Source organism: Paenibacillus sp. Soil766, assembly GCF_001428105.1.
In the GTDB taxonomy this organism is placed as follows: Bacteria; Bacillota; Bacilli; order Paenibacillales; family NBRC-103111; genus Paenibacillus_E.
The window spans coordinates 1-57671 of the sequence record NZ_LMSJ01000016.1; the positions used below are offsets into that span (position 1 = coordinate 1).

A 57671-nucleotide genomic window follows, 5' to 3' on the forward strand; every position below is an offset into this window, starting at 1 on the left:
ACGAAAATCTGAAGGAATGGATGCAGAAGAACGGGTTGTCCGTCAAAATTGCCGACGGTGAAGGACAGGCCGATCCAAGGCTGATGGACTGGGCCAAAGCGGGAATCGTCGACGTCATTCAATACGATATTATCCATCCGGGCTTCTCAGCCTGGTTAGAGATCGGAGCTAAGCTGGACAGCTGGGGCGCAGCCTCTGCACCTCACAGCTACGGCAATATTATCGGCAACTATGTAACCGGTCATTTGGCTGCCGCTATTCGCGGTTTTCAGTTTGTCGAATGGGACCAAGCTGATGTCCCAGGTTTAGACGCCTCCGCTTATCAGATACGTAACGGTGTGCTGACGCTGCCGGAAGCGCCGGGCTTCGGGCTGCATCTTGACGAATCGTTCCATAAGCAAAAGGTCGGAGAGAACGGTTGGTCACTCAGTTGTAAGTGACCGTCGCGTAAGCAAATAAGGAGGCAACGATTTGTTTGGATATTTGGCCGTGCTTGGCGCGGTATTGATCTGGGGGCTATCCTATATCGTTATGAAATCCACGACTGCAGAGTATCCCCAGCTGCTGTTTCAATTTTGGCGGTATGTTGCTGTGTCGTTGGTGTACCTAGCTATCTTCCATCGATCACTTCGGGCAATGCCGGGCCGGATCTGGCGAATGGGCTTGGTCGGCCTGGGATTGGCCAATTTCGTGTTGGGCTTCTTCTCTATTTACGCGGTACAGTTGACGACCCCGACGCGTGTCGTGGTCATTAACAGCTTCATCATCGGCGTGGTTCCGCTATTGCGCTGGGTGTATGACCGATGCAAGCCGACACGGCAAGAGAAAGTGGCGATCGTTATCGCGATAGCCGCCATTGCTTTATTGATCGGGCCACAGGAACAAGGCTTAAATCTAGGCGATGGCTTGGCTTTTATCGGCATGATTGGGTATGCCTACTCAATCGTCTTGACCCATCGATTGCTAGCGGAGGAGCGGGCGACGGTTTCGCAAGTTTCCTTTTTGGGCATTGCAGGCTGCACGTTGTTTTTCGCTGCGGCAGCGGCCGTCTACGCAATCTTCAACAAAGAGGCGGCAGCACTATCGGCTTTGACATCCCAGCCGGAGACACTCGCTGGCATCGCCTATATGGTCGTGTTCGTGTCGCTCGCGGCCAATCTACTGCAGGTTCATGGTCAGCGCCGACTGCCGCCGATTACTGTCTCGATCTTGTTCTGCTTGGAGCCTGCCGTAACTGCGGCGCTCGATTATGCGCTGCTCGGGAACAAGCCTTCGTTCCGCGTGCTGCTCTGCGGTTTGCTGCTGATCGTGGCAACGTTGACTGCTGCCATACCACTCAAATCCAGCAGACCGCGAAAAGAAGCTACACTTGATCGTTGAATGTTCCACTCGTGCGAAGAATCCCCATCCGTCGGATGGGGTCTTTGCGTTGATTTCCTCAAGTTCTAATGGATGAAATCAATTGGAGGTAAACTACTGGGCAGATCACTTCCAATATGTGTTAATATTGAGGTGAAGAACGGCTTTACAGCGCGGTATTTTTTGTTTCTTTTTTGATTGACAAAGGATGAGGGGGACTAGGCGTATGAAAATTATTCAACAAGTTTCAACATCACAAAAAGCTATTGCGTTTACATTTGACGATGGTCCTAACCCCGAGTATACGCCTCAATTGTTAGATATTTTCGATGAGGTTGGCGGCCGGGCTACTTTCTTTATGATGGGAAAACAAATCGAACTGTATCCCGAGACAACGCGTGATGTTCATCTCAGGAAACATGAGATTGGAAACCATACTTACTCCCATCCATTTATGACCCAAATTAGCTTGGAAGAGTGTGAACGTGAACTTCGGGATACGGACAGCTTGATTACACAGGTAACAGGCACCCCGCCAGTTGTCATGCGTCCTCCTTATTTGGACTACAACACGGAAGTTCATGCGGTTACTGACAAATTTGCGTATCCAGTCATTGGATCTGTTAATGGAGGAGCAAGGGATTGGGAGTTGCCTGGAGTTGACCATATTCTTGAGGTAACCAGAGCACAGATTGGATGCGGGAGCATTTTACTTTTTCATGATGGCTTTGGAGATCGCTCCCAAACTATAGAGGCTGTTCGAATTTTGGCTAATGAATTAACAGCCCAAGGTTATCAGCTTGTAACGGTTAGTGAGCTCTTGCAAATGGCGGAGTAAGTAAGGAATAGCAATTGGGACATCACCCAATCGGACTGATTGGCAAAATAAATATTGAGTGTCAATGGAGAAGCTGCGTAACACCGTCCATTTCCTGGATAAGTTAGTTCAGTAAAGTGATGCTTTGAGATAATGATGTGAAGATTTTTTATTTCAATTTCAGGATGCCTTCCTATCGATATAAACTTCATGTAAACTTATTGGTAGCATGTATCTTACTTATGGAGATGGAAGGGACGAGTGGAATTTAATGAAAATGAGCGGCAATACTGTTCTAGTTACGGGCGGGTCATCCGGCATTGGCTTCGAATTTGCAAGTCAGCTGTTGGAACTAGGGAATACTGTAATTATCACAGGGCGGGATCAAGCTAAGCTTGATGTGACTAAGAAAAAGCTGCCAACCGTACATGCATTTCAGAGTGATGCAGGAAATCCTCAAGCGATTGCAGCCTTGTATGCTGAGGTAGTGAAGCAATTTCCTAAGCTCAATGTTTTGATTAATAACGCAGGCTTGATGCGAAAAATAAATCTTCATGCTGACAATACCGACATGGCGGATTTGAACAGCGAGATCGCAACGAACCTTAGTGGTCCGATCTGGATGGTGCAGCAATTTTTATCACATTTGAAAATGCAAGAATCGGCTGCGATCGTAAATGTCTCATCAGGCCTTGCGTTCGTGCCTCTCCCGATTTCGCCTATTTATTGTGCAGCGAAGGCCGGCATTCATTCTTATACGCTTTCGCTCAGAGCACAGCTAAAAAACACCAAAGTATCGGTATTCGAGCTGGCTCCGCCGTTGACAGAAACTCCGCTGGTAGATTCATTTGATCCGACAGATATGTCAGGTTCAAAGGCGATGCCAGTCACTGACATGGTGAGTTATGCAATCAAAGGAATGAAGAGTGACCAATACGAAATCCGGCCCGGCCAAAGCAATGCTTTAAAAATGATGAGCCGAGTCGCGCCGAACTTTATTTTCAGCCAGCTTAGTAAGACTGTTGACCGCATGCTAAGCCAGTCCAAATAGTAAAAACTGAAATTTGTTCGAATGAAGTCCGCGTAAATCGCGGGCTTTTTTTACCTTTTTACCTTTTGACTTTTTGCATTTAGTGCCATATAGTAAGTAGTAAGTGATAAGTGATAAGTAGTAAGTGATAAGTGATAAGTGATAAGTAGTAAGTAGTAAGTAGTAAGTAAAAAATCTTCGAAAGGATGATACGACCATGTTAAAAAACTTATCAATTCCGCAAGAGTTCGTCTTACTTGCATTAGATCGTGAAACGCATAAAATAAAGTCGATGTTTCGTATGCATGTTGCCTTGTATACAATAATGGCTTGTATTGTGGAACTTTCAATAAATGGCAACGTTACATTTGAAAACGATGATACGGTCAGAATTTCGAATTCTACATCCACAGGTGAAAAATATCTTGACCGATTACTTGAAATAATTGCTGCTGAGAAACCGAAGAAGCTAAAGAAATGGGTTTCTTACTTTTACTATAGACAAGGTGAAATTTATAAAATGGTTGTAGAAAGCCTTGTAGATAAAGGAGTTCTAGAGATTGAAAATACGGAATTTTTATTCTTTGTTCCAGTAAAGAAATATTCGGATGTAGCAAATACACGGAATCACCTCGTTGAGAAGATTCGTGCAGAGTTATTAGAACAAGGGAATGTAGAAGAACATACCTTAGCCTTAGTGTCATTTTTAAATACTAAAAATATGCTAAACGATTATTTTTCTGATTACGAACAAAAAACGTTAAAGCAAAAACTAGAGATATTGCGAAAAGAGGACATTTTTAAAAAAATTAGAACGGTTGATATCGCTATCCAAAATCTTGAATCTGGCTTATAGCTTCAAGTCTTGCAGCAACATAGGGGTGAAAAAATGGGGCGAAAGCGAAGTTTAGATAAAATTTTATCATCAGAGTATGTAAGTATCAGTGAGTTGGTTGAACTTTCTGGAGTTCGATATAGTACCATTAAATATTACACGGAAGAGGCCATGATCTCGTTTGAGCAAGAGGATACAAGACTAACAAGAAGATACCCGCGTGAATTAGCTCTAAAGCGGCTTGAGGAAATTCGTTTAATGAAAGAAGTAGAAGGATTGACTATTAAACAAATTAAGGAAAAATTATGTTTGGGATAGAGGCATCACACAAAACATCTCGAATAGTTCCTTTTTCCTGGATTGCCCGAGAGATTAGATCTCCAAACTCAGGAAGGGGAGGGTGTCCTTATCCTTAATAATAAATCAAAATTGGTGTCGGTCTCTGCGTGATATAATGATTACGTGTTTTGATATGGAAATAAAAAGGCGGAAACCATGGACAGTAATTTGCAGAGAAAAAGCGAACAGTCACAGAAAAAAAGGTTAAGCACAATTTTAGAAATTCTAGTGGTGTCTAGCAAACTAGGATTGACTTCATTTGGCGGTCCGATTGCGCATTTAGGATACTTCCGAGATGAATATGTGAAACGAAGAAAATGGTTGGATGAAAAAAGCTATGCTGACTTAGTCGCACTATGCCAATTACTACCAGGGCCAGCAAGCAGCCAAGTTGGAATTTCAATTGGGATCATGCGCGGCGGATTACTAGGCGGGGTTGCATCGTGGTGTGGATTTACTTTACCATCTGCTTTAGCGTTAATGATTTTCGCATATGTGTTAAAGAATTTCGAGATAGGCAATGCAGGATGGCTTCATGGGTTAATGATCGTGGCGGTTGCTGTAGTTGCGCAGGCAGTTTGGGGAATGGCGCGTACCCTTGCTCCTGATCGTACCCGGGGGTCGATTGCGATCTTAACCGCCATTGTTGCCCTACTATGGACACCAGCTTATGGACAACTGATTCTTATTGCGGTTGCGGGAGTATTCGGTAGGTTATTTATAGCAAAATCTGAGATTCCAGATATTCCTCAGATTGGCATCTCGATCAGCCGACGTGTAGCCATTATCGCATGGATATTATTTTTCGGATTATTGATCGGATTACCCATGCTAAGGCAAATTGTAAATTCACACTTTCTGGCTTTGTTTGATAGTTTTTTTCGCGTCGGGTCTCTGGTTTTTGGTGGAGGGCATGTTGTACTACCAATGCTTCAAGCTGAAGTAGTCCCGCCTGGGTGGCTGACAGACTCCCAATTTCTTGCTGGATATGGTGCGGCTCAAGCCGTACCTGGTCCATTGTTTACCTTTTCGTCCTACATAGGGACTGTAATGAATGGATGGAAAGGAGGGCTCCTTGCACTTATCGCGATGTTCTTGCCATCCTTCTTATTAGTTACGGGCTCTTTACCATTGTGGAATGCGATTCGTCGTCACCACAACTTTCAATCCATTCTAAAAGGCATTAACGCTGCAGTTGTAGGAATCTTGCTTGCTGCTTTGTTTAATCCGGTGTGGATCAGTGCAATTCATACGCCTCTCGATTTTTGTCTTGTGCTTGCCGCCTTTGGGCTACTCATGTTATGGAAGCTCCCTCCTTGGGCTGTCGTGTTATTCTCAGCTTGCAGTGGGGCATTTATTTCTGTTTTTTCCTAGTCCAAAGAGAACAAATTTTGGCTTTATTTGGCAGCTGATTCAATTTGTGATAATTTAGAAAGAGTTACTTAGAGCCGTTATGTCATCTCCACGAAACAAAAAAAGCAGAGCCGATTTTAAAAATCGTTTCTGCTTTTTTCTTATTTTTTTATGCTAAATCCGTTAGTTGAATCATAATTAACCGTCAGTCCGAGTTCTTCAACTGCGAATTTCCAAGTCATTGGGAAGTAGGTAATATCCTTATAAATAATTACAGGATAGTCTTCTTTATAATTATCTAGCCAAGTATCATTAATAAAGATATTAAACGTTGGAAGGTCAATAATATATTCGGAAAGGGGGCTGTTATATGAAGCGGTTTTTTGGCTGAGAGCTGCTACCTTATTATCTGATTTTCTAATTGAGAACCCTGCTTCATTACTCCAATTCGTGTCTAAACCTAAGGCTTGCGTGTATGCCCAAGTCATTGGGAAGTAAGTGATATCTTTGTAGGACAATACCGGATATTCCGCATACAAGTTATTTATATCGGTGCCATTCACCTTGATTTTGTAAGTGGGTAAGACAGCTTTTAAACGATTATCAACTTCCTTTTTGGGTTCAACAACAGGATTTTTTGTCGACGGAGATGTGTATGTGCTTCCCCCCGAATTACTCGAGCCTCCGGAACTGCTAGAACCACTTGAACTTCCACCATTATGATAATGGTAACCTGAACAAAGCCCTTTTGCTACAGAACTCGCTGAACAATTGTGGCCTCCGCTTGAGTCAGTCCTACCTGAGTGTGCGAATGCAGTTGTAGCGAATGTAAAAATTAGTGCAATCGAAATGAATAAAACTTTGGCTTTCAAAATAACGCCTCCTACAAATAGTAAAATATACCTATAAGAGTATAACACCACAAAATGGCGTTAAGGTAGTTAAATTTATTCAAATGGGCATCACGACACAACTGCCTCAGCGGAAGTTAGTCCGCAAGGGGCTTTTTGCATTTCCCATTCAATCGTTCATTGCGTAACATTTTAGTTAACTAATAAACTTTATGTTGACAACATGCTTGGAATTTAGAATAATGTGTACAATAAACAAATTTTCTCATTATTTAGTTAATTTTAAAGTTAATTAAAAGGAGGATTTTCACAATATGACCAGCTCGCATAAGTATGTTAAAAATTACCCGCGACCGCAATGGGTGCGCGACGAATGGCAATTGTTGAATGGGGAGTGGAGTTTCTGTTTCGATGATTCGTTCGAAGGAGAACGGAAGAATTGGTACAGCAAGCTCAATGCGGATCGGACAATTCAAGTTCCATTTACATACGAGACGAAAGCAAGCGGCATCTGCGAAGAGAATTTCCATCCATGCGTTTGGTACGAACGGATCGTGCCTATTCCGGTAGATACGAATGAAAAGCGTGTAGTGCTTCATTTTCAAGCTGTCGACTATTTGACTAAACTCTGGGTGAATGGGACTTATATCGGCTCACATGAGGGCGGCTATTCTGCATTCTCTTTTGATATTACAGATGCTGTTGAGCCAGGCGGTGATAACCGCATTACCGTCCGAGTTGAGGATGGCAACAGTACGATGCAGCCGCGCGGCAAGCAACGCTGGGTCGGCAAGAACTATGGCTGCTGGTATGTGCAGACGACAGGCATCTGGCAGTCCGTATGGCTGGAATACGTCGATGCATTGTATGTAAGCCGAGCGAAGATGACACCGAAGCTGGAGGAAGCGTCCGTAACGTTCGAATACGAGCTAGGAAGTACCGTTCGATCTTTCGAAGGATTGACGCTGCTGACAAATGTCCGATACGATGGTAATCTGATTAGCTCAATCGAAACAAAAGTTGATAGCAAGTTCGTGAAGAAGGATTTGAGCGTAGTAAACAATGCCTACGAGTGGAAGGTTCACGCTTGGCATCCCAATCATCCAAATTTATACGATGTAGAAGTTATCCTGAAAAAGGACGGCCAGCCGGTCGACACGGTCTATACCTATTTCGGCATGCGCAGCATTCAGATTAAAGGCAATCGGATCCTCCTCAATAATCAGCCGATTTATCAACGACTGCTCCTCGATCAAGGGTACTGGGAAGATACCCATCTGACGCCGCCTTCCGAGGAAGCCCTTATTGAAGATATTGAGAAAACATTCGCCCTTGGATTTAACGGTGTACGTAAGCATCAGAAGCTGGAAGATCCGAGGTTCCTGTACTGGGCTGACCGCAAAGGGCTCTTAGTATGGTCTGAGTTTCCAGCCGCGTATGAGTTCGGAGATGATGCCGTACATCGACTCACCATGGAATGGACCGAAGTTGTGCGCCAGCATTATAATCATCCGAGCATTATTACATGGGTGCCGTTCAATGAATCGTGGGGCATTTCGAACATCTCTTCGGACCGGAAGCAGCAGCAGTTCACCGAATCCATCTATCATTTAACCAAGTCGTATGACCAAATGCGGCCTGTTGTTGTGAATGATGGTTGGGAGCACACGGTTTCGGATATCATAACGCTGCATGATTACGAGGAGCTAGGCCCCGTACTCGAGGCTCGTTACAAGGATAAAGAAGTGCTGCTTAGCAATGAAATTGCGCATGACAAACATCGATATCCTTTTGCTAATGGCTACAGCTATCAGGGACAGCCGGTCATCATTAGTGAGTATGGCGGTATCGCGTTCAAGAGCGAAGAGGGTTGGGGATACGGCAACCAAGTGAAAAATGAAGAAGAATTTTTGGCGCGTTATGAAAGCATTACCCAAGCTATCAAAAACTTAGCGTACGTTAGCGGTTTCTGCTACACGCAGCTGACCGACGTGCAGCAAGAAGTGAATGGCTTGTTAACGATTCAACGTGAACCGAAGATAGCGATGGAGAAAATTAAAAAAATCACCAAGCAGTAGAAGATCTGAGTGGCCAATGTCACAAATGTATCTACATTATTTCACTGTAAAAGCCTGAGGAATCAGGCTTTTATTTTTTTCTTATTTTTCGAAGGATGGAATTTCCCTTCAATGTGGTAGAATAATTTTATCTTCATCATGGACGAGATTTTATGGCAATAGAATCTCAAAACGATATCAATAAACGAAAGGAGAACGACATGCCAAAAAACTATCAGAGCCTTATTGACGATAAGATATTCTTCGGAGGCGCTTCGGACGTTGCAGACATGGTGAAAAACGAAGTCGTAGAAGTTATTGTAGATCTACGCGGCGAAGCGACGGAATGCGCAGATCCAAACGCTAAAGTTGAGTGGATTAAAATCCCCTTGGGAGACAATGCGGAGGGTCAGCAGGATGAACTGTTCCAGAAAGCGATTCACCATGTGGTCGAGGCGTACCAAAGCGGTAAAAAGGTTGGTTTTCACTGCGGTGGTGGCGGCGGTCGAGCCGGTGCAGTGGCTGCTGGAACCCTAATCACATTAGGCAAAGCAAAGACCCTTGATGAAGCCGAGGCAATTGCCAAAAGCATACGCCCAAAAGTAAATATCAAGCCTCCGCAACGCGAAGCTCTAGAGAAAATCTTTGATGGAAATTGATCATAAAAGTAATTGAACCTATCCTAAGATTGAAAAATGTGACAAAACGTATCGGCTTAAGTTAACAATTATTGAACTGGGAGGGCAATCATTGTTGAAAAATGGTTATTATGATAAGTTTAGAACTAGATAATTGTTAACCTTTCATTGGAAAAGAGGAGGTAACATGATGAGATTGAGATTGGTATACATAATAGTACTAATTCTCTTAATCGGTTGTTCTAAAACTGAATCAAACGTAGTGATCAATGAGAGCCCAAACGTACGAAATGAGTCTTGGCAAGTAAGCAGTATTTTTAAATATGATGATTATATGATGATCGGTGAACAGGGCAAAATCGGATTTATTTATGACGATAAAGATGTAACTCGGTTTTATCCTGGTAAAAAACAAAAGTATATGTGGCATTTTTGGGCTGAAACACCAGAAGAAACACGAAATTTATTTGGTAAAAGAGTAAAGATAATCGGAGTTAGCAAACAAACGGGGCAAAAAGCGGATGTGTTTGATGGTGGGATTGGTATTCCAAATACCGCTATAGAAGATAATGATAAAGTAGGTAGAATGCCATCAATGATGTCGTTACCTTCGAAAGGTTTATGGAGATTAGAAGCTTTTGTAGATGAAAAGCTATTCGGCAGCGTGGTTGTAGAAGTGCACTAAATGAAATATGTCCAGGTTTAAGCTAATAGAGGCTGTCTCAAAAGGTCTAAAAAGACCTAAGAGATAGCCTTGTTTTTTTGTAGTAATTAAGGATCTGAAAGTTTTTGGATTTCTATCACTATGGAATATACAACGCTTGGTCAGACGGATTTATATGTCGCTAAGTTAGGTTTTGACGTTAAATAAGAGGATTTTTCCAAAAGGGGACGAATAAAAAACTTAATTATTTTAATTAGGGGACGTTTGCCGCATGAGACTGAAAGAATACTTAATAGATTCCTTAATGAACTTAACTTCCGATGGTATTGTCATTGTGGATGTACATGGTGCTGTGTTAGAGGTGAATAAGAAATTTGAAGAGTTACACGGCTGGACTAGGGATGAAGTTATCGGGACCATATTGCCGATGGTGCTAGAACAGGATAAAGCAGATGCGCTTCAACTCTATCAATCATTAATCAACGGCGAGCCAATCAAGAATTTCGAAGCAATAAAACTTAGAAAAGACGGCTCTACCTTTTACGCGAGTGTTACTGTTTCACCTGTGAAAAATAACGATGGTTTGGTTATTGGATTTGTCGGTGTGGAAAGGGACATCAGTGAAAGGAAAAAAGCGGAAGACGAACTGCTAGAAAGGGAAAAACAGTTTAGGAAGTTGCTCAAACTTAACCCAGAACCCATTGTGCTACACAAGGATGGGTTCATTCAGTTTGTGAATGATGCTTGTTGCAAACTTTTTGGCGGAGCTTCATCAGACGATTTCAAAGGGAAATCCATCTATGAATTTTTCTGCCCAGCGGATAAGAACCTCATTGTTGCGCGACTTCAGCAGGTTATGCAGACGGATCAGGATAACTATAGTGAATTTTTTGAGAGAAAGATGCGTAAGTTTGACGGCACTTTTTTCGATGCAGAAATATCCTCTATATATGTCTATAAAAATATGGGGAATCCGGTCGTACAGAGCGTAATTCGTGATCTCACAGAGCGTAAAAAGTCCGAGGAAGCGATTATAAGATCAGAGAAATTGTCGCTCATTGGTCAATTGGCTGCTGGTATTGCACATGATATACGTAATCCATTGACTTCCTTGAAGGGATTCGTACAACTACTTAAAACTAGAAATACTGACTACGTTGATGTGATGATGGAAGAGCTTGAACATATTAATTATGTCGTCAATGAATTTATGACGTTAGCAAAGCCACATCTGAATTACTATATAGAGAGTAAGGTTCTAGAGCTTGTTCAAAGTGTCATTGGGTTTTTACAACCGCATGCTCATTTGTATAACGTTCAAATCCAATTGGAATTGGATCAAGAAATCCCGATCATCTCTTGTAATCCGGACCAAATCAAACAAGTGTTAATCAATGTGTTGAAGAATGCGATTGAATCCATGGAAAGTGGGGGATTAATCCACATATCATTCAGAAATTCCTTCCAGCAGGCTTTGGTTATTAGTATCAAAGATCAAGGAATAGGGATTTCTGAAGAACGATTAACCCAGTTAGGGGAACCGTTTTTCACCACAAAGGCGAATGGAACCGGTTTAGGATTAATGGTTTGCAAGCGAATTATTGAAGGACATGGAGGCAAATTAACGATTCTGAGTAAAATAAATCAGGGGACTACGGTTGAAATAGAACTGCCTGTAACTTCAATTGAAAAGTAAAATGGGAATAAAAAAATGAATTTACCCCGTATGAATCATTCATTTACCTATCACGTCCAAAGGCGGTTATCCCTTAGAATATTCATAACCTGTATGGAAGAAGGGAATATTCTAATGTTTTGGACAGTAGAGAAGTTGCAAGCACGAATGAATGAATTGGAACCTTTTCGATATCGTGGTGAAAGGTTTATAGATACGTTTCGGATCAAACTAGATGCCGATGGCGTCACTGGAGCTTATCCTTCCGAAGATGGCGAGTGGCAGTCGATTCAAATCGGAGATCGTTGGAAAGGCCGCGATGTTTATTATTGGCTAGCTGCGGATTTATTTATTCCTGACGAGTGGAAAGGCAAGAAGGTGCTCGGCCGGTTTAAGTTGGGACAAACGGGAGAAGGCACGAATAGCGGTTTCGAATCACTTCTTTTTCTGAACGGAGAGCCGTATCAGGGTGTGGACTCGAATCATGACGAAGTATTTTTCCCTGAAGAAGTGATTGGTTCCGAGGTACAGCTTCGCTTCCGCTTATGGTCTGGATTAGGAGGCTACCAAAGTTCCCGTGAAATGGAAAGCAAGCTGGAATTGGCAGCTGTGTGCTGGCTGGATGAAGCCTGTGACGATTTGTACTATACGGGTAAAGCATTACTGGAAACGATTCGCATCTTGGATGAACGTCGTCCGGAAAGACACGAACTACTGTCTATATTGGATCAAGCTTTTCTGTTGCTCGATTGGTCGAGGCCAGGGAGTGATGCTTTTTACAATACGGTGGCGAGAGCTCAGGAGCAGTTGCAAAGTGCACTGTCATCCATGCCGAAGCTGCACGCGGTTGTTGTTCAATGCATTGGGCATACACATATTGACGTCGCTTGGCTCTGGCAGCTTAAGCATACCAGGGAGAAGGCAGCGAGATCCTTTTCAACCGTGCTCCGTTTAATGGAACAATACCCGGAGTATATTTTCTTACAAACACAGCCACAGCTGTATGAGTATATGAAGTCGGATTATCCGGAGATATATGAACGCATCAAGGAACGTGTAAAGGAAGGGCGATGGGAAGCAGGCGGTGCGATGTGGCTGGAGGCGGATTGCAACTTAGCTTCCGGGGAATCGCTTGTGCGGCAGCTTCTGTACGGAACTCGATTTTTCCGTGAGGAATTCGGCGTTGAATGCAAATATTTGTGGTTGCCTGACGTGTTTGGCTACAGCTGGGCGCTGCCGCAAATCCTACGGAAATCCGGTATTGAATCCTTCATGACGACGAAAATCAGCTGGAATCAGTATAATCGTATGCCTCATGACACGTTTATGTGGAGAGGGATTGATGGAACGGAAGTACTGACCCATTTCATAACAACGCCGGATCCCGGATCCAGTGAAGGAGCGTTCTACTATACGTACAATGGGAAAGTTACACCATCCTCAGTCCAAGGTATTTGGGACGCGTATCGTGATAAGGCACTCAATTCGTCATTATTGCTCGCCTATGGGTTCGGCGATGGCGGAGGCGGCGTAAATCGGGAAATGCTTGAGATGAGGCGCAGGCTAGATCAAATACCTGGTATTCCCGCGGTAAAGACGGGGCGCGCCGACGAATATTTTGACAAGTTGCATAAGCAGGTTTCTGACTCAACATCCTATGTGCACACATGGGACGGTGAGTTGTATCTAGAGTTACACCGCGGTACGTATACAAGTCAAGCCTATAACAAGCTTATGAATCGTAAGCTGGAGCTGCTGTATCGAGAAACGGAATGGCTGCAAGTCATGAGCGGTCTATTGAACGCAAGCGCACATGCGGTGAATGGCGAGAGCTCTCTCCTTCTAAATGAAGGTTGGAAAATTATTCTACGAAACCAGTTCCATGACATTATCCCAGGTTCATCGATTCGAGAGGTCTACGAGGACAGTAGGGTTGAATACAGTCACGCGCATACCATTGGAGAAAAAGTGTGGCAGTTATCAGCTTCCTATTTAACAGATGGTAAACAGGGGTGTGATGTGCTGGTGTTCAACAGTTCTCCATGGGAGCAAACGGATCTCGTATGCTTGCCTCAGGGGGAAGCGGGCGTGGAAGACCTGTGGTTGGATGCTCAAAACCGTCCGCTAGAAACTCAGCTAGTTGAGGGTAAACAGTTGGTGAAGGTAGAGAAGATTCCATCGATGGGATACACGGTGATTCGGCAAGCGGATCGAGCGGATACGTATATGCAAAAGGTGAAGGAAATCCCATTCACAAAGTTGCCGCAAGGTATAATAACCCCTTATTACGAAATCGAATGGAATGCGAGCGGGCAGATTGAACGACTCTACGATCGGACAGAAAACCGGGAAATCATCGCCGAGGGTCAGACAGGCAACCGATTTGAAGTGTTTGAAGATAAGCCGAAGGGCCGGCATGAAGCGTGGGACATTGATATTTTTTATACCGAGAAAAAACAGGAAGTGACATGTTTGACCCGAATGGAAATAACGGATACGGGAGCTTTGGCTGCGATCGTCCGTTTCGAGTGGTCCTACATGGATTCTACTGTTGTACAAGATATGGTGCTCTATGCGCATAGCCGCAGAATCGATTTCAAGACGCAGGTTAATTGGCATGAGCCGCGTAAACTGTTGAAAGTAGCATTTCCAGTGCGAATTCGGGCGACAGAAGCAACATATGATATCCAGTTCGGCAACGTGAAGCGTCCTACGCATTGGAATACTAGCTGGGATTATGCACGCTTTGAGACGGTTGGTCATCAGTGGGCTGATTTGTCGGAACGAGGCTACGGCGTTAGCCTTCTGAATGATTGCAAATATGGGTATGACATCAAAGACAATGTGATGAGATTAACGCTGATCAAGTCTGCGATGGTGCCTGACCCTACGGCGGATATTGGTGAGCATCACTTCACGTATTCACTGCTGCCGCATGTGGGCGATTGGTACGATGGAAAGACGATACAATCTGCATACTCACTAAACAATCCACTGACGTATGCGTCTGGCACACCTGATAAATCTTCATTCAGCTTGTTCCGTCTGTCCTGTGAGCATGTCATGATTGATGCGGTTAAATTAGCGGAGGATGGGGATGCAGTCATTTTGCGCATTCACGAGTTCGCTGGGATAAGTGGACCGTTGGAGGTTGTGAGCGGCGCCGAGATCGTGTCTTGGCAGGAGTGTGACCTGCTCGAACGCCCTGAAGGCGAGCAGCAGCATGACGCAAGAATAGCTGTTCAGATGAATCCCTATGAGATTCGAACATTTATTGTTCATTTCAAATAAGCGTAAAAACAAACAAGGCCGCAAATTTTCTTTGCGGTCTGTTTGCGTTTTATTGTGAATCTCCCGCGGTTTCCCGCTATGAAGAAGACAGTTGAATTGTCATACGGACATAGTTGAATTACCACTCCCGCCTATCTGCGCGGTTGTAATATGCTTAACCTATATTAAGTTTAAGGAGTAGATGACACATGCGCAAAAGGAATTCCCTCTTCAATTCCTATGTTTTTATTTTTCCAAGTCTATTTTTAACATTGGCGCTAGGTATATATCCGCTTATTTGGGCGCTTCGCTATATGTTTTACGATTATCAGGGGTATGGCAAAGCGAAATTCATCGGAATTGATAATTTTACAAGATTGCTGCGAGATACAGAGTTTTGGCACTCCGTGTACAATACGCTCATCTATGCGAGTGGTAAGCTCATTATCGTGCTGCCGCTTTCACTTATCCTTGCTGTCATTCTGAACAAGGGGATTAAAGGGAAAGTGCTATTGCGCGCTGTGTACTTCATGCCGACCATTATAAGCACATCCGTCATGGCGATCGTATTTTTTACGATTTTCAATTCCTATAACGGAATTCTCAATCAATTCTTGCTCAAGTATGGTATCATCTCCAAGTCGATCGATTGGCTAGGACCTGATTATGCGATGATCACCGTTATTATTATGGCGATATGGGGCGCGATCGGTAACTATATGCTCCTATTCATTGCCGGCTTGCAAGGTATTCCTGATGATTTATATGAGAGTGCATCCATTGATGGCGCGAATGTCATTCATAAGTTTTGGTACATTACGATTCCAATGCTCGGACCTGTCCTGCAAATGATCATTATGCTTGCCATTATCAACTCCCTCAAAGGGTATGAAAGTATTATGGTCATGACCGAGGGCGGACCTTTCGGTAAAACTGATGTCATGTATCTCTATGTGTACAAGCTGTTTTTCCCAGTCTCAGCAACTTCCCCGACAGTACAGCAGATTGGTTACGGTAGCGCTGCAGGTTTCGTAACAGCACTCATTGTCGGCTTGATTACGATTATTTACTTCAAGATGTCCAAACGTTTGAATCAGGATTAACAGGGGAGGGTATACAATGACTACTAGCATAAAATCAGGCGGTTTCTCGGGCGGCCGCATTATCGGGCATGGCATTAAATGGATATTTTTGATCGCAGTCGCGTTTTTCACGATATTCCCCATTATTATGGCGATGTTAGGCTCTGTAAAAACGAATGCAGAGTTGACGACTGGGGCTACGCTGTTACCTTCCATCTGGAAGTTTTCGAACTATGCAACGGCTTGGAAGCAAGCTAACTTCGCACAGTTTACGTGGAACAGCCTCTTTGTAAGCATCATCGTGACGATCGGAACGCTGCTTGTTGCAACGATGTCCGCTTATGCGGTGGACAGAACGAATTTCCCAGGCAAACGATTGTATGTATCCTTGCAAGCTAGTACGATGTTTATTTCCATTGGCGCCGTTGTGTTGATGCCGCAATTTAATCTCATGGTCAAGCTTGGTTTGAACAAATCACTTTGGGGTGTCATCATCATCCTGATCAGCTCGCATGCGGTGATCTATTTTATGCTGATCGGCTTTTTTAAGGCGATACCTAAGGATCTGGATGAGGCTGCCTACATCGACGGCTGTAATTTCTTTACTGTTTACTGGCGGATCATTCTGCCGTTATTGCGTCCTGCGCTGGGCGTCACGGCCTTATTCACGTTCCGCGGTGCTTGGAATGAATATATCTTACCGCTGGTCTTCACCATGACGAACCCGAAACTGCAAACGTTGACGGTTGGTCTAGCTAATTTGCGCTACGGAATTGGCGCCGCTGCAGAGGCACATCTCATGATGGCTGGGGCGTGTTTGTCTTTCCTGCCAATTCTCGTCGTCTATGTGTTGGCGAATAAGTCGTTCATCCAGGTAACGGCAGGAAGTGTAAAAGGATAGCCACACAAACAGACAAAGAGTTATTTTCCCCCACATGGAAAGTTGATTTGTCAATCACGGTTGAAGTCGATATAGCGGTATCATGAAAACAGTTACAAGATACATGCATCCGATCATAGGAAGAGAAAACAGGAGGGTTTAACGACATGAATAAAAAGATAGTAATGAACACACTGCTTGGCGTAACCATGGTAGCTTCACTAGCAGCATGCGGCGGACAAACGGATCAGCCTACGAATACTAGCTCCAGTTCAACAACTTCACCTGCAGCAAGCGGACAGAAGACGAAACTAACTTACTGGACGATTGATCGCCATGACGCTGATTATATGAAGGAAGTTATTAAGAAGTTCAATGAGACGAATAAGGACAATATTGAAGTAGAAATGACAGTTATGGCTGATAATTTCAACCAGTCGGTCGATATTGCTTTTGCGAGTAAACAAGCACCTGACATCTTCCGGACCAACGATTTCCCAGGCTTTGTGAAGAAAGGTTACTTATTGCCTCTGAACGATTTGATGACTGACGATATGAAGAAACGCTATAACAATTTGCTTGTTGAAGATAGCAATATGGTCGACGGGAAAATTTATTCACTTCCGAATACAGGGCAATACTGGAGATTAATTTATAACGTAGATTTATTCAAAAAAGCCGGAATCACAGAACCGCCAAGAACGGTTCAAGAAATGGTTGAAGATGCTAAGAAAATAACTGAAGCTGGCAAAGATATTGGAGCTTACGGTTTTGCAGAAAACTTCAAAAATCCAAGCTCTGCCTTCTCACGAATTGCCAATCCTATCGGATCATTCAGCGGAACTTCCGTGTTAGATGGTTATAATTACAAAACAGGTCAGTACGATTTTGCTGCATATAAGCCGATTGTTGAAGCGCTTCGCCAAATGAAGCAGGACGGCAGCATGCTGCCTGGTGTTGAATCTCTCGACATTGATCCGCTTCGTGCGCAATTCGCGGCAGGAAAAATCGGCATGTATTTTAACCACTCCGGTGAACCTGCTGTGTACCAAAGCCAATTCCCGACAAAAGTGAACTGGAGCGCAGCACTGCCGCCAACGATTGACGGGAAACAAACAGGAACTGTAGCCGTTGCTAATACAGGTAACTATATTGGAATCAACAAAGACACGCCAAACAAAGATAAAGCATGGAAATTCTTAGAATACATCTATAATCTTGACTTCCAGAAGGAATATCACGAAAAAGGCCTTGGGATCTCCATTGTAGCGGATGTGAATGCCGCTGCGAAAAAGCCAGCTATGCCAGGTATTGAAGGTTTCCTACCAACTAAATTCGACGCTTTATATGCGACTACTCCGACTGGTGTGGCCGAAACGAAGGTTGAAGGAACGAAAACAGGGAACGTCATTATTAAATACATGCTTGAAGGCGGAGATTTGGACAAACAGTTGAATGATTTGAGCACTCGCTATAACACGGCATTGGAGAAAGCGCGTGCCGCGGGTGAAACCAAGTTGAAGGCAGATCCGAACTTTGATTCGGGTAAACTGCAAGGCAGCCTGGCCAAATAGGAAGAGGGCTTAATGGATACAATAGGTAAGGGGCGCGCCGCTTAAAGCAGTGCGTCTCTTCCTTATTATTGAGTGGGGAAGGGGGAGTTAGTTTGAATCAATGGTTTTATCGGCTATCGCTCCGCCAACGGTTAAGGATCTCGGTTTTGATGCTGACCGTCGTTTCCATAGCTCTGACGGGTATCATGTCCTACTGGATTGCTTTTCGATCCACAGAAAGTGAAGCGTTTATTTCCAGCCAGAATACGTTGAATAAATCTGCGCGCGTGCTGGATGAAAAGTTCCGGCACATCATTGTCTCGACCTCCTCGATGATGCTGAGTGATCCATTCAAGAACACGATGGAGGATGTTTTTGCGAATAATTCGGATTCTTATTATACACGGTTATCAGCTTTGCAAACGCCTCTCGGGCAAATGAAACTCATTGAGCCTTCGATTCAATCCGTTCTGATCTACACTCCTGTTGGCGAAATGTATGCAACGAATGATCTGCGTAACGGGCAGGTTCGTTTCAAGGATACGATATTTTCCCAATATCTGAACACCAAAGAACGTGTTGTATGGCTGGAAGATCACGAGGATCCGCTTTTTTTAGGTAAAGCGAGGGTAATATCCCTGATTATGAAGCCTGTCACGGAAGCAGATGTACGTGATGTCTACGTTGTCGTCAATGTGAAAGAAGATGCCATTAGCACGGTTGTAACGGATGGTCTGTTTGATCCGTCTAAGAACTACTATCTCATATCAGGCAACGGCGAAACGGTACTTCCGTTAAGCAGTCAAACGCCTCCTTTTCAGAGAGACCCTTCTTTTTTAGAGCAGGTGCAGAGTCAGGATCGCGGATTTTTCAAACATGACATCGCAGGTAACAAGTATCTAGTCAATTATTCAAGGCTCACGATGGCGGACAATTGGACGATGGTTAGCGTGCAAACGCAGTCGGATTTGCTTCATCAGGTGAATCGGATCAAGACCATCACACTCTGGATCATGCTGTGCTGCGCCATATTGGCCTTCGTGTTGTCCAATGCTATATCGAGCTTTCTTCTGAAGCCTCTGCACAAACTGCAAGGGTTAATGAAGAAAGTGGAACAAAATAATCTCGATGTACGTTTCACTTCGAAATATGAAGATGAGGTGACGCAGGTTGGGTTGAAGTTTAACCGGATGCTGGAGGAAATCTCTTCACTGATTGAGGATGTCAAGGAAGCCGAGTACGAGAAGCGCAAGATGGAGGTAAAAGCCCTACAGGCCCAAATTGATCCGCATTTTTTATATAACACACTAAACACGATCATTTGGAAGTCGGAAACGTCGCAAAACCGGGATGTCACGGAGATGATTACTTCGCTGTCTCTCATGTTCCAGTTTGGTCTAAATAGCGGGAACGAGATGACCACATTAGCCAAAGAGATTGATCACGTTAGGCAATATTTAATTCTTCAGCAGAAATGCTACGAGGATTTGTTTGATTATTCGATTGAGCTAGAGGATGAGTCCTTGCTAGATATTCCGATTTTGAAAATTATATTGCAGCCCTTGGTGGAAAACTGCATCTTGCATGGGTTTCAGAGTATGGATGGTAAGGGGGAAATTCAGATAACCATTTCAAGTACCGAGGATCTTCTGGTTCTTCAAGTGGAGGATAACGGGGAAGGCATGGATGTCGGGGCCGTTGACATCGATATGCGAAGGGAGCAATCAGCCGCCAAGAGCTACGCACTTCGCAATGTGTATGGACGACTGCGGCTTTACTACGGCAATCAAGCAGATATTCGTCTGAGCAGCGAGCCTTTTGTCTCCACCACGGTGAAACTAACTATACCATTGACAGGCGAGTGATCAAGCAGTGACGACTGAACTTAGAATGTGTGTAATCGACGATATCAAAACCGTGGTGCAGGGCATTGCCAACCAAATTGATTGGGCATCTTACGGAATTGGCATCGCAGGTACGGCCAGCAATGGTGAGCAGGGAATTGAACTTATCAAAAGCACAGAGCCACACATTGTTCTGACCGATATCCGAATGCCAAAAATTGATGGGCTGGAAATGACTAGACAGATTCTGGAATGGTTTCCGCGAACGAAAATTGTCTTTTTGAGCGGCTATACCGATTTTGAGTACGCCCAGGAGGCGCTTCGACTAGGTGCATTCGATTATATTGTCAAACCCTATACCCCGCAGAAAATTATCGATGTCGTTATGAAGGCTAAGCAGTCAATTGATGAGGAAATTCATGAAACGCAGCGGTACCGTGAGATGGAAAGAAAGCTGCGGGAAAGCTTGCCCTTCTTGAGGCAGGAATATTTTCAACTGCTGCTTCAGTTCCGAACGACGCCTGAACAAGCGCAAAAGCGTTGGGATTTTTTAAATATTGGACTTGAGCGAGAACGTTTTGTTGTCATGCTGACAGAAATTGATCAGTTCACGGAGCAAACCGATACGCTGCCTGTTCAGGAAGTGGAACTCATCCGGTTCACTGTTCACAATATTTTGGAGGAAAGCTTGAAGGAATACACCAAAGGTTTTGTTTTCCGAGATCATACGAACCGGTATGTAGCGATATTCAATCCTTCGGATAACGTCCATGCCGAAGCCATTGCGGAGCGATGCCGCGAGAATGTTAATCAATATTCCAGATATACCATATCCATTGGGCTTGGAGAAGAAGTGCAAGAGATCCATCAGATCTCCTACTCTTATTCCCAGGCGTTCGCTGCAATCTCCTATAATTTTTATACGGGCGGCAATACCGTGTACAAGTACCGGGATTTGAGCTCTGTCCATCAAACATTGCCGCGCTACTCCCCCGAGAAGGAAAAGGAGCTTTTTTACTGCTTAAGGTCGGGGAATTTGCCCAAAGCTTGCAGCATTGTGGATGAACTGTTTGAGGAAACCGTCCATGCCTCGATCCCTCCGGCTCCTGAGGTAGTCAAAGGCATGGGGGATGAGCTCGCCTTTCTAATCAACCGCATCTTCTCTGAGAAGCTAACGCGCGAGGAGATGGAAGGGATTGAACGTTATCAGTATCAGATCAAAAATCTATCCTCGTATAAGTTGAAGGAACTTCAAGAGAATATCAAGGAATTGTGCAGGATGGGTTGTGAGTTCATACAGAAACGCCATGTCGAAGATGTGAACCAAGTTGTCGAGCAGGTCATTGCGCATATACGTCAAAATGCAGCATCCAACATGACAGTGAATGATTATGCCAAACTGGTCTATTTGAGCGGCAGCTATTTTGCTAATCTGTTCAAGAAGGTTACGGGTATGACAGTCACCCAATTCGTAACAACAGAGCGGATGGAGCAGACGAAAGCGATGCTGCTGGAAGGCAAGCAGGTACAAGAGATCGCTCAGGCTCTAGGATACGAAGACAGGCGGCATTTCAGTGAATTGTTTAAGAAACATACAGGCATGACACCGTCTGATTTCAAACAGCTGTACACAAGGTGAAAATTAATGTGGATGAGGTGCACGACATGCGTCAAAAATATTCATATACACGTCCGAAGAACGGTTACCCCGAGTGGAACAATAATCCAGAGATTTTCCAGTTAAACCGAATGAACGCTCATGCGACTTTAATGCCATATGAATCGGTAGAAGAAGCGCTCAAAGGGGATAGAAGCACATCCCCATACACTGTTTCACTGAATGGTATGTGGAAATTCAGCTATGCTGAGACCCCGGATAAACGGAGTGCGAACTTCTATGAAATGGGCTACGATACCAGCGGCTGGGAGCATATTCAAGTTCCATCGCATTGGCAGCTTCAAGGTTACGATTACCCACAGTATACGAATGTAAGATATCCTTGGGAAGGCAAGGAGGATATTAAGCCTCCTTTTGCACCGACGGCCTATAATCCAGTTGGCTCCTACGTCCGTACATTTTCAGTACCGGATGAATGGAAGGAGCTTCCTGTATATATTAGTTTCCAAGGTGTGGAATCGGCGTTTTACGTCTGGGTGAATGGTGATTTGGTCGGATACAGTGAAGATTCGTTCACACCTGCGGAATTTGACTTGACGCCTTATTTGCATGAGGGTGAAAACAAATTAGCCGTAGAAGTCTATCGCTGGTGCGATGCCAGTTGGTTGGAGGATCAAGATTTCTGGCGGATGAGCGGGATTTTCCGCGATGTCTATCTATATAGCACGCCGAAGGCGCATATTTATGATTACGGCATTGTAGCAGATTTGGATGATGAATACCAACATGGCCACTTGCAAATAAAGGCGACGGTGACGAATGCATTCGGAGAGAAGCTAGGCATGCATACGCTGGAAGCAAGTCTTTATGATAATGATGGCAATCTCGTACAAGCACCATTGTTCGCGAAAGTAGAAATTAACGATGAGAATGATCAGGAGCTGCAGCTTCTCACGAAGTTTGAGAACCCCATGAAATGGACGGCTGAGACGCCTAACTTATATCGTTTGGTTCTGTCACTGAAGGATTCTTCCGAGAATTTGATTGAAGCGGTGAGCTGCAACATTGGGTTCCGTAGATTTGAATTAAGGGACGGGCTGATGAAGATTAATGGCAAACGTATCTTGTTCAAGGGTGTGAATCGTCACGAGTTTAACTGCGATACTGGCCGTACTATTCAGTATGAGGATATGGTTCGCGATATTCAACTGATGAAAGCCTATAACATCAATGCAGTTCGTACCTCGCATTATCCGAACCATCCGCTGTGGTACGATTTATGTGATGAATATGGTCTGTATGTCATTGACGAAACGAACCTTGAAACGCACGGCAGCTGGTCCAATTTCCAAGAAGACGAAGGATGGACAGTTCCTGCGAGTAAACCGGAGTGGACGGCTAATGTATTAGATCGTGCGAATTCCATGCTGCAGCGGGATAAAAATCATCCATCTATCATCATTTGGTCACTAGGCAATGAGTCGTGGGGCGGCGATAATTTTATAAAAATGCATGATTTCTTCCGCTCCAATGACCCGACTCGCCTCGTTCATTATGAAGGTGTCACACGCTGCCGCAAATCAGATGCAGCATCGGATATGGAAAGCCAAATGTATACACTGCCGCACAAAGTGGAAGAGTATGCACGTTCTAACCCCAAGAAACCTTTCATTTTATGTGAATATAGTCATGCAATGGGGAATTCGAATGGGAATTTATTTAAATATTGTGAGCTGTTTGATAAGTATCCCATTCTCCAAGGAGGCTTTATCTGGGACTGGATCGACCAAGCCATTCGTACCAAAACCTCAGATGGTATCGAGTATCTTGCCTACGGCGGGGATTTCGGCGATACACCTAACGATGGCACCTTTTGCGGGAATGGTCTCATTTTCGCGGATCGCAGCGTAACTCCGAAGTTATACGAAGTAAAGAAATGCTATCAGAATGTGAAATTCGAGGAAGTAGATCTGAAGCTAGGCCATATCCGTGTAACGAACAACTATTTATTTACGAACTTATTCGATTATGATTGTAAATGGGAAGTGGCGAAGAACGGCATCGTAGTAGAAGAAGGGAACACTTCACTGGCTGTAGAAGCGGGAGCTGCGGAATTAATTACACTTCCTTATAAGCTGCCTACTGACGTATTCGATGGAGAAGAATGCACATTAACGGTTCGACTGGTCGAGAAGGCAGATAAGGCATGGGCTCCTGCCGGTCATGAAGTTGCGTTTGAACAGTTCTTGCTGCCAGTTGAGACGCGTGTTGTGCAAGCTTCTGATACTATGCCATTGCATACGGAAGAGTCGGATACGTCTTTCACGACGTTCAGTTCAGATTTTAGTGTGACCTTTAGCAAGCTGACAGGTGATTTAACCTCCTATATGTATAAAGGAGTCGAGCTCATCAAAGTGGCACCGAGGCCTAATTTTTGGCGTGCTAGTATCGACAACGATAAAGGGAACAAGCTCCCAGAGCGCAGTGCGACTTGGAAGGAAGCCGGCCAAGAGCGTAAGCTGCATGCCATGCAGGTTGATTCCTATGCGGACAAGGTAGAAATAAAGGTATTGTATATCTTACCAACGACACACAGTTCGAACTGCAACCTGTTATATGTCGTGTCAGGAGATGGCAGGATCCAAATTCGTGAGGAACTTCAACCTGGCTATAACCTTCCGGAAATTCCGGAGATTGGCATGATGTTCCAGCTGGATGCCAGCTTCGAGAACCTGAAGTGGTACGGCAGGGGGCCGCATGAAAATCATTGGGATCGTGCGGAAAGTGCAAGGTTGGGCATATATCAAGGGAAAGTAGTAGACCAATATGTGCCGTATCTGCGCCCTCAGGAATGCGGAAACAAAACGGATGTTAGATGGGCAGAACTGACACGTGTCGATGGTGTTGGCTTACGGATTGAAGGTGCTGGGGCCGTGGAGCTGAACGCACTGCCGTACACGCCGTCCGAACTAGAAGCACACGATCATATGTATAAGCTGCCTCCTAGCGACAAAGTCGCACTGCGAGTTAACTACAAGCAAATGGGTGTTGGCGGCGACGATAGTTGGATGTCGAAGACGCATCCCGAGTTTACACTTTATGCGAACCGCAGTTACGCGTACAGTTATTCGTTTAAAGGTATAAGTCAGTAATTCAATAGGGGAATACATGAAAAAGGTCAGTCGACGAAGTGTCGATTGACCTTTTTTGACCATATATGAATTTGTAAGTTACCAAGGCTCGAAAGAACAAATTCTTATTTGATATAAAAATTATCATATATAAGAGATTATTTGTATAAGATCGAAGTCTCTCCGGTGAAATGTGGTCGCTCATTCTCTTCGACAGACCTCGATAGAAGGTTTTCTCATATGCATTTATATGGTTGGGTCTGGAGTTCCTGTAGCTTACTGGTGTGTATGTGTGTAAGAGGCTGGTTGCGAATAGAATTGTAGTGAGTGAAGAGAGAGGAGTAGGAGTAGGAGTAGGAGTATAGCAAGGTTTGCTGAGTCAGACGAATGGGTTGGTATCCAGTAGTATCGTGAATGAGTATGTGTTTCAGGCAAATAGATGGTGCATCAGGTAAAATGGATGGTCTTCCCAGGCGAATAGATGTTGCTTCAGGCTAGTAGATGGATTATATACAGTTAAATTATGGGTTTTCTCGACAATTACTCAATAAATGGAAAATATACAGTTAATTTTAAAGAATCTAGCCTATGTGAACTAAAACCTAGATTTTAACTACATATTTTCCAGTTAAATCGAATTTTTGAAGAAAATTGTCGCTAATAACTGTATATTTTCCAGTTAAATACAAAATTGAAGCTACGTGTCCCTCCAAACCTGCAAACTCCACCACCACCGCGCGCCACCGATACCACTGATGCCACCATCGCCACCATGACCGCCACCACTACCGATAACCACGACCGCCACCAATGCCACGACCACCACTGATGCCACAGCACGCCACCGATACAACCACGACCACCACCACTACCAATACCCTCCGAACTCTCTTTCGCGAATCCAAGGAGTTAGTCTATGAAAGAGAACTATGTCGAGTGTGATAGTGGTGAGTGTAGAGCAGTTAGTCTTTAAAGAAACTATTCCTATTCAGTTTCCATGAGAATAGCAAGCCTGCCGGCGTCTATAGGAATCCGGCATTGTCCGTTAGACTCCGGTGTATAGGATGTCTTATTTAGAAGGTTCAAAAGCGGTACATCAGATCGCAATGAGCAAGTATGCACGCTGTCCGACCCGTTCACCAACAGATGGAACAAAACTTGTTCCTCACGGAGTACCCTGTACATCCGAAGTTCCGGATAATCAGGATCAACCCGCAAGGATTGCACGGTAAGCCCGGACGATTCGCCGGATTTCGGATAGAGCAGGGTCAGGTAATCGTTGCCGCTATCACCGCTAATACGGAAATGTTCTTGAACAGCTAGCGAGTAAGCACCGGATACAGCCCCATGGTCCGTTGATGCTGTAATCCCACCTGGCTCCAAGAAGGTAACTTCCAGTTTCATTTCATTTAAGCAGTGAGCCGTGATTCGGTTCTTCTCAATATCAGAGGATGTGCTCATAGTATGCAGATTCCAGACGCTGCTCCGCTGACTTCGGATATGATCCCAAATCACATAGACATTAGCACCACCAGCCTTCACATAGGCAAAGTGGCGATGGTAGGTTTCGGCAAGATCATCTGGAATGGAACTTCGGACATAATCCAGTTGGTCAGCGAAGCCAACTTCTTCACAGATGCTCTTAAACGGGCCATTCTGCGCAATACCAGCCTCATCCATAAATTGAACTACGTTATGTGCATGTCCGTTCACATACCAATGGCGGTCTCCGTTGTAATACGCGCCCGTTCCGGGATCAAGGGTCAACGGGGTAGCGTCCGCCCATAGGGAGAAGTGCCCTTCGTCGTGGTGGGCATGATAGGTTAGTGGCGAAGACTCGAATATAGCATAGTTTTCCTGTCCCCATTGACCGAAATGCTGCCGGAAGATGACATACCCGATGCCAGCATAGTGAACGGAAGTTAGCGCTGGTGCTTCCTGTGGAAGTTCTGGCTGCGGGTAGAGAAGCGCCAGCAGGGTACAGGGACTGGACCCTGTATCTCGGACCACGCTGCCCCCGTGCTTCCAGCCCCACATCATTTCCCGGCTAAGCTGGGGATCTGATTGCACATAGAAAGGCGCTGCATAGGAGAACATACGGAACCACTGGTCATCGACTGTCGAATCACCAACAGCGGGAAACAGCAGTTTAGGCTCCGAGTTTGGTCCACCATGAACGGAATCTTTCGGGGTTACTGTGCCAAGTAAGAACCGATACATCATCTTTACCTTGTCATGGGACCAGTAGTCGATCCCTCTAAGTCGCTGCAGCAGCGTGAAGAACAGAAAGTACCGATGCAGCACGGCACCATGGTAGCGGATATTCTCAGGCCACGCGCCATCCTGGTCAACGACATGCTCCAATTGCCAATCTACGACAGCACAGGCATGCGCTAGATAGACTTCAGCAAGTATCTCATCGGGGAAAATTAGTGCGTAGATCCCGAGGCCTGTGGCACGGTCAGCGTTCCAGTTGCTGCGTTTGCCGCCTTTTTCATCTGGAAACTGTTCGAGATCGAACCGGTAGTATTCGGTGTCCATCATCATACCAGCTATATAGCGGAAATGAGATTGAATGGCCGCGTCTTCCTCGGGGAGAATAACGCCGGAGTCGGCAATCTGGTCGTAAATGACGGATAGCACAGCCATGCCTCGTCCAATATGGACGGCCCCGTAAGTATCATCGTCATGCCAGCCAGTCGCCTTGAAAATATCCATGCCTTGGCACATATCTGGCAGCATGTACAGCATCTTCCGCTTGGCTCGCTCCGCGTACAGCGGATCCGCTGTCACCATATAAGCGTCCGCGTCCGCTCCAGCGGTCTCCAGCAGGGCAGCCCAGTTGGTCGGCGTCTTCCGGTTAAAAGGGCACGAAACATATCCCGCATCCATTGGCTGCCCAGCAGCATCCAGGAACCTAATTTCGGTGTATACGCCGTCCTCCGATAAGCGATCATCCATTCGAAGGGTTGTCTGAATGCTGTAATGCTCTTGGGCATATACCGGAATCGGATCTGTCATTGCCAAAAGCACCTGGTCATTATCGGACATGTTCTTTACATACAAACATTGCCCGAGCCTTGAATCCTCAGATCGTTCAAGGGAAGCCGAGCTGGAGGAGGAGCGCGACGCTGTCTCCCACCCAGTTACACCCTGATCAAAGTTGCCATTTGCGATCGGGATTGGCAATCCTCTTTCCGAATTGGTAACCTGCACTTGTCGGATCCAAACGTCTCCTTTTCCTCTGATGTAAAAAGATATCTTCATATTTGCAGCGTTCACTGGTGTTCGAAACACAAAGGGATTCGTACGATAAGCGGATATGAGTTGAATAGGCACAGACAATTCCAATTCGGCAAAGGCATCGGATAACTTCAACTGTCGCTCATATTCCTCCCGCAGTTCAGGCTGCATGGATATTCGGGTGCGAATGCCCTCCAGTTGCTCCGTATCATAGCAGGCGAAAGGCCGTTTAGTCGTCACATTCTTGGAGTCGTTTCTCATCTCATTTACCTCCCGATCAAGTTGGTATAGATTTCACTTCTACTATTACTACTATAGCATCAGCATTGATCGGGAGAGAGGGACAATCCGCGTAAGGAGGAGGGGGAAATCAACTGAATAACGTGTTGCACTGGGTAAATTTGTCTTGTTATATTCAAAAAAAGTTATTAGAATAACTCCTAGGGTAAAAGAAATAATGCTTGTGCCTTATATAAATAATGTTAGTTTGTCTACTTCTTACTTCGGACTTAATGAACCAGAGATCGAGCTGGACATAAGCCTAAATAAAAGTTGTTCATAACAACTTTTATTTAGGTTTTTTGTCACTAAATAATGGAAGGTAAAAGTTAGCCTTACCAGAGCTGAGGATGGGATTTTTGGATAATCATGAAAAGCAAACGCAATACGAAATTGCAAGTCACATTGGAAGATTGCTCAGAGAAGCTTTTGGGAAAGGACCGCAATCGATTTACGTAAGTATCCATCGTCCGTTTATTGTTATATACCTCAAAAATTTTTTATCGCAAACGGAGAAGATTCTTCTGCAGCAGGACCATTCTTGTACCGTTCAACATACGAGGAGTTTAGTGATGGAATCACTAGTACCTGAAATCAAAGCCTATTTGATGCTGTTCACAGGAATGAACATTCGGGAATTTTACTATGACTGGGGATTGCATAACTATTCAGGTGTATTTGTCGGCATTGCAACTGAGGGGGATTCGGTAGATCAGAGCACTCAAGAATGGTATGCAGGGAAAGATGAGATACACCGTGAGATGGAGAGCATCAGTCATCTGATTCAAAAAATCCCCGATGAAACACATTCTTATTTCATTAATGAAAGGACGCTTCTCGTTATTAGATCAGGTATTTTGATCAGTATTGGTAAAGAATTAATTCGGTTAGGTTTTGAAGAAAGTTTAAAGCTTGCCCAGCGAAATCTTGAAAAAAATCATTTGTTTAATAACAATCACTTTCAAAAAATTTTAAAGTCGCCGATTGTGGATATATTTACGGACTGGAATTCCCATTTGGATAAAAGCGTTATTGTGTTTATTTTAAACCCAAGTCACGATTAGAAGCCAATTTGATACATAGATGGATAGAACGCTTCCAGGGGTACATAATAAGTAAAGTTTCAGTTGAATATTTCCAATGAACTAATTAAAATAAATCTGGGGTGAAAGAAATAATGCTTTTGCCTTAATGAAGGATGAATGATGTTGGATAAACAAGCACAAACCGAAATCGCTAGTTACGTAGGCAGGTTGCTACGAGATTCTTTCGGGAAAGGTCCACAATCCATATTTGTCAGCATCAATCGTCCGTTTGTCGTTCTGTATTTAAAACACTTCTTATCACCGACGGAAAAAATCTTACTACATCAAGATCAGATCCATTCCATACAATCGACTAGAGACTTATTGATGAAGTCATTAATTCCTGAAATAAAAGCTTATTTGCTCGTATTTGCTGGCATGAAGATTGGTGAGTTTTATTACGACTGGGGACTTCATAATCATTCGGGTGTTATGGTAGGTATCGAATCTGGGGATGACGATGAACCAATCTCTTTAGAATCCGATTACACAGGGAAAGAGGAGCTTCATCGAGAGATTAGTACGATCTCTCAACAGGTTGAGAAAAAGCCGGACGAAGTGCACTCATTCTTGATCAATGAAAGAAACCTTGTAGTGATCCGAAATGGTATCCTTATTAGTATTGAAAAAGAATTAATACGAATTGGACATGAAGAAAGTTTAAGGTTGGCTAAGCGCAACCTGGAAAAGAGTCATCTCCATAATAACGGCCATTTCCAGAGCTTCCTAAATGCGAAGATTAATGATGTATTTGTCGACTGGGACTTTCATTTGGATAAAAGCGTCATTGTGTTCATCTTAAATCCAGGTCAATAAGTTGGCGGTAATGAACCAGAAAGAACGCTGGGCATCAGCCTAAATAAAAGTTGCTTATTGCAGCTCTTATTTAGGTTTTTTCTATATTTAGTTCACTTTTCGCGAAATGAGGGCAAAACATGGTTGATTTTTATGAACGGAATGAGATATTGGATCGCATTTCAGATGCATTTTTTGCAGTCAATACGGACTGGGAGTTTACATATATTAATGCGGAAGCATCCAAAATTTTATTTGGAAATGCGGACCAGCTTGTTGGTAATTGGATGTGGAGTGAAATACCGACTGCCGTTTATATTACTTTGTATGCACAATTTCATAAAGCGATGCTTGAACAAGTAAGTGTAGAATTTGATGTGTATTATTCTCCTTTAGCAACTTGGTTCGGTGTGAAAGCTTATCCGTCATCCAGCGGCCTTTCAATTTTTTTTCAGGACATCACCCAGAAGAAAGGGATTTCCTTGGAAAAGGAGCAGCACTATGAGTCTCTTTTTAAATATAACCCCGATGCTGTTTTTGCCTTTAATTTGGAAGGGAATTATCTTCAAGTGAATCCGGCTATGGAGCGAATGATCGGTTACCGTGCGGACGAGCTATTAAAAATGTCGTACTTACCATTGATACCGCCGGAGGAACTGGAGAAGACGAGAAGTTATTTTTATCATGCGGCAAAAGGCATTACCCAGCATTATGAAACGAAAGCGATTCACAAAAACGGGGGTATTATTGATGTGAAAGTGACCAACATCCCGATCATTGTTAATGATGAAGTCAAAGGGGTATTCGGAGTAGCGAAGGAGATCACGCAAGAAAACAACCATAAAATGATGCTGCTACAAGCAGAAAAGCTGACCGCAGTCGGCCAGCTAGCGGCTTCTATTGCTCACGAAATTAGGAATCCGCTTACATCATTGAAGGGATTTACCCAACTTATTGAAAAAACCTTACCTGACGCTAAAAAAAATTATTTTACCATCATGAAGGATGAAATTAATCGAATCGATCTGATTACGAGTGAATTGCTGTACTTAGCAAAACCGAAAGCACAAGGGTTCAAAAGTGAACACATTTGGCAAATAATTCAGGATGTCGTCATGCTGATGAGCTCACAAGCTTTAATGAACAATATTGAAATAAGAACGTTTCATCTGGAGGAACTGCCTGTCGTTGAATGTGTAGGGGCTCAGTTGAAGCAGGTTTTTATTAATTTAATCAAAAATGCAATGGAGGCTATGCCTGATGGAGGGCATATTGACATTGTGGGATCAAGACCAACCGCGGAAGTAATAAAAGTCCAAGTCATGGATAATGGTCAAGGAATTCCGCGGGAGCTTATTTCCAAAATCGGCTCACCTTTCTATAGTACCAAAGAGAACGGGACAGGACTTGGCATGATGGCAACCCAGCAAATCATTCATTCTCATAAAGGGACTTTGGAAATAACTAGTCAGGAAGGACTAGGTACAACCATACATATCTGTCTGCCGATCGACGAACAAGCATAAGTAAGTTTCATCGCAAACAAACATACAGGCAATAGCGGCCCCCTAGGCTTTGTTTACAAACAGCGGGCTTAACCGGAGCTGAGCTACATGGAATTTATCGTTTGCTGTGTTTCATTTTGTACATGGCCTCATCCGCTTTTTTCATTAAAGAAGTGATATCCGTCGCATCGCTAGGGTACAGACTGACGCCAGAACTAAATGAAATCGGAATATGAATGTCCTCATATTGAAAAGGAAGTTCGTACAAAAGGGATAATTTTTCACTGATAAAGGTGTCTAATTTCATGCTTTCATGCATGGATGAAATGATCCATACAAATTCGTCTCCTCCTATACGTCCTATACGATCACTAGGTTGAGCGCAGCTTTCCAGAATTTTCGCAAAATGCTTCAGATAAAGATCTCCAATGTAATGACCATATACATCGTTAATTGGTTTGAAACGATCCAAGTCGATTAAGATTAAGGCGAAAAATTCTTGAACCATCATCTTTTGCAACAATTGCTCTTGAAGAGCTGCGCGATTATATAGATTCGTAAGCGGATCATGGTGCGCTAAATATTTGTAGTTTTGTTCGGATTTTAATAATTTACGTTCTGTATCCTTCAACGAAGTAACGTCAGTTAGGTGCATGACAAATAGTTTCTCGTTGGTTTCCTCGATTAATTCTAGGCCGATTATCAAATCCAGATCACCTTTATGCGTATTGACGATTTGGGCCTCCCACTGTACTTCGTTCTCTCGTTGAACCCAAGCCAATCTAGCGGTTAGACTCAACCTGTCATCGAACTGAAAATGGCTCATGATGTCAGAGTCAGCGATACCAGAAAGCCATTGTTTCGCCCTTGGGTTCATTTCTTTTATTTCTCCCTTTTCGTCCAGAAGCAAAATGGCTGTAGGTGCCGATTGGAAAAGATTGTGAAAGAGTTTACGGTAATCCGGCATAATGTCATATTTACCAATTAAGTGACGAAGGGCAACCGCCCAGAACAGATAGCCGATAAAAAATAAAATCATAGCATTCCGTGACGTCACTAGTTTCAATTGTAAGAGAGAAGTGACCATGACAAACCAGGCAAAAAGCAAGAATAAACTGAGGAGCATAGAACGAATAGACTTCTTATGCTTCGATTCACGAGTTCGATACCAAGAGATAGAAAGAATCACAACCGAAATTAGAATATAGCCTGCTATGAAGAGAACGGTAAGAAGCAGAAATAGCGGATCGAGCGGACTTCGTCCATCTGTCACATTGATATCGTATAAGACGCGATGATCTTTGGTACTTAGAAAAAACAGCCATAATACGTAGGGGGCTGCGTAAAAGAGCGGCAAGTATCGCTTCAAGTACGATGTAGTTGAACCTCCAAAGAGTATGCTAAGGTGAATCAAACAGCATATGACTAACAGAAGCATCGGGCTATTCCCATAAAGAACAATTTGCATTTGATATTGAGGCAGTAAGGACGTTTTAATGTATTCCCCTAAGAAATATAACTGAAAAGCAAACATGAGAATAGCCGCAATTCGGTTCATCATACTGTTCATATTTCGGTGAATTAATGTGATTGCCATGTAAAAAAAGAAAAAAGTAGGGAGAAAAATCGTTAGGAAGTCTAAGAACAGTTCATTCATTTGAGATATTCCTTATCATCATTATGTAGTGGAATATTGAATTTTTCATTCTCACATTAGCATGAATTTTACCATTGACGCAATGTAGAAAAAAAACAACGGGTGATTGGAAGACAGCAACGTTATTATAAAAAGGACTTATCATTATAATTAATCTTTCCACCGCTAACGGATTGACAGTTCTTGGCTCTGACTCGTATGATGTTTGTAAATGAATGGAAAGGAGGCCGACGATATGAATCGCAATCAAATTTCTATCAATAACCTGACAATTGAAAAGCATTTTATACCATCGGTCTCAACCGGACTAGTGACGAATACTTAGCTACTCTTGGAGTAAGCCTAGGTAAATTTGACATGAAAAAGCCGTAGACGATGTGGGTCTACGGCTTTTTTGCGTCCACAAAAGAGAGGAACATAACGAATGAAAGAAAATTATTATAGGCAGATCCAGCTCCCATCGGGAGTCGTCCATGTGTACGCAGGACCTGAGTTATTTAAAGGGTTAGATTATCAAGTGTTTCAGATGGCCAACAATAATTTGCAGATTCCGAATGGCATGTATATGAGCTATACACCTGACGTACATGTCGGTGTTGGTACTTGCATCGGTACGACGGCAGTTTGGAACACGCATAATGGATACGTATCACCGTCTATTGTCGGCAGCGATATTGGCTGTGGCATGCGCGTGCATATGACCAATGTGCATAAGGATGAACTGAAAGATGTGAAGCTGCGCCGTAAGCTGGTGAAGACGATCGAGAAGTATTTGCCTGTTGAGGATCACGCACGCGGCCATTTCTCAGACATCCGATTGGAACACATCGTCACCAAAGGACTGCATGGACTTCCCAAGAAGTATATCCCGGACGGCTATACGCCTCGAAAGGCTACTTCACTTACGCATGTAGAGAGCAATAAATTTACAATAGATGAAAATGCTTTGAATCGATTTCCGAGCAACGTTTGGCATCGGTCACATCGTCAGCTCGGGACGCTTGGGAATGGGAACCATTTTGCCGAGATTCAGTCGATCGAAATTGCGGAAGAGAATCGCGATGTGGCAGAAGCCTGGGGACTATTCGATGGTCAAGTGGTCATTATGATTCACTCGGGATCGCGGGCATGGGGTGGCTCAGTGAGTCAAACTTGCAGTAGTGACATCTTGAAGGTGATGCGGATGCACGGATTAGGTACGGCTGATCCTAAGCTGTTATATGCACCATTGGAGCATCCAGAGGCTCAGAACTATGTGAATCTGATGTATTCCGCACTCAATTATGCGGTCGTCAATCGCCACCTGATTGCTTATGCCATTCGTGAGGCTGGTAAAGATGTGTTTGGCTCGAAGTTTGAAATGAGTACGTTGTATGATCTTATGCATAACTATGCGTGGGAAGAAAAGCATGATGAGCAGTCCTATTTTGTACATCGCAAAGGGGCGACGAGATCGCTTCCGGCAGGCCATCCTGATAACCCTCAGCCTTATCTCACAACAGGTCACCCTGCGCTGATTCCCGGTTCAATGGGGACAGCTTCCTATATCATGGTAGGAGCACCTGGTGGCAAAGCTAACTTTCACTCCATCTGTCATGGAGCAGGGCGAATTCGCTCACGCAGTGCGACGAAAAGATTAGTAACACTGAATGAATTCGCTTCTTACATGCGAGTGGGTACGAATGATGAAATTGTTGTAAACCAAAGGTCGTTAGAATCGATTCTAGATGAATCGCCGCAAGCTTATAAAGATGTTGATCAAATTATTGAAAGTGTCGTCGGAGCGGGTTTGGCCGAAGTAGTGGCTAAATGCAAGCCTATGGCGGCAGTAAAAGGTGCTAAATGAAACATAGTGTAAGGATGAATGAAGAATCAGCGGCTGTAACAGCTCCAATTAGGTCTGAAGGCGACTTGCCTAAAGCATACGGGGACTATGTCTATGTGTTAGAACGCATTCAAAATGTGCTGAGGGAGAAATATGGTCATGACTTTGAAACCTATTTAAGTGACGATGGGAAAGAAGAATATTGGGAGCTGCTCGAACAGGATGTGAAGGCAGGATCAAGTGATGTTCAGCTCGTCACTAGAATCTTCGACCATATGGAATCACGTGCATTCGGAATCGATGGGGCAAGTAATGATGCGATATACCGAACGTATCCCACACTTCGAAATAACGTTTTTGCTTACCCGAACTGGGGAATCGCTTTAGCTAGAGTCCCCATCTTTCGCATGCATGGAGTAGGGGTAGAGGATTTTGTTTTTGCTGTGGATGATGCAAGTCTATTGCGTTTTCTAGAACACGCTAGGCAGCGGCGCAGGGATTTAGACCGTCGCCAAGTGACCGTATTCACGGATGGACCTCATGGCATGGAAAAGGAATTGGCACCAATAACACGCATGGTTGACAGATCAGAAGTCATTATGAAGAGTGAAGTGAAGACAGATATTTATCGTGCAATCGATCAGTTTTTTGCTGAGGATCGTGCTTTTTTTAAAGCGTATGAGCTTCCTTACAAAAGAGGTATCCTGCTTTACGGGAAGCCGGGCAATGGAAAAACAACGCTCGTCAAATCGATTGCCGGCAGCGTAAAGGCACCTGTTGCATATTGGCAAATAACTGAGAATACGGGTAGTGAATCTATTGAAGAGGCCTTTCAAGCTGCAGCTACAATGGCGCCAATGATTCTTGTCATTGAAGATATCGATGCGATGCCGCAGCGGGCAAGGTCGTACTTTTTAAACATTTTGGATGGTGCGACTTCGAAAGAAGGGGTTTTCCTCATTGGGACAACGAATTATCCGGAGCAAATTGATCCGGCGCTAATGAACCGGGCAGGGAGATTCGACCGTGCTTATGAAATTAAGCTTCCAGACCTAGAGTTGAGGCAGATCTATTTGGAGCAAAAGGGGATAGGGAAGCTTCTAAATGAAGAGTTGATTCGCGTAACGGCGAAGCAAACAGAAGGGTTTACGTTTGCTCAGTTAAATGAATTGTATGTATCCGCTGCACTTCAGTGGCACTACGAGCAAAGCGTGGATATCGAGAAGCTTGTTAAGTCCATGAAGTTAGATCTGCATAAAGGGCAGACGATGTCATGGATGAAAGAGGACACGGATGTGAGGGTTGGTTTTTTGGTTAGTTAGGGAATGTGATGATAAATGAAGAGGAGGTGTCGTAACATGATGAATCAACTCATCGACATAGGTGTTAATTTAATGCATCGCTCTTTTGATCACGACCGAGAGGATGTGGTTGCGAGAGCGCATGCGGCGGGAGTGACCCCGCTCATCATGACGGGAACAAGCCTAAGAAGCAGCGATGAAGCGTCGCGATATGCAGGAAAATTTCCTGGGAAATTAGTTGCAACGGCAGGGATACATCCGCACGACACGCGCAATTGCAAGGAGAATACGATGGTTAGGCTGCGACAGTTGGCGAAGCAGCCGCAAGTGGTTGCCATTGGTGAGTGCGGACTAGACTACAACCGTGATTTTTCACCTCGCGATGTACAGCGGAAGTGGTTTGAGGCACAGATACAGCTGGCTTGCGAGCTGCAAATGCCACTTTTCCTACATGAGCGCGAAGCTCATTACGATTTCGTTCGTATTATGAAGACGTATGCCGGATCTATGCATAAGGTTGTTGTTCATTGCTTTACCGGATCGATGCAAGAGCTTCAGGTATATCTGCAACTAGGCTTCTATATTGGAATCACAGGCTGGATTTGTGATGAACGTAGAGGCAAGCACTTGCGTGAACTTGTAAAGAAAATACCGTTAGATCGTTTAATGCTAGAAACAGATGCCCCCTTTCTTACACCAAGGGATCTAACCGTTAAGCCGCAGGATGGCCGGAATGAGCCTTCTTTTCTTCCGCACATTGCAGCGACAGTTGCTGGATGCCTTGGGATCACTGCCGAGGAACTTGCAGAATCAACTGCACAAACGACAAAGGATTTTTTTGGATTGAGTCTATGATCTTGTCTTACAAGTATTTCTCAGTGCCCATCAGTTTCATCTTGCGGTACATGCTGGGGGATTGATCGAATGCTTTCTTAAATAGTTTGGAAAAATGGAATTCATCATAAAAATGCAGCTTAGCTGCAATTTCTTTCAAGGATAAGCTAGTGGTTTCGAGGGCAACTCTCGCAGCCGCTAGCTTTAGTTTTAATAGATAATCCGTTGGAGACAAGCCTGTTAGTGCGCGGAACCGATTGAAAAAGGTCGTACGCGACCAGCCGCATAGCTGGAGCAGGTCTTCAATGCGAATTTGCTTGTCCAAATTCCGATGGATATAAATGAGGATTTGGTTGAGCTCGGTGTGATGAGAAAGGGCAACCAAAGAATGTTCTCTAGTAAACAGGAGAAACATTTCTTGCAGTAAAATGTTTGACGCATATTCGTAGCCAAGAGGCTGAGCGATTAAGCCGTCAATCATCCGTTCGCACAATTGCATGGCTTCTGCCATTTTACCAGTCGAGATAACTTCCCTTATGGGGAGCTGAAGATTGCGGGTCATGTACAGTTGGCTGAAGTCTAAAAAGTAAAATTTCCAATTGTTGTTCAGACATTTGTACATGGCAGGGATGCTGTCTTCCACGAAGAAAAAAGTGTTTTTCTCCAGCTCATACGTTTGATTGGCTAGCGTAATGCTACCTTTCCCATCAAAAGTAAGGAAAACACCAGGACATTTGAAACCTCCACGTTTCCATACTTCATAGCTATTATTGGCATGAACCTTCCAGATGGAGTGAAATAGGGGAAGGGAAACGTCTCTCTTTTCTAACTCATAAGGAATGTCGATATAGGTCACGGAGTGCTCCTTCGCTACAGTCTTCGTTATTGTACGATTATACATGAAATGACAACGCTAATCCATGGTGGAACTCATTTGTGTATCCTATACTTTGACTATAAGCAAGAAAGATAGGACTGAGGAGAGTGGATGAGGATGATGGTGAAAGTAGGCAACCGCGAATTAGAGATGCCTGGGCAGCATTTAACGGAGCTAAGAAGCTCCAATGATATTTTTCACGATATCGAAGCATTGCGTGAGCGTATGGAAGAGGATGGGTACTTGCTCATTCGTGGATTTCATAATCGGGACATGGTGTTAGAGGCTCGTACAAGTATTCTGGAAAAAATGGCTCAGATGGGGAAGCTAGATCGTGATACTCAGCTTGAGGATGGGGTGATGGCTGATGGCAGCAAAACCATTTTCATGGGCGGTACGAATGAAGATTTAACTGCACTTATAAATGTTTTGAACGGCGAACATATTATGCGCTTCTTTGATGAATTTCTGGGTGAACAATCGTTAACCTACCATTACAAATGGTTGAGAGCGGTTGGTAAAGGCGACTTCACAGGAGCGCATTATGATATCGTTTATATGGGGAGAGGGACTCATAATGTGTATACGGTATGGTCTCCGCTCGGAGATGTACCCTATGATATGGGAGGACTGGCCATCTGCCTTGGCTCACACCGTTTTGAGAAATTGAAGGCGTCCTATGGCTCCAAGGATTCTGATCGTGATGGGGTAAATCACTATACAGATGATCCGTTGATCATTACGGAGAAATTTGGCGGTAAGTGGGCAACGACTGAATTTCAGGGGGGAGATGTGCTTATCTTTGGCATGTTCTTGATGCATTGTTCCCTGGAGAATACGACGAATCAGTACCGGATTAGTGTAGATGCGAGGTATCAGTCTGTGAATGAGAAGGTAGATGAAAGATGGAGCGGGAAAAAGCCGAGGGGCCATTTTAAATAAGAAAAATAAAACGACGGAAACGCAGAGAATTCGTTCCGTCGTTTCTCATTCCATTTCCTAGAGGCGATCCTCTCGGCCAGTTTCCGCCGATTCATATATCGCGGACAAGATTTGGATCATTTCCACGCCATGCTCTGGCCGAATGATCGGCTCTGCTCGTCCAGACAGGCAATCAATAAAGTGATTAATATTGGCATGATGCATTTTGGCTGTTTTCACATGAGTTCGGGAAGGTTTGCTGTCGACTAGTTGACCATTTATTTCTGAGAATAAACCTAACTCAAAATTTCGGTAACTTGCGCCGGCTTTCGTCCCGCGAAGCTCGACAAAATATGTCTCTTCTTCAATATTGGAGGCCCAGCTGAACTCGACTTGCAGCGTAGCGCCGTTGTCAAAGCGGATAAAGCCTACAGCCAAATCTTCCACATCGAATGTGCCATCGACATGCTTCTCTCCGAAGCCGCTGTCCTTGGAGTCCGATAGTTCGTTGTCAGCAAATTTACGGTAAGTGGCCCCGCTGACCGCGACAGGCTTGGGATTGCCCATGACCCACACCGCTATATCGATGAAATGAACGCCTAAATCAATTAAAGGACCTCCGCCAGATAATTCTTTCGTCGTGAACCATCCGCCCTTGCCAGGGATGCCCCTGCGACGAATCCAACCGCAGCGTCCGGTATAGATCTCACCGAGACCGCCTTCTTTCGCAATCTTCTGTAGGAATTGGGCATTCGGATGGAAGCGATTATTGCGGATCGTCATGAGCAGCTTGCCGCTTTGGGCTGCAGCATCAGCCATCTTTTGCGCTTCGACGGGAGAGACCGCATCTGGCTTCTCACAGATGACGTGGATCCCCGCTTGTAATGCCGCAATCGCAATTTCCGAATGATACAGGTTCGGTGTACAAATATCAATCACATCCAAATCCGCTTCGATCAGCATTTGCTTATAATCGGTGTAAACGAGGTTTGCACCCGACAGCTCAGCCATTTCGTGCGCAGGTGCTTCATTCACGTCACAGATGGCGACGATCTCACACTCTTGATTGTCCATCCAGGCCGACAAATGCGACTCTTTGAAAATGCCACCTGCTCCAGCGATACCAATTCGATATGTTGATCTCATTGTTCGATCCTCCTCCATGTAGGGCACACTTGCCTATACGATTCATTATTAAACGAATTCTCATGCAAATTCATTATAAGAAACCCCTTTATCAGCAGGAATATCCGATCTTGTATCAGTTGACTTATTTTGCATTTTTTTAATGAAAGAGTTTATGGTTTCGAGTAGAGTTGAGGTGAGTGGGAGTTGTAGGAGTAGACGTATAGGCATGGCATTGCTGCATTTCCCTCCAAATCCATAAAAGACACCAATACCGACTGAAAATGTAGCCATTTATTGTAATTGAAAGAAACAAAAGGAGCCGACCATGGAAAATTACGGATTTCGGTATATAGATGTGGGTTATTCCCGCCATCGAGCACCGCATCGCAACCAGTTGGAACGTAGAAAGGACGGCGTACTGATGAGGTTGCAAGTGAATGGTACTTGCCGTGTTGATCTTAACGGCATTCCTCATCACATTCGTTCCGGCGATTTGATTATTTCCAGGCCAGGAGGTACCTATCAGTTGTTCATAGGTGAAGAGAGGGGGCTGGATGGACAGTGCCTAGTCGATAGTGCGGATTACTATGTGGTATGTGGGGGGGGGGATGGGTCGACCATTGGCTATCCAGTCAGTCCTTAATCGATGTCGCGCACATTGAGGTCAATGATGAATTACTTAGCCTGTGGCGGAGGATAATTTATGAAAAACGGAATTTGCATGAGAACAACACAGAGATAATTGCCTGCTGCACCAAGCTGCTTTGCTTGACGCTTGAGCGGTCCATCGATAAATTGTTGGCCGCCGGCGGTCGCAAAGAACATTTCATTGCATATAAGCTTAAGCAATATATTGAAAAGCATGCGACGGAAGCTTTCACACTAGAGGAGCTGGCCGCACGCAATGGCGTTAGTTCGTCAACCGCCTCCCACGTGTATAAGGAGGCCTTTGGCTTGCCGCCTATGCGCTATGTGGTCGATGTCCGTCTAGCTATTGCCAGTGACCGAATCCTATACAGTGATATGCATCTAGAGGACGCAGCCGAAGCATCCGGTTTCCGCAGCTACCCATACTTCTGCCGCGCATTTCGCTCCAAATATGGACAAAGTCCCAGTGAATATCGGATGCAACACCGGAAAATTGACGAAATGAGATCCTTCGGCAGCGATTTATGAAAACAGATGTTGTTCCCAAATAATCATGTAAACAACCAAAAAGATCATGAAAAGCCTCTTCTCCTATTCGCTTTGACTGAATATCCGACGAAAGTCGCTGGGTCTCACGCTGGTTTTACTATGGAACAGATTTGAAAAGTAATGCGGATCCTCATATCCGAGCTTGTATCCAATATCACTTATGGTTAATCGTGTATCGAGCAGCATCAGCTTAGCGGATTCTATTTTTTTGGTAATGACATAGTTATAGATGGTTGTTCCGACTTCACGTTTAAATAAACGATTCATTTGCTTCATAGAAAGGCCAATGTGGGAGGAGAGCCCACGCGAGTCGAAGGGATGAAGGATGCTGTTATCCAAATATTGTTTGATGGCTTGGACTGTAGAAGTTAAGGCGTTACCTCTTTTACGCAACGTTTCAGAGAGGCCTACGATCATTCGCATGAGGATAATTTGAAGCTCGGTTTGCATGTCCACGACGGATGTTTGTTTTGCAGCTTCAATAGCCTCTGTAAACAAATGCGCTAATCCGCTGTCCGTAGTCACGATATGCGAAAGTAATTGATAGGCTTCGAGCATCTTTAGGATCCAATTTCCGCTGATATTGAGCCAAATATAACTCCATTGCTCCTCGTGATTCGTATCTGAGGTAACCTCATGATAGTTCCCTGCTGGAAGGATAAAGATGTCCCCCTGACAAGCCGTGTAGGATTGGTTACCAACCTTTACTGCTCCTTGTCCGGATAATACAAAACCGAAAACGGTAATTGTAGCAAGCGTTCGAATATTCCTGTAATCCTTTTCACAATAATTAATGCCCAAGAACTGCACACTCAGAGGAGGGGGATCCCCTACTAATGGCAGGTGATAGATAGGCCCGGATTTGCTAGGTTTATTTACTATCACGTGCATGGGGAAGTTCCCTCCTTCATCTTGGGTTAGTACCGATCTAGTCCGACACTTCTTTCGGTAATTCTACCAAGAACCTGCGTGGATGCACAACATTTTTGTTTGTTGTCAAGATGTCCCTTTTCCTCACCTTGTGTACCTCTTTCTCTATTAAGCGTTTGTACAAAGCACGCTATACTTATCCTACAAACACAATGAGGAAGATGAAAGGAATCATCCCAATGAAGAGTAATTTTATCATGCAGCCCCCGCATCCTGAGACGGAATGGTCCGCGTGCACAGGCTATTCGGAATCTGCCCTACCTATAGAACGAATTCTAGATGTCTCGTTAAGTGATGCGAGTATTTGTAAAGGACCGGATCATGTCTATTATTTGACCGGGACGATAGATGGCTCTAATGTACAAGTGTGGACATCCTCCGACTTAACATCATGGAGCGGTCCGGCAATCGTATGGAGTTTGGAGCAAGATGGCACGTGGCAGAAAGCAAGTAGGAGATCTAATCGGATTTGCTCCCCGGAAATCCATTATATCAAAGGGACGTTCTGGATTACGTATGGATTAAAAGAAGGCGGAACGGGATTGCTCCAAAGCTTGTCGGCATCTGTCCAGGGTCCATTTCGGGATCTGGGGAAAATAACGGATGACGGGCAGGATGCTTCGCTGTTCGAGGATGAAGATGGAGCTGTTTATTGGGTTTACGGAAATGGCAACATCGCTCGAATGACGGAGGAGATGACAGGTCTCGCGGAATCGCCTCGCATGGTACAAGTACAGCCTTGGAAGGTTGCGGGGCGTGAAGATCATCCCTCGTATAGTCAGAATGTACAGGTAGGAACATATGGGGCTTTTCTATACAAACAGGCTGGATATTATTACATGTTCTGTGCAGATGCCCTTGCTAGGATGGGAAGCGATGCGGTAGACACCTTCGTTGCGGTGAGCGAATCGATCTATGGTCCCTACAGTCGGCGGTATTTGGCACTTCCCCATGGCGGTCAAATCTCGTTATTTACGGATGTAAACCAACAGTTGTTTGCCTCTTTTTCGGGCTGCGGCAGCTATTCATTAGTTGAACACTATCCTTCTATTGTGCCTATGTCCTTGGTAAGTCCAGGATTTATTAGGCCACGGGAAGACGTATTGCTTGAAAAAGGCGGGGTAGGAAGTCTTAAACCCATCGCGGACTTCCTGATTCGTGATCCGCATATTAGCACTGGGCCGGATGGCACCTATTATTTGACAGGGACGTCGGATAAACCGCATCATAATTTCTGGGATCGGAATAACCAGCTTCACGTATGGAGTTCGCCAGATTTGCAGGAATGGAAACATGTAGCAAATGTATGGGATTTGTCCGAGAATGGCACCTGGGAGAACAATATTTATGAGAACCCTTGTCTTTGGGCACCTGAGATGATCTATCTATATGGTACGTTCTGGATCACCTATTCACTGCAAGGCGGCGGCACGGGGATGGTTAAAAGCATAACCGGACATGCAGAGGGACCGTACATCGATATGGGAAGAATGACGAATACGGATATCGACTCCAGTCTGTTCCAGGATGAGGATGGTCAAGTTTATTTTGTTTGGCAAGATGGTAAAATTGCGAAGATGAAGACGAATATGACAGGTTTTGCCGAAGATCCTCGCAAGTTATTATGTTCCGATGGGCAGCGCGTAGGCTACGAAGGTGCATTTATTGTGAAATATAAAGGCAAGTATATTCTTGGTGCGGCAGAATGGAACGGTGATACACGTGTCGACGGTACCTACGATTTGATGTATGCCGTCGCGGATGAGTTGTACGGCCCGTATACGCCAAGGCGATTGGCAGTCCCTCATGGCGGCCACGGAACGATGTTTATTGATCATGATGGCAGACTCATGTCTACATTTTTTGGCAACGACCGTACTGCGCCTTTCCGGACGCTTCCAGGAATTGTCTTGCTTCAAGTAGAAGAAGACGAAGAGGGGCTATGCATAGTGCCTAGTAGTGAGTAATATGATAACATGAATCAAGCTCTGGATTGGGCTGAGTTCATGTTTTTTCTTTTGTTAGATGATGAAATAGAAAGGAGCCGTCAGTTCATGAAGTTGTTTTCTATTAAAAATCTGATTTCTCCCACGGTAAGCATCCAAGGGAAAATCTTCGTCGCATTCAGTCTGGTTACGCTAATTGGCATCGTCGCTGTGACAAGTATTGTTTATTTATACATGAGAGAAACCGTGAAGAATAATGCCATTAATTCTGTTACCGAAAGCATAAGGCAGGCCGATGAATCATTAAATCTTCGATTAGAGGAAGTTAGTCGATTAAATACGGTAGTTGCTACGAATAAAACGGTGCTGGATACGCTGCTTAGCAAGACCGAGGAACCAAGCTATGAGTGGTTTCAAGAGCAAAAGAGGATCGAGGAATTCCTATCCGCTTTGATTGCGTATAAGCCCTATATTTCACGATTGGCCGTCATTGGGTTGAATGAGAAGGTGTTCTTCGTCGGTGCTCCTTGGCTCGATAAGAATTTTTTATCTACACCCATGATGGATTCCTTACTTCAAAATGGTTCAGGGCACGCCTATTTTCATCAAACAGGCATCAATAACTCCATCGTTACCGGTCGAGAGCTCCGTTATAACCGAAGTGTAATCGGATTGGTCATGTTCGATCTCAATGACGAATTCATTAAGAAAATCTATGATGTCAAACCGACATCGGATAGTATGCTGTACGTTGTTGACAGGAAAAACGAATTTATATATGAACCCCTTACGAGTGTTTTTGATAAGGAAACCTTCATTCAATTTAATCAGAAGTTGGATGGAACGGATGGTTCGGTTGAAAGAGTGATTAACCAGCAATCTTACTTAATTATCTCTCGGAAATCGGACTATACGGGTTGGTCAACAGTGGCACTCATACCGATGAAGTCTCTCTTGACGGAAACAGCCCATATTCGGAATGTACTGGCTACAGTAGCCATCATTGTATTCGTGTTCATCGTTATTGGGACGCTGCAAGTTTCCTCCAGAATAACAAGGAATATTCGAAGATTACGATCGATGATGATGCATGTCATGGAGGGCAATATGACCCTGCCAACCGTCGAAATTCATACCAAGGATGAAATCGGGCAGTTATACCAAGTTTTTAAAAGCATGGTCGAAGAATTAAAGCGGTTACTTGAGGGAATCGTAACGACTGAGAAGGAGAAACGTGAAGCGGAATTGGCCGTGTTACAAGCCCAAATACGTCCACATTTCCTCTATAACACACTGAATACAGTCAAGTATTTGGCCAAGATTAACGGCGTGCCGAATATCGTAGAGGTATCAGAATCCTTAATAGAGCTAATGCGCGGCGTACTCGGGAATACGAATGAATTTCTTACGCTGCAGGATGAATTACAGTATGTCCGCAGTTACGTCACCATTGAAAAATACAAATATGTAGAGCCTCTGCATGTGAATATAGTTGTCGAAAATGAAGAGCTTTTACAGCTTAGTGTTCTGAAGTTAATGCTGCAGCCTCTTGTGGAAAATGCCATTCTTCATGGACTATCGGCCTCAGCGTATGAGGGTGTGGTGTTGATTCGGATTTATGAGGAGAACAAAGAGCTGAGAATCGAAGTGAGAGATAACGGCAAAGGGATGTCTCAGGAACAGATCGAGGCGCTATTTGAAAGGAATAAAGTCCAGACGTATACGCGCTTCAGTGGAATGGGTGTTCGAAACGTGCATGAACGCATCGTCCGATTGTTCGGGGAGCCATACGGTGTATTTGTTGAAAGTGAACCAGATGCCTATACAACGGTGCAGATTAGATTTCCAATGCTGCCAGTTCAGAATCACTTGCTTCAGGAGGGATGAATCATGTTTCAAGTATTATTAGTCGATGATGAGGCGTTGGCACGTCATGATGTGAAGAGTATGTTGGATTGGGAAAAGCATGGGTTCATGATATGCGGTGAGGCTTATAACGGGACTATGGCACTTGCCATGATGGAACAGATGACACCCCATATCGCGATCTTGGATGTGAGCATGCCGATCATGAATGGAGTAGAGCTAAGTCGGGAGATCAAGGAAAGATTTCCTAAGGTTAAAATGATCATGTTGAGCAGCTTTGACGATTATGATTATGTCCGTACTTGTCTTATGAATGGGGCTATTGACTACTTGCTCAAGCATCGTTTACAAGCGGCTGCGCTTCTGACACTTCTCGATAAAGCTGTTAAGGAGCTGCAAAATGAAGAAGCGCGAAATGCGCAAAGCAAAATGATTGAACATCTAAGTCCGGTTATTCTTCGCGAGCATGTCGCTAATGTGGCTAGAGATGTAGAGACTGCTAGTGAAGCGCTGCAGTCATATGCACGAGATAATCAGCTTTACACGAATGCCATTAACTATGGATCTGCTGCTGTACAAATCGTACCTTTTCTATTGTTGACGGAGTCCTTAACCGATGTAGAGAAGAACCGCTTAGTGCTTCAGGCGATCGAAGTCATGCAGATGGCGATTGGCGATGTTCTGAAACGAACAGTTGGCTATGTAGGAGAAGGACGTTTCATAGTGTTGTTTTCCTCCGAGGAGCGAAGCGAACATGCTTTTACGGCGCAAATGAAGCAAGCTATGAGTGCGCTATCCCATTCCCTAGAGAAATTCCTTAATTTAAAAAGCGTCTATGTGATAGGGCCGCTGTGCGGAAGCTTGCGACAGGTTGGTCCAAGCTATCTCAAAGCGAATCAAGAGTTGAACGTCCAACACGATCAAATCTTGAATGCATCCTTATTGAAAGATTCTCCAAGCATGAAAGAACAGAAGCAGTTGCTGCTTTTTCTAGAGCAATTAGATGCTGAACGAGTTAACCAATTCATAATGACCATATTCGCTGAACTGCGCAACCAGCCTGTGCACGGGATGACCGTTCAAATCATTGTCAGTGAGATGCTTCACCTTGTTGAAATGGCATGGAAGCGCCATAATCCGCAGACAGCCTTAGAAGATACCGAACACATCCCCAGAAGAGCAGAGCTTGGTCGGATAGGAAGCGTCTCTGAGCTAGAACATTGGATGTTAAACTACTTTGCATGCTTTATTGAGGCAATCAAGAAACAGCGTGTAGGAGGAACCTACTCACGCCATATCTCAAAGGCACTACAATTTATAACCGACAACTACGCATCTAATATTTCCCTGGACATGACGGCGAGCTCCATAAATCTGAATTCATCCTATCTAAGCAGACTGTTTAAAGAGGAAATGCAAATGACATTTACAGAGTATTTGAACCGGGTTCGCATTCAAACAAGCTGTATGCTCATGCAGTCAGGCACGTATGCGTTGAAACAGATCAGCAGCGAAGTTGGGTTTTCAAGTTACACTTACTTTTTCAAAGTTTTTAAAAGTATTACAGAGATGACTCCTCAGGTGTATATGGATCAACTGAAACAGTCAAAAAAGTAGAATGGAATGTCATAATTGTTGAATCGCGGGAAAGTGATTATTCCTTATACTGAGATCAACCCTTAGAAAACGCTTTCTTCATAGGGCAGAAAACAACTTGATCGGAGGAACATAAGCATGAAAAGAAATTGGGGGACAGTACTTTTATCAACGTTAGTCATTTCCAGTATGACACTTTCCGCTTGCAGTTCGGACACAACTAGTAAAGAAAATGAGGGTAAAACCCCAACGAATGAGCCGAAAAGTGTGTCTACAGCAGGTTTTCCAATCGTTAAAGAGCCACTAAAGTTGAAAGTGTTTACACGAATTGCGCCAGCCAACGGACCGTTCAAGGATATGCCAGTTTTCAAGGATTATGAGAAAATGAGCAATATCCAAGTTGAATTTATTGAAGCGCCAACGGATGGCTTCCAAGAGAAGAAGAACCTGTTGTTTGCTTCGAATGAGCTCCCAGATGTTATGTATCGCTCGGGCCTTTCGCCTTTAGAGGCAATACGTTATGGTTCTGGCGGTCAATTAATCCCACTGGAGAAGTTGATTGAAGCTTACGCACCTAACTTAAAAAAATTAATGGAAACGTATCCAGAAATTCGTTCAGGTATTACAACGCCCGAAGGTCATATTTATGCCATCCCAGGTATTGTGAGTGTTAATGCAGCCAGAACCGATAAAAAATGGATAAACCAAGCATGGCTGAAGAAGCTGAACCTGAAGGAACCTGAGACGACGGACGAGTTGTACGAGGTATTGAAAGCTTTCCGAGATAAAGATCCTAACGGTAACGGCAAACAAGATGAGCTCCCGATGACTGCACGTGCAAGCGGTGGTCCTGGCTTAGGTATACCAGTTACAGACATGATGGGTGGATCATTCGGCTTAGATAAACAACTCGGCTACTACATTAACCTTGAAAATGATAAAGTACAAATTTGGATGGGGAATGACCGAAACAAAGAGATGTTAATGTATTTGAATAAACTGTATTCGGAAAAACTGCTGGATCAGGAGCTTTTTACGCAGAAGGAAGCTCAATATATAGCCAAGCAAGGAACAGGGAATACCGGTTTCTTCTTTGATCAGACCAACAATCCCATGCTGAAAGTTCAGGATCAATATATAGGTATAGCTCCGCCTAAGGGACCTCATGGAGACAGATTGCAAAGTGCGGCAGCTCCGATAGCAAGGGATTTTGGAGCTTTTGCCATCACCTCAGTGAATAAGAATCCAGAAGCAACGATGCGTTGGGTTGATTATTTCTACGGCGATGAAGGATCTACACTGCTGCGATTCGGTCGTCAAGGTGAAAATTATGAATTGCGTGATGGGATTCCATATTATACGGCTGATTTCTTGGCATCAGGCAATCAATCCAAAATCACCCCTTATGCCGGAGGTGGAGCGCCGCATCTGATCAGTGATAAGGTTGCTTCCTTCATTAATCCACCGCAGGTTCAAGAAGCGCAGAAGAAGCTTGATCCTTACATGCCGAAGATTCGTTATGCAGCTCCGATGTTTGATGAGCAAACAGCGCAGCAGATCAATATACTTCGCAATGATATTGATAAATATTACGAAGAGCAGAGCACGAAATTTATTGCAGGAGCACTTAGCTTCGATAAATGGGGAGAGTTCCAAAGTACGTTGAAGAAAATGAAATTAGACGAGCTGCAAAAGCTGTATCAAGACGCTTACGACAAAATCAAAACTCAAAAATAAGCACCACGTGACGGCTGGAGGGCTGCAGATGAAAAGTACGACAAACACTGTGGGCGTTGCGTCTCGATCCAAATCGAGGCGCTCCAGCCTCCTAAAAACGATAGGCAGTCGATATGATCTCTACTTAATGCTGCTAATACCTATCGTATGGTACCTTGTATTCCATTATGGACCCTTGTATGGTTTGCAAATTGCGTTTAAAAACTTCAGTCCGGCGAAAGGAATTAGCGGAAGCGCATGGGTGGGTCTTGATCATTTCCAGCGATTCGTAGAATCTTATTATTTCTGGCGTCTGCTCTGGAACACCATAGCGATTAACTTATTTTCCTTATTGTTTGCTTTTCCAATCCCTATTCTTCTTGCCTTAATCGTTACGGAAATCCGTAATAAAGCATTCAGTAAAATTGTGCAAAACATTACCTATATCCCTCATTTCATCTCGATCGTTGTCATGGTAGGGATGCTGATGTTGTTCTTATCTCCGCGTGGTGGTCCTTTGAACTCGATTATTGAGGCATTTGGCGGAGATCCGGTTCGATTTCTCGATTCGGCAGCGTGGTTCAAGCCGATCTTCATAAGTTCGAATATATGGCAAAATATGGGATGGCAATCGATTATCTATATTGCAGCGCTCGCCGGAGTCAATCCGCAGCTGTATGAAGCGGCCAAGATGGATGGCGCCAGCCGGATGCGGCGCATTTGGCACGTATCAATCCCAGGCATACTTCCGGTTATCGTCATTTTGCTTATTCTGGATGTAGGACATTTCATGAATGTAGGTTTTGAGAAAATTTTGCTCATGCAAAATAATTTAAACATTGAATCCAGCGATGTGATTTCTACCTTCGTCTATTCAACAGGTATCTTAAAAGGCGAATACAGCTATACAGCAGCTATTGGCTTGTTTAACTCTGTCATTAACCTGGTACTATTATTACTCGTGAATCGCTTTGCCCGTAAAAAGGCGGAGACTAGCTTATGGTGAGGAGGGACCTATGATGCAGGCACAAATGCTCAAGAAGAGGCAGTCGGATGAGAAAATATTCGATGCTGTGGTTAACGCCGTGGCTCTCCTTATCGTCGTCGTGGTCCTGTACCCGCTCCTATTTATCGTGAGTGCATCCTTCAGTGATCCTTTGATGGTGCTGAATGGGGACGTGATTTTGCTGCCTAAACAGATCACCTTAGAGGCATATCGGAATGTCTTTCATAACGAGCAAATATGGAACGGTTATGGAAATACCATATTGTACACGGCAGTAGGAACGATTATTAATTTGATTATGACAACTTTAGCAGCTTACCCGCTGTCGAGACCAGATTTGCCTGGGCGGGGAGTTTTCATGGTATTTATAACACTAACGATGTTTTTCAGCGGGGGGCTTATCCCGTCATATCTCCTTGTGAAAAATTTAGGCATGGTGGATACGATGTGGGCACTAGTCATTCCAGGGGCAATTGCCACCTATAATTTGATCGTGATGAGAACCTATTTTCAATCCAACATCCCTTGGGAAATCCAAGAAGCGGCTCATATGGACGGATGTTCAAACTGGAAATTGTTAACCCATGTGATCTTGCCGTTATCAAAGCCGATTATGGCGGTGATGGTCCTGTTCTATGCGGTCGGACACTGGAATTCCTTCTTCAATGCCTTGATTTATATTCGCAGCAAAGATTTATACCCCTTACAACTAGTGCTGCGCGAAGTGCTGATGGTTAGTCAAGCCGATGCGGTAGACAGCAGTGTAGGTCTTGAATCCAAGATCCTATTGGCTGAAAGCATTAAATATGTCGTCATTATTATTTCAAGTTTGCCAGTACTACTCATGTATCCTTTTGTACAAAAGCATTTTGTAAAGGGCGTTATGATTGGCTCATTAAAAGGTTAAAGAACGGAAGGAAGCGTTATGTTCATGGGAACAAAAGCTAAGATTCAAGTAAATGCGAATCAAGTCGGTAAGGACAGAATCAATCCATATCTATTCGGCCATTTTGTGGAAGATATTCGTGATCATATGGATGCGATGTTAGCCTATCCGCTATCGGATATGGATTTTGAAAGTAATGATGTAACGTATAGAGGGCTTTCTGGAAGCTGGCGTCCATTCACCAATGGAAAAAGCACGATATATGCACTCGAACCTGCTGCTACCTATCACTCCGGGCATAGCCAACTTGTACGTATATATAGCGATGACGAGGCCTATGCAGGAATCCGTCAAGCGATTGCTGTGAAAGAAGATCAGCATGGCTGCGAATTAGCTCTATATGCTAGAGCTTCTATTGAAATCAAGTTCCTAACTGCAGAGATCGTGGATGCAGCGAGTGGAGAAGTGCTGGGGTCTACCCGCATCGAGATCGACAGTCATAACTGGAAACAGTATGCAGCTCGTATCATGGTTAGTCGACTATGTGAAGAGGCGGAGTTCAGATTATATGTTCCTACGGAACATGAACGCTGGCGGGATCATGTGTCCACAGGAATGCTGTGGCTAGATCATATTTCGTTGCTTCCTTCTGACAGTGTTGGCAATGTTCGCAAGGAAGTTGTGGATATGACGAGAGACTTGAACGCAGGTATGATGCGGCTTGCTGGAAATTATATTAGTGCTTACCACTGGCAGCAGGCGATTGGGCCTGTGAATGAGCGTCCTTGTGTGATCAACGAAGCATGGGGTGGATGGACCAATAAGTATTTTGGCACGGATGAGTTTATTCAGTTTTGCCGTGACTTGCATGTGGAGCCGCTTATCTGTGTGAACGATGGTTCTGGTACGCCGGAAGAAGCGGCCGATTGGGTTGAGTATTGTAATGGCGGATTAGACACACCAATGGGAAAACTGCGGGCTGCGAATGGGCATGCTGAGCCGTATGGCGTGAAGTACTGGGAGATTGGCAACGAAGTGTGGGGACCTTGGCAGGTTGGGCATTGCAGCGCAGAGCAATTCGCAGATCGTTATGTGCAATTCGCGCAAGCGATGAAGGCTATCGATCCTGAGATCAAGCTGCTTGCTTGTGGGGATGATAAGCAGGATTGGAACAAGATCCTGTTGGCGCGTGCTGCAGAGCACATGGATTATGTAACATTGCATTTGTATCACGGTTACAACCGATTTGGGATGAATGACCGTACACCGCAAGAAGAGCGGTTTAAGGCGATCCTCTCCTATCCAGAATGGACACGGGAATCTGTTCGACAAGTGAGAGAGTTGATCAACTCCGATTCGCGCTACACGCATTTGAAATTGGCGATCACGGAATACAACACGATGTACTATCCGAATACGATTCGTAAGGGGCTTCCGAATGAACACACGCTGGAAGCAGCAGCTGCGAATGCAGCGAATTTGAATGAATTTATTCGTAATAGCGATCTAATCGAGATCGGGAGCTTCTCCGATTTAGTCAATGGTTGGCTTGGCGGATGTATTCGAGTAGGGGATTTCTATGCGGATCAGTTTAGAGGCAAGTCCTCAGGCAGAAGTGAGAACTCTTTAACCATTTATGGAACGCCAACCTATTATGTTATGACCATGTATGCAAACAGAGATTTAGGTTATGTTGTTCAAAGTCACACGGAGTGCGGCAGCTTTAGCGTGAATAGTCTCGTACCTACAGCACCTAACCTAGTGGATCTGCCGAATTTGGACGTTGTAGCTTGCCAAAGTGTAGACGAAGATAAACTAACGATCTTCATGGTAAATCGTAGTCTGGAAGACATGGTAACAGATGTGCAGTTGGATGGCTTCGTGAAGTCGGGGACAGCTCGTCTATTAGCTCTAACGGGGGAACATGCGAATGCTTTCAATGATGTGCATCACCCGACAGAAGTGGTATGTGAAGCATGGGACGTTTCAGTTGTGAACGCTCAAGTGAGCTGTGAGCTGAAGGCATCGTCTGTCTATGTATTAGAAATCACACGCTAAGAAGGATAATCAGATGCGACAAGTTAAAAAGGCATGGATTTGGATTGTAGTTGCTTGTGTACTTCTTTCGGCGATTGTGACGATTATACCCAGACTCTGGGAAAAGAAAGGGACGGACAGGGTGGCCATATCCTTAAATCAGACATACCAGAACCCTTTCGAATTAGATCAGGAATGGGAAGATTACGGAATCGGGGATCCCTATGTTCTCCGTTTTGACGGCAAATATTATTTGTATTGCAGCACGAAGGATCGGAGAGTTGGCGTGAAAGCGTGGAGCTCCGACGATCTTGTGAACTGGCGCTATGAGGGTTTGGTTACCGAGGAGGAGGTCAGTGTAGGTGCTTATGCACCCGAGGTTGTTTATTGGAATGGCGCGTTCTATATGTACACTTCACCGGCGGGCAAGGGGCATTACGTCTTGCAAAGCGATAAACCGACAGGCCCGTTCGTGAAGAAGACGGAGAATCTCGGTCTCACGATTGATGGCTCCGTGTTTATCGACGACGATGAGAAATGGTATTTCACACATGCCAAATTTAACGGTATTATGGCAAGCTTGATGACGGATCCGTACTCAATGGAACCAGATCAGCAGTTGAACACTACACTCGGACATTGGACAGAAGGTTCAATGATCATCAAGCGTAACGGGCGTTATTTCATGACCTACACGGGGAATCATGTATTTAGCAAAGGCTACCGTGTCAATTACGGGGTCAATCATGAATCTCCAATAGGTACTTATACAATCCCTGAGAACAATCCGATACTGATTTCCACAGCTAATGATTTCAATGGTCTTGGCCACAGTGCGACAGTTATGGGTCCTGATCTAGATTCCTATTATATGGTCTACCACAATCTAGTCGGACGGTCTGCCGAAGGCCCGCCCGTTCGGAAAATGAACTTGGATCGGCTCGTGTTCAATGGTGACAAGATGTCCGTTCTTGGGCCGACTCACGGCACACCGCAGGAAGCGCCAAGGATGCCGGTGTTTCACGATGTTCCGGGTGCTGCGCCATTGGCTGACAAGTGGGAGTCTACCAGTCAAGTTGGCGGCACGGAGACTTTGCTGACACGAGCAGCCACGGACAAGCAGAACACGGTTGAATACAACTTTAGATTTGCTGAATTGCAAAGCGGTGGGCAGGCGGCTTCGTTGGATGTGATATTTGCATACGAGGATACGGGGAATTACCGTATGGCACGTGTGAACAAAGCGACAATGGAGCTTTCCCTGATCGATCGCATGAATAGTGTAGAAACGGTTGTTGCGACAAAGCCGCTTCCCAAAGGGACTGATCTAGCAAAGGTTCACACGATCCGCATCGCGTCTAGCAAATCGAGTACGATGCTTTATTGGGACGGACTGTTGAAGATCGAGCAAGCCGCAATGACTGGAAAAGCTGGCCGCATTGGTTATGCGTGGCCGCAAGGGGAGAAGCCTGAGTTGCATTACACAGCCTTCTCGAATGAAGCGAATGGGAGCAGTGATGCGCATGTAGTTAAGCCTCTACCAGGTACGCTGGAAGCTGTTCATGCTGATAGGGAAGGCGATCCTATCCTACAATCGGGCTTGACGCCTGATGGCAGTGAGGCTCTCGTACTTTCAAAGAAGGAAGATGGCCTGAACTTTCCGATCAATGTTCGCGAGGATGGCAGCTATCTGCTTTCCGTTAGCGCAGCCAAGACTTCAGCGGGCTCAACGTTGGTGATTGAAGCAGGCGGAAACACCAAGTCAATCAAGCTGGATGGGTCATTATTCGCAGACGATGAAGCGTGGACAAAGGTACCGCTTGGCGAGTTCGAGCTGAAGGCGGGAACACAATGGCTGTCGCTGCATGGTGCGAAGGAAGACGTTACGCTTCGCTATGTGGAAGCGAGCCGAACCGAAGCGGTACCGGAGCAAACTATCATTAAGCCGACAGCTGTCGGTCTGGTTAATCGATTCGGAGGTGACCCCGGTTGGACGGATTATACCGTAAACTTCGATGTGACGCTCAAAGCAACAACGTCGGACGAAGTGGGCGTCCTGCTGCGAACAACAAACGAGTCTGATTTCAAGGATCAGGTGAAAGATGCTTTCATGGGCTACACGCTTGCTTTTCATAACGATAAGATCTTACTACGGCGTGTGAACTACGAAAATACCGTGGAAGCGGCATCTGGGACGCTTGCGTTTAAACCTGGACAAACCCGCCACGTATCCGTGAAGCTACAAGGAACATCCATTGAAGTTTACTCCGAAGAGGATAGCCATAAACCTATCCTACAGTGGAAGGATCCGAATGCATTTCTACTAGGTCGGGTCGGCCTGCGTGGCGCATCGACAGCTTGGACGATTTCACCGCTGACGATAACCAACAAGAAGTAAGGATATAGCGAGGAATGAAAGGACTCTCTAAGCAGGATGGAGGGTCCTTTTTGTATATTCATAGCTGGAAACAATAAAGTGAAATCGGTTAAGAAATAGCTATTCTCGACAACGTAATTAGGAGGTGCTGTCCGTATAATGAATATCAAATGAGGTACATACATGTGGAGGTAATCATGAGGAATGCATTGACATCACCCAAAGCTACGGCGTTTAAACTCAGGAAGGGGAAGAAACGATGGAGGATTGACCATCTTCCTTTCTATGCCATGATTGCACCGGGCTTGCTTTATTTTTTAATATTCAAATACATTCCCATGTTTGGGTTGTTGATTTCCTTTCAGCGTTATGACCCGTTTGTAGGGATTATGAAAAGTCAGTGGGTTGGTTTTGATAATTTTAAGCGTTTATTTACAGAACATGATTTTCCTATGCTTTTAAAAAATACGTTTTTATTTGCTGGTATGGATATCCTTTTTTTCTTTCCTGCGCCTATCCTACTGGCACTCCTTCTCAATGAAGCAAGATTGAAATCGATCCGAAATGTCGTGCAAACAATTATGTACGCACCTCATTTTATCTCATGGGTTGTGATTGTATCGATTACCATGACATTATTTTCATCGCAAGATGGCGTTATAAATCAATGGCTGCAATCTGCGGGGTTCGGTAAAATCGAGCTGTTCACTAAAGCAGAATGGCTTCGCCCGATGTGGCTTCTCCAAAATATATGGCAAGGGATGGGATGGGGTTCCATTTTGTATCTAGCAACGATGGCCTCAATTGATCCTGCCTTATATGAAGCAGCGAAGGTGGATGGTGCTGGGCGGTTTCGGCAGATTTGGCATATCACCTTGCCAGGTATTCGATATGTGGTGATCGTCCTGTTTATTTTACGACTAGGGAATTTTATGGATATCGGCTTTGAGCATATTTATTTGCTGCAAAATCCATTGAATGTGAATGTATCTGACGTCTTTGATACCTATGTGTATCGGACCGGAATTCTACAGCGAGATTACAGCTATTCAGCAGTTGTTGGCATGTTTAAATCTATTGTAGGACTCGTACTTGTACTGGGAGCGAATCGCTTAGCTCGCAAGTTTGGTGAGGAAGGGGTGTACTAGACGATGAAGTCGGCGCAAGTATGGAAGGACCAGGTTTTTAATACGGTGGTTATCTTAATTTTACTAGGTTTGGCTTTGGTTGTTGTGGTGCCCTTCCTGTTTACAATCTTTAGCTCCTTTGCAACCAGCAAAGAGTTGCTTCTGAAAGGTGTGGTGCTATGGCCGGAAGTGTGGACATTAGAAGCGTATCGGTTTCTGTTAGATAATGATCAGTTTACAGGTGCGTTCAAGAATGCGGTTACTTTGACGGTGTTTGGGACCATCATTAATATGACCCTCTCTATCTTGATGGCATACGGATTGTCTCAGCCAGGTGTAAGAGGCAGAACGGCCATTAACTTTATGGTCCTGTTCACCATGTTGTTTCACGGAGGCATGATTCCTACTTATTTAGTTGTGAATAAGCTTGGATTGATTAATTCGTACTGGTCGATCTGGCTCGTGAATGCGATTGCTCCATTTAATATGATTGTGATGCGAAGCTTTTTTCAAACGTTGCCAAGTGAGATCAAGGAATCTG

At 44.5% G+C, this 57671-nt stretch carries 43 protein-coding genes (1 of these 43 running past the window's edge); 37 read left to right on the forward strand and 6 right to left on the reverse strand.

Going from position 1 to position 57671, the window contains the following annotated elements:
• The 7 genes from ASG89_RS13425 to ASG89_RS13455 form a co-directional block, all read left to right on the forward strand.
• Positions 1-440: enolase C-terminal domain-like protein (locus tag ASG89_RS13425; protein ID WP_321166501.1), on the forward strand; the 440-nt coding region annotated here is incomplete at its 5' end.
• A 43-nt stretch (positions 441-483) separates the two neighbouring features.
• A complete protein-coding gene (locus tag ASG89_RS13430; RefSeq protein ID WP_268795623.1) occupies positions 484-1380 on the forward strand; it encodes a DMT family transporter in 897 nt (298 codons plus the stop codon).
• 205 nt (positions 1381-1585) lie between these two features.
• Positions 1586-2197: a polysaccharide deacetylase family protein gene (locus ASG89_RS13435; RefSeq protein WP_082593071.1), complete on the forward strand. Its 612-nt coding sequence runs from the start codon at positions 1586-1588 to the stop codon at positions 2195-2197.
• A 208-nt stretch (positions 2198-2405) separates the two neighbouring features.
• Positions 2406-3227 (forward strand): SDR family oxidoreductase, encoded by an 822-nt coding sequence (locus ASG89_RS13440; protein ID WP_235549752.1) that lies wholly within the window; start codon positions 2406-2408, stop codon positions 3225-3227.
• Positions 3228-3423: 196 nt separating this feature from the next.
• Positions 3424-4062: a GOLPH3/VPS74 family protein gene (locus tag ASG89_RS13445; protein ID WP_057311226.1), complete on the forward strand. Its 639-nt coding sequence runs from the start codon at positions 3424-3426 to the stop codon at positions 4060-4062.
• Positions 4063-4095: 33 nt separating this feature from the next.
• Positions 4096-4359, forward strand: coding sequence for a MerR family transcriptional regulator (locus ASG89_RS13450; RefSeq protein ID WP_057311227.1), 264 nt, complete (start codon positions 4096-4098; stop codon positions 4357-4359).
• Positions 4360-4611: 252 nt separating this feature from the next.
• Entirely contained in the window at positions 4612-5754 is a 1143-nt protein-coding gene (locus ASG89_RS13455) for a chromate transporter (RefSeq protein WP_321166502.1), read from the forward strand.
• 140 nt (positions 5755-5894) lie between these two features.
• Here the strand turns inward: ASG89_RS13455 and ASG89_RS13460 are convergent, their stop codons facing one another.
• Positions 5895-6605 carry a YHYH domain-containing protein gene (locus ASG89_RS13460; RefSeq protein ID WP_157276644.1) on the reverse strand — a complete coding sequence of 237 codons (711 nt, stop codon included), beginning with the start codon at positions 6603-6605 and terminating at the stop codon, positions 5895-5897.
• A 293-nt stretch (positions 6606-6898) separates the two neighbouring features.
• On the opposite strand from ASG89_RS13460, the gene ASG89_RS13465 reads away from it, so the two are divergent.
• The 11 genes from ASG89_RS13465 to ASG89_RS13515 all read left to right on the forward strand — a co-directional run bounded on the left by ASG89_RS13465 (position 6899) and on the right by ASG89_RS13515 (position 25017).
• The gene (locus ASG89_RS13465) at positions 6899-8662 is read left to right on the forward strand and encodes a glycoside hydrolase family 2 protein (RefSeq protein WP_057311229.1); all 1764 of its coding nucleotides are present in this window, start codon (positions 6899-6901) and stop codon (positions 8660-8662) included.
• Between the two features lie 152 nt (positions 8663-8814).
• Positions 8815-9300, forward strand: a complete 486-nt coding sequence (locus ASG89_RS13470) for a dual specificity protein phosphatase family protein (RefSeq protein WP_321166503.1) — start codon at positions 8815-8817, stop codon at positions 9298-9300.
• Between the two features lie 166 nt (positions 9301-9466).
• Positions 9467-9964, forward strand: a complete 498-nt coding sequence (locus ASG89_RS13475; RefSeq protein ID WP_063867862.1) for a hypothetical protein — start codon at positions 9467-9469, stop codon at positions 9962-9964.
• A 250-nt stretch (positions 9965-10214) separates the two neighbouring features.
• Positions 10215-11639, forward strand: a complete 1425-nt coding sequence (locus ASG89_RS13480) for a PAS domain-containing sensor histidine kinase (protein WP_057311232.1) — start codon at positions 10215-10217, stop codon at positions 11637-11639.
• A gap of 114 nt (positions 11640-11753) precedes the next feature.
• Positions 11754-14909, forward strand: a complete 3156-nt coding sequence (locus tag ASG89_RS13485; RefSeq protein WP_057311233.1) for an alpha-mannosidase — start codon at positions 11754-11756, stop codon at positions 14907-14909.
• 188 nt (positions 14910-15097) lie between these two features.
• Positions 15098-15991: a carbohydrate ABC transporter permease gene (locus tag ASG89_RS13490; RefSeq protein WP_057311234.1), complete on the forward strand. Its 894-nt coding sequence runs from the start codon at positions 15098-15100 to the stop codon at positions 15989-15991.
• Positions 15992-16007: 16 nt separating this feature from the next.
• Positions 16008-16871 carry a carbohydrate ABC transporter permease gene (locus ASG89_RS13495; RefSeq protein WP_057311235.1) on the forward strand — a complete coding sequence of 288 codons (864 nt, stop codon included), beginning with the start codon at positions 16008-16010 and terminating at the stop codon, positions 16869-16871.
• Positions 16872-17017: 146 nt separating this feature from the next.
• Positions 17018-18424 (forward strand): ABC transporter substrate-binding protein, encoded by a 1407-nt coding sequence (locus tag ASG89_RS13500; protein WP_057311236.1) that lies wholly within the window; start codon positions 17018-17020, stop codon positions 18422-18424.
• Between the two features lie 92 nt (positions 18425-18516).
• Positions 18517-20268, forward strand: coding sequence for a sensor histidine kinase (locus tag ASG89_RS13505; protein ID WP_157276645.1), 1752 nt, complete (start codon positions 18517-18519; stop codon positions 20266-20268).
• Positions 20269-20275: 7 nt separating this feature from the next.
• The gene (locus ASG89_RS13510; protein WP_157276646.1) at positions 20276-21886 is read left to right on the forward strand and encodes a response regulator; all 1611 of its coding nucleotides are present in this window, start codon (positions 20276-20278) and stop codon (positions 21884-21886) included.
• 26 nt (positions 21887-21912) lie between these two features.
• Complete coding sequence (locus tag ASG89_RS13515; RefSeq protein WP_057311238.1) at positions 21913-25017, forward strand: glycoside hydrolase family 2 TIM barrel-domain containing protein; 3105 nt, start codon at positions 21913-21915, stop codon at positions 25015-25017.
• A 963-nt stretch (positions 25018-25980) separates the two neighbouring features.
• Here ASG89_RS13515 and ASG89_RS13520 read toward each other — a convergent pair.
• Positions 25981-28500: a heparinase II/III domain-containing protein gene (locus tag ASG89_RS13520; protein ID WP_057311239.1), complete on the reverse strand. Its 2520-nt coding sequence runs from the start codon at positions 28498-28500 to the stop codon at positions 25981-25983.
• Between the two features lie 377 nt (positions 28501-28877).
• On the opposite strand from ASG89_RS13520, the gene ASG89_RS13525 reads away from it, so the two are divergent.
• The 3 genes from ASG89_RS13525 (at position 28878) to ASG89_RS13535 (ending at position 31924) form a co-directional block, all read left to right on the forward strand.
• Positions 28878-29582, forward strand: a complete 705-nt coding sequence (locus ASG89_RS13525; RefSeq protein ID WP_082593073.1) for a DUF2294 domain-containing protein — start codon at positions 28878-28880, stop codon at positions 29580-29582.
• 141 nt (positions 29583-29723) lie between these two features.
• Complete coding sequence (locus ASG89_RS13530) at positions 29724-30419, forward strand: Na-translocating system protein MpsC family protein (RefSeq protein WP_063867864.1); 696 nt, start codon at positions 29724-29726, stop codon at positions 30417-30419.
• A 119-nt stretch (positions 30420-30538) separates the two neighbouring features.
• Entirely contained in the window at positions 30539-31924 is a 1386-nt protein-coding gene (locus ASG89_RS13535; RefSeq protein ID WP_057311242.1) for a PAS domain-containing sensor histidine kinase, read from the forward strand.
• Positions 31925-32018: 94 nt separating this feature from the next.
• On the opposite strand, the gene ASG89_RS13540 is transcribed toward ASG89_RS13535, so the two are convergent.
• A complete protein-coding gene (locus tag ASG89_RS13540; protein ID WP_057311243.1) occupies positions 32019-33560 on the reverse strand; it encodes a sensor domain-containing diguanylate cyclase in 1542 nt (513 codons plus the stop codon).
• Positions 33561-33984: 424 nt separating this feature from the next.
• Here ASG89_RS13540 and ASG89_RS13545 point away from each other — a divergent pair, with 424 nt between their 5' ends.
• From ASG89_RS13545 to ASG89_RS13555, 3 genes are read left to right on the forward strand one after another with little or no spacing between them, the layout of a single operon-like run.
• On the forward strand, positions 33985-35406 hold the full coding sequence (locus ASG89_RS13545) for an RtcB family protein (protein WP_057311244.1): 1422 nt from the start codon (positions 33985-33987) through the stop codon (positions 35404-35406).
• Between the two features lie 14 nt (positions 35407-35420).
• The gene (locus ASG89_RS13550; RefSeq protein WP_057311307.1) at positions 35421-36707 is read left to right on the forward strand and encodes an AAA family ATPase; all 1287 of its coding nucleotides are present in this window, start codon (positions 35421-35423) and stop codon (positions 36705-36707) included.
• A 36-nt stretch (positions 36708-36743) separates the two neighbouring features.
• Complete coding sequence (locus tag ASG89_RS13555) at positions 36744-37541, forward strand: TatD family hydrolase (RefSeq protein WP_057311245.1); 798 nt, start codon at positions 36744-36746, stop codon at positions 37539-37541.
• Between the two features lie 7 nt (positions 37542-37548).
• Here the strand turns inward: ASG89_RS13555 and ASG89_RS13560 are convergent, their stop codons facing one another.
• A complete protein-coding gene (locus tag ASG89_RS13560) occupies positions 37549-38421 on the reverse strand; it encodes an AraC family transcriptional regulator (RefSeq protein WP_082593077.1) in 873 nt (290 codons plus the stop codon).
• Between the two features lie 93 nt (positions 38422-38514).
• Here ASG89_RS13560 and ASG89_RS13565 point away from each other — a divergent pair, with 93 nt between their 5' ends.
• Positions 38515-39339: a phytanoyl-CoA dioxygenase family protein gene (locus ASG89_RS13565; protein WP_057311247.1), complete on the forward strand. Its 825-nt coding sequence runs from the start codon at positions 38515-38517 to the stop codon at positions 39337-39339.
• A gap of 57 nt (positions 39340-39396) precedes the next feature.
• On the opposite strand, the gene ASG89_RS13570 is transcribed toward ASG89_RS13565, so the two are convergent.
• Positions 39397-40464 carry a Gfo/Idh/MocA family protein gene (locus tag ASG89_RS13570; RefSeq protein WP_057311248.1) on the reverse strand — a complete coding sequence of 356 codons (1068 nt, stop codon included), beginning with the start codon at positions 40462-40464 and terminating at the stop codon, positions 39397-39399.
• Between the two features lie 307 nt (positions 40465-40771).
• Between ASG89_RS13570 and ASG89_RS36385 the strand changes: the two genes are divergently transcribed.
• Complete coding sequence (locus ASG89_RS36385; protein WP_057311249.1) at positions 40772-41089, forward strand: hypothetical protein; 318 nt, start codon at positions 40772-40774, stop codon at positions 41087-41089.
• A 74-nt stretch (positions 41090-41163) separates the two neighbouring features.
• Positions 41164-41622, forward strand: a complete 459-nt coding sequence (locus ASG89_RS13580) for a helix-turn-helix domain-containing protein (protein WP_057311250.1) — start codon at positions 41164-41166, stop codon at positions 41620-41622.
• A 63-nt stretch (positions 41623-41685) separates the two neighbouring features.
• Here ASG89_RS13580 and ASG89_RS13585 read toward each other — a convergent pair whose 3' ends face one another.
• The gene (locus ASG89_RS13585) at positions 41686-42534 is read right to left on the reverse strand and encodes a helix-turn-helix domain-containing protein (protein ID WP_057311251.1); all 849 of its coding nucleotides are present in this window, start codon (positions 42532-42534) and stop codon (positions 41686-41688) included.
• 218 nt (positions 42535-42752) lie between these two features.
• Between ASG89_RS13585 and ASG89_RS13590 the strand changes: the two genes are divergently transcribed.
• The 10 genes from ASG89_RS13590 to ASG89_RS13635 all read left to right on the forward strand — a co-directional run.
• Positions 42753-44540 (forward strand): family 43 glycosylhydrolase, encoded by a 1788-nt coding sequence (locus ASG89_RS13590; RefSeq protein WP_162259700.1) that lies wholly within the window; start codon positions 42753-42755, stop codon positions 44538-44540.
• An 87-nt stretch (positions 44541-44627) separates the two neighbouring features.
• Positions 44628-46406 (forward strand): sensor histidine kinase, encoded by a 1779-nt coding sequence (locus ASG89_RS13595; protein ID WP_057311308.1) that lies wholly within the window; start codon positions 44628-44630, stop codon positions 46404-46406.
• A gap of 3 nt (positions 46407-46409) precedes the next feature.
• A complete protein-coding gene (locus tag ASG89_RS13600) occupies positions 46410-48002 on the forward strand; it encodes a response regulator (RefSeq protein WP_057311253.1) in 1593 nt (530 codons plus the stop codon).
• A gap of 117 nt (positions 48003-48119) precedes the next feature.
• Complete coding sequence (locus tag ASG89_RS13605) at positions 48120-49718, forward strand: extracellular solute-binding protein (protein WP_057311254.1); 1599 nt, start codon at positions 48120-48122, stop codon at positions 49716-49718.
• Positions 49719-49746: 28 nt separating this feature from the next.
• Positions 49747-50703 (forward strand): ABC transporter permease, encoded by a 957-nt coding sequence (locus ASG89_RS13610; protein ID WP_057311255.1) that lies wholly within the window; start codon positions 49747-49749, stop codon positions 50701-50703.
• Positions 50704-50716: 13 nt separating this feature from the next.
• Positions 50717-51610 (forward strand): carbohydrate ABC transporter permease, encoded by an 894-nt coding sequence (locus tag ASG89_RS13615; protein WP_157276650.1) that lies wholly within the window; start codon positions 50717-50719, stop codon positions 51608-51610.
• Between the two features lie 24 nt (positions 51611-51634).
• Positions 51635-53647: an alpha-L-arabinofuranosidase C-terminal domain-containing protein gene (locus ASG89_RS13620; protein WP_057311256.1), complete on the forward strand. Its 2013-nt coding sequence runs from the start codon at positions 51635-51637 to the stop codon at positions 53645-53647.
• A 13-nt stretch (positions 53648-53660) separates the two neighbouring features.
• A complete protein-coding gene (locus ASG89_RS13625; RefSeq protein WP_057311257.1) occupies positions 53661-56024 on the forward strand; it encodes a family 43 glycosylhydrolase in 2364 nt (787 codons plus the stop codon).
• 176 nt (positions 56025-56200) lie between these two features.
• Positions 56201-57151, forward strand: a complete 951-nt coding sequence (locus tag ASG89_RS13630; RefSeq protein ID WP_057311258.1) for an ABC transporter permease — start codon at positions 56201-56203, stop codon at positions 57149-57151.
• Between the two features lie 3 nt (positions 57152-57154).
• Positions 57155-57671, forward strand: the 5' portion of a protein-coding gene (locus tag ASG89_RS13635) for a carbohydrate ABC transporter permease (protein ID WP_057311259.1). Its footprint extends 356 nt past the window's final position; only the first 517 of its 873 coding nucleotides appear in the window; the start codon lies at positions 57155-57157; its stop codon lies beyond the right edge, outside the window.

What these genes read in the sequence shown, in the direction of transcription:
- ASG89_RS13475 (WP_063867862.1), top strand. Translation starts at nt 9,467, where the DNA reads ATGATGAGATTGAGATTGGTATACATAATAGTACTAATTCTCTTAATC.
- ASG89_RS13485 (WP_057311233.1), top strand. Translation starts at nt 11,754, where the DNA reads ATGTTTTGGACAGTAGAGAAGTTGCAAGCACGAATGAATGAATTGGAA.
- ASG89_RS13590 (WP_162259700.1), top strand. Translation starts at nt 42,753, where the DNA reads ATGAAGAGTAATTTTATCATGCAGCCCCCGCATCCTGAGACGGAATGG.
- ASG89_RS13540 (WP_057311243.1), bottom strand. Translation starts at nt 33,560, where the DNA reads ATGAATGAACTGTTCTTAGACTTCCTAACGATTTTTCTCCCTACTTTT.
- ASG89_RS13545 (WP_057311244.1), top strand. Translation starts at nt 33,985, where the DNA reads ATGAAAGAAAATTATTATAGGCAGATCCAGCTCCCATCGGGAGTCGTC.
- ASG89_RS13495 (WP_057311235.1), top strand. Translation starts at nt 16,008, where the DNA reads ATGACTACTAGCATAAAATCAGGCGGTTTCTCGGGCGGCCGCATTATC.
- ASG89_RS13515 (WP_057311238.1), top strand. Translation starts at nt 21,913, where the DNA reads ATGCGTCAAAAATATTCATATACACGTCCGAAGAACGGTTACCCCGAG.
- ASG89_RS13620 (WP_057311256.1), top strand. Translation starts at nt 51,635, where the DNA reads ATGGGAACAAAAGCTAAGATTCAAGTAAATGCGAATCAAGTCGGTAAG.
- ASG89_RS13550 (WP_057311307.1), top strand. Translation starts at nt 35,421, where the DNA reads ATGAATGAAGAATCAGCGGCTGTAACAGCTCCAATTAGGTCTGAAGGC.
- ASG89_RS13490 (WP_057311234.1), top strand. Translation starts at nt 15,098, where the DNA reads ATGCGCAAAAGGAATTCCCTCTTCAATTCCTATGTTTTTATTTTTCCA.
- ASG89_RS13530 (WP_063867864.1), top strand. Translation starts at nt 29,724, where the DNA reads ATGTTGGATAAACAAGCACAAACCGAAATCGCTAGTTACGTAGGCAGG.
- ASG89_RS13435 (WP_082593071.1), top strand. Translation starts at nt 1,586, where the DNA reads ATGAAAATTATTCAACAAGTTTCAACATCACAAAAAGCTATTGCGTTT.
- ASG89_RS13465 (WP_057311229.1), top strand. Translation starts at nt 6,899, where the DNA reads ATGACCAGCTCGCATAAGTATGTTAAAAATTACCCGCGACCGCAATGG.
- ASG89_RS13630 (WP_057311258.1), top strand. Translation starts at nt 56,201, where the DNA reads ATGAGGAATGCATTGACATCACCCAAAGCTACGGCGTTTAAACTCAGG.
- ASG89_RS13520 (WP_057311239.1), bottom strand. Translation starts at nt 28,500, where the DNA reads ATGAGAAACGACTCCAAGAATGTGACGACTAAACGGCCTTTCGCCTGC.
- ASG89_RS13610 (WP_057311255.1), top strand. Translation starts at nt 49,747, where the DNA reads ATGAAAAGTACGACAAACACTGTGGGCGTTGCGTCTCGATCCAAATCG.
- ASG89_RS13565 (WP_057311247.1), top strand. Translation starts at nt 38,515, where the DNA reads ATGATGGTGAAAGTAGGCAACCGCGAATTAGAGATGCCTGGGCAGCAT.
- ASG89_RS13555 (WP_057311245.1), top strand. Translation starts at nt 36,744, where the DNA reads ATGATGAATCAACTCATCGACATAGGTGTTAATTTAATGCATCGCTCT.
- ASG89_RS13535 (WP_057311242.1), top strand. Translation starts at nt 30,539, where the DNA reads ATGGTTGATTTTTATGAACGGAATGAGATATTGGATCGCATTTCAGAT.
- ASG89_RS13570 (WP_057311248.1), bottom strand. Translation starts at nt 40,464, where the DNA reads ATGAGATCAACATATCGAATTGGTATCGCTGGAGCAGGTGGCATTTTC.
- ASG89_RS13625 (WP_057311257.1), top strand. Translation starts at nt 53,661, where the DNA reads ATGCGACAAGTTAAAAAGGCATGGATTTGGATTGTAGTTGCTTGTGTA.
- ASG89_RS13450 (WP_057311227.1), top strand. Translation starts at nt 4,096, where the DNA reads ATGGGGCGAAAGCGAAGTTTAGATAAAATTTTATCATCAGAGTATGTA.
- ASG89_RS13440 (WP_235549752.1), top strand. Translation starts at nt 2,406, where the DNA reads ATGTATCTTACTTATGGAGATGGAAGGGACGAGTGGAATTTAATGAAA.
- ASG89_RS13600 (WP_057311253.1), top strand. Translation starts at nt 46,410, where the DNA reads ATGTTTCAAGTATTATTAGTCGATGATGAGGCGTTGGCACGTCATGAT.
- ASG89_RS13615 (WP_157276650.1), top strand. Translation starts at nt 50,717, where the DNA reads ATGCAGGCACAAATGCTCAAGAAGAGGCAGTCGGATGAGAAAATATTC.
- ASG89_RS13605 (WP_057311254.1), top strand. Translation starts at nt 48,120, where the DNA reads ATGAAAAGAAATTGGGGGACAGTACTTTTATCAACGTTAGTCATTTCC.
- ASG89_RS13595 (WP_057311308.1), top strand. Translation starts at nt 44,628, where the DNA reads ATGAAGTTGTTTTCTATTAAAAATCTGATTTCTCCCACGGTAAGCATC.
- ASG89_RS13500 (WP_057311236.1), top strand. Translation starts at nt 17,018, where the DNA reads ATGAATAAAAAGATAGTAATGAACACACTGCTTGGCGTAACCATGGTA.
- ASG89_RS36385 (WP_057311249.1), top strand. Translation starts at nt 40,772, where the DNA reads ATGGAAAATTACGGATTTCGGTATATAGATGTGGGTTATTCCCGCCAT.
- ASG89_RS13470 (WP_321166503.1), top strand. Translation starts at nt 8,815, where the DNA reads ATGGCAATAGAATCTCAAAACGATATCAATAAACGAAAGGAGAACGAC.
- ASG89_RS13585 (WP_057311251.1), bottom strand. Translation starts at nt 42,534, where the DNA reads ATGCACGTGATAGTAAATAAACCTAGCAAATCCGGGCCTATCTATCAC.
- ASG89_RS13560 (WP_082593077.1), bottom strand. Translation starts at nt 38,421, where the DNA reads ATGTATAATCGTACAATAACGAAGACTGTAGCGAAGGAGCACTCCGTG.
- ASG89_RS13480 (WP_057311232.1), top strand. Translation starts at nt 10,215, where the DNA reads ATGAGACTGAAAGAATACTTAATAGATTCCTTAATGAACTTAACTTCC.
- ASG89_RS13445 (WP_057311226.1), top strand. Translation starts at nt 3,424, where the DNA reads ATGTTAAAAAACTTATCAATTCCGCAAGAGTTCGTCTTACTTGCATTA.